At 46.8% G+C, this 54590-nt stretch carries 59 protein-coding genes, 1 tRNA gene, 1 riboswitch and 1 other annotated feature (1 of these 62 cut by a window edge); of the genes, 36 read left to right on the forward strand and 24 right to left on the reverse strand.

Annotated features, from left to right (window positions below):
- Positions 1–292: 292 nt before the first annotated feature.
- Together MAMMFC1_RS08025 and MAMMFC1_RS08030 are read left to right on the forward strand one after the other, a co-directional pair.
- Positions 293–1132, forward strand: coding sequence for an ABC transporter ATP-binding protein (locus MAMMFC1_RS08025; RefSeq protein WP_126308016.1), 840 nt, complete (start codon positions 293–295; stop codon positions 1130–1132).
- A 29-nt stretch (positions 1133–1161) separates the two neighbouring features.
- A complete protein-coding gene (locus MAMMFC1_RS08030; RefSeq protein WP_126308018.1) occupies positions 1162–2577 on the forward strand; it encodes a CCA tRNA nucleotidyltransferase in 1416 nt (471 codons plus the stop codon).
- Positions 2578–2650: 73 nt separating this feature from the next.
- Here MAMMFC1_RS08030 and MAMMFC1_RS08035 read toward each other — a convergent pair whose 3' ends face one another.
- Positions 2651–2947 (reverse strand): hypothetical protein, encoded by a 297-nt coding sequence (locus MAMMFC1_RS08035; protein ID WP_126308020.1) that lies wholly within the window; start codon positions 2945–2947, stop codon positions 2651–2653.
- 146 nt (positions 2948–3093) lie between these two features.
- Here MAMMFC1_RS08035 and MAMMFC1_RS22310 point away from each other — a divergent pair, with 146 nt between their 5' ends.
- Both MAMMFC1_RS22310 and serC read left to right on the forward strand, forming a co-directional pair.
- A complete protein-coding gene (locus MAMMFC1_RS22310) occupies positions 3094–3432 on the forward strand; it encodes a hypothetical protein (RefSeq protein ID WP_145987625.1) in 339 nt (112 codons plus the stop codon).
- 69 nt (positions 3433–3501) lie between these two features.
- Positions 3502–4599 (forward strand): 3-phosphoserine/phosphohydroxythreonine transaminase, encoded by a 1098-nt coding sequence (gene serC / locus MAMMFC1_RS08040; protein ID WP_126308022.1) that lies wholly within the window; start codon positions 3502–3504, stop codon positions 4597–4599.
- A gap of 194 nt (positions 4600–4793) precedes the next feature.
- Here serC and MAMMFC1_RS08045 read toward each other — a convergent pair whose 3' ends face one another.
- On the reverse strand, positions 4794–5192 hold the full coding sequence (locus MAMMFC1_RS08045; protein WP_126308024.1) for a helix-turn-helix domain-containing protein: 399 nt from the start codon (positions 5190–5192) through the stop codon (positions 4794–4796).
- 390 nt (positions 5193–5582) lie between these two features.
- Between MAMMFC1_RS08045 and MAMMFC1_RS08050 the strand changes: the two genes are divergently transcribed.
- The 3 genes from MAMMFC1_RS08050 (at position 5583) to MAMMFC1_RS08060 (ending at position 8734) form a co-directional block, all read left to right on the forward strand.
- A complete protein-coding gene (locus MAMMFC1_RS08050) occupies positions 5583–6668 on the forward strand; it encodes a tetratricopeptide repeat protein (RefSeq protein ID WP_126308026.1) in 1086 nt (361 codons plus the stop codon).
- Between the two features lie 52 nt (positions 6669–6720).
- Positions 6721–7728, forward strand: a complete 1008-nt coding sequence (locus tag MAMMFC1_RS08055) for an aldo/keto reductase (protein ID WP_126308028.1) — start codon at positions 6721–6723, stop codon at positions 7726–7728.
- 124 nt (positions 7729–7852) lie between these two features.
- The gene (locus MAMMFC1_RS08060) at positions 7853–8734 is read left to right on the forward strand and encodes an NAD(P)/FAD-dependent oxidoreductase (RefSeq protein ID WP_126308029.1); all 882 of its coding nucleotides are present in this window, start codon (positions 7853–7855) and stop codon (positions 8732–8734) included.
- Positions 8735–8880: 146 nt separating this feature from the next.
- On the opposite strand, the gene MAMMFC1_RS08065 is transcribed toward MAMMFC1_RS08060, so the two are convergent.
- Both MAMMFC1_RS08065 and MAMMFC1_RS08070 read right to left on the reverse strand, forming a co-directional pair.
- Positions 8881–9357, reverse strand: a complete 477-nt coding sequence (locus MAMMFC1_RS08065; RefSeq protein WP_197723948.1) for a GNAT family N-acetyltransferase — start codon at positions 9355–9357, stop codon at positions 8881–8883.
- 120 nt (positions 9358–9477) lie between these two features.
- On the reverse strand, positions 9478–9672 hold the full coding sequence (locus tag MAMMFC1_RS08070; RefSeq protein ID WP_126308031.1) for a hypothetical protein: 195 nt from the start codon (positions 9670–9672) through the stop codon (positions 9478–9480).
- A gap of 253 nt (positions 9673–9925) precedes the next feature.
- Between MAMMFC1_RS08070 and MAMMFC1_RS08075 the strand changes: the two genes are divergently transcribed.
- Both MAMMFC1_RS08075 and MAMMFC1_RS08080 read left to right on the forward strand, forming a co-directional pair.
- The gene (locus MAMMFC1_RS08075; protein WP_126308033.1) at positions 9926–10231 is read left to right on the forward strand and encodes a helix-turn-helix domain-containing protein; all 306 of its coding nucleotides are present in this window, start codon (positions 9926–9928) and stop codon (positions 10229–10231) included.
- A gap of 305 nt (positions 10232–10536) precedes the next feature.
- The gene (locus MAMMFC1_RS08080; RefSeq protein ID WP_126308035.1) at positions 10537–11277 is read left to right on the forward strand and encodes a hypothetical protein; all 741 of its coding nucleotides are present in this window, start codon (positions 10537–10539) and stop codon (positions 11275–11277) included.
- A gap of 377 nt (positions 11278–11654) precedes the next feature.
- Here the strand turns inward: MAMMFC1_RS08080 and tnpC are convergent, their stop codons facing one another.
- From tnpC to MAMMFC1_RS08110, 6 genes are all read right to left on the reverse strand, one after another.
- Positions 11655–13202 carry an IS66 family transposase gene (gene tnpC / locus MAMMFC1_RS08085; RefSeq protein WP_126308037.1) on the reverse strand — a complete coding sequence of 516 codons (1548 nt, stop codon included), beginning with the start codon at positions 13200–13202 and terminating at the stop codon, positions 11655–11657.
- A gap of 80 nt (positions 13203–13282) precedes the next feature.
- Positions 13283–13633, reverse strand: coding sequence for an IS66 family insertion sequence element accessory protein TnpB (gene tnpB / locus MAMMFC1_RS08090; RefSeq protein ID WP_126308039.1), 351 nt, complete (start codon positions 13631–13633; stop codon positions 13283–13285).
- Positions 13627–13947 carry an IS66 family insertion sequence element accessory protein TnpA gene (gene tnpA, locus MAMMFC1_RS08095; protein ID WP_126308041.1) on the reverse strand — a complete coding sequence of 107 codons (321 nt, stop codon included), beginning with the start codon at positions 13945–13947 and terminating at the stop codon, positions 13627–13629. The genes tnpB and tnpA overlap by 7 nt, the downstream gene beginning before the upstream one ends.
- Positions 13948–14015: 68 nt before the next feature.
- Positions 14016–14360 (reverse strand): tetratricopeptide repeat protein, encoded by a 345-nt coding sequence (locus MAMMFC1_RS08100; protein ID WP_126308043.1) that lies wholly within the window; start codon positions 14358–14360, stop codon positions 14016–14018.
- Positions 14357–14761, reverse strand: coding sequence for a tetratricopeptide repeat protein (locus tag MAMMFC1_RS22645; RefSeq protein ID WP_126308045.1), 405 nt, complete (start codon positions 14759–14761; stop codon positions 14357–14359). Before MAMMFC1_RS22645 ends, MAMMFC1_RS08100 begins: the two co-directional genes overlap by 4 nt.
- Entirely contained in the window at positions 14679–15302 is a 624-nt protein-coding gene (locus MAMMFC1_RS08110) for a hypothetical protein (RefSeq protein ID WP_126308048.1), read from the reverse strand. Before MAMMFC1_RS08110 ends, MAMMFC1_RS22645 begins: the two co-directional genes overlap by 83 nt.
- A 207-nt stretch (positions 15303–15509) precedes the next feature.
- On the opposite strand from MAMMFC1_RS08110, the gene MAMMFC1_RS08115 reads away from it, so the two are divergent.
- The 3 genes from MAMMFC1_RS08115 (at position 15510) to MAMMFC1_RS08125 (ending at position 17424) form a co-directional block, all read left to right on the forward strand.
- The gene (locus tag MAMMFC1_RS08115; protein WP_126308050.1) at positions 15510–16148 is read left to right on the forward strand and encodes a TlpA family protein disulfide reductase; all 639 of its coding nucleotides are present in this window, start codon (positions 15510–15512) and stop codon (positions 16146–16148) included.
- Between the two features lie 554 nt (positions 16149–16702).
- Positions 16703–17044, forward strand: a complete 342-nt coding sequence (locus tag MAMMFC1_RS08120; RefSeq protein ID WP_126308052.1) for a reverse transcriptase family protein — start codon at positions 16703–16705, stop codon at positions 17042–17044.
- Complete coding sequence (locus tag MAMMFC1_RS08125) at positions 17017–17424, forward strand: reverse transcriptase domain-containing protein (RefSeq protein WP_158618693.1); 408 nt, start codon at positions 17017–17019, stop codon at positions 17422–17424. The genes MAMMFC1_RS08120 and MAMMFC1_RS08125 overlap by 28 nt, the downstream gene beginning before the upstream one ends.
- A gap of 355 nt (positions 17425–17779) precedes the next feature.
- On the opposite strand, the gene MAMMFC1_RS08130 is transcribed toward MAMMFC1_RS08125, so the two are convergent.
- Genes MAMMFC1_RS08130 through MAMMFC1_RS08140 form a run of 3 tightly spaced genes read right to left on the reverse strand, consistent with a single transcriptional unit; the run spans position 17780 to position 20998 of the window.
- Positions 17780–18826, reverse strand: a complete 1047-nt coding sequence (locus tag MAMMFC1_RS08130; RefSeq protein WP_126308056.1) for a tyrosine-type recombinase/integrase — start codon at positions 18824–18826, stop codon at positions 17780–17782.
- Positions 18819–19769, reverse strand: a complete 951-nt coding sequence (locus tag MAMMFC1_RS08135; protein ID WP_126308058.1) for a tyrosine-type recombinase/integrase — start codon at positions 19767–19769, stop codon at positions 18819–18821. The genes MAMMFC1_RS08130 and MAMMFC1_RS08135 overlap by 8 nt, the downstream gene beginning before the upstream one ends.
- Complete coding sequence (locus tag MAMMFC1_RS08140) at positions 19766–20998, reverse strand: site-specific integrase (protein WP_126308059.1); 1233 nt, start codon at positions 20996–20998, stop codon at positions 19766–19768. Before MAMMFC1_RS08140 ends, MAMMFC1_RS08135 begins: the two co-directional genes overlap by 4 nt.
- A 513-nt stretch (positions 20999–21511) precedes the next feature.
- On the opposite strand from MAMMFC1_RS08140, the gene MAMMFC1_RS08145 reads away from it, so the two are divergent.
- The gene (locus tag MAMMFC1_RS08145; protein ID WP_126308061.1) at positions 21512–22093 is read left to right on the forward strand and encodes a DJ-1/PfpI family protein; all 582 of its coding nucleotides are present in this window, start codon (positions 21512–21514) and stop codon (positions 22091–22093) included.
- Positions 22094–22157: 64 nt separating this feature from the next.
- On the opposite strand, the gene MAMMFC1_RS08150 is transcribed toward MAMMFC1_RS08145, so the two are convergent.
- On the reverse strand, positions 22158–22823 hold the full coding sequence (locus MAMMFC1_RS08150; RefSeq protein ID WP_126308063.1) for a uracil-DNA glycosylase: 666 nt from the start codon (positions 22821–22823) through the stop codon (positions 22158–22160).
- 158 nt (positions 22824–22981) lie between these two features.
- Positions 22982–23869 carry a LysR family transcriptional regulator gene (locus MAMMFC1_RS08155; protein ID WP_126308065.1) on the reverse strand — a complete coding sequence of 296 codons (888 nt, stop codon included), beginning with the start codon at positions 23867–23869 and terminating at the stop codon, positions 22982–22984.
- Between the two features lie 139 nt (positions 23870–24008).
- On the opposite strand from MAMMFC1_RS08155, the gene MAMMFC1_RS08160 reads away from it, so the two are divergent.
- The 5 genes from MAMMFC1_RS08160 to serS all read left to right on the forward strand — a co-directional run bounded on the left by MAMMFC1_RS08160 (position 24009) and on the right by serS (position 29838).
- Positions 24009–24713 carry an epoxyqueuosine reductase gene (locus MAMMFC1_RS08160; protein WP_197723950.1) on the forward strand — a complete coding sequence of 235 codons (705 nt, stop codon included), beginning with the start codon at positions 24009–24011 and terminating at the stop codon, positions 24711–24713.
- A 3-nt stretch (positions 24714–24716) separates the two neighbouring features.
- Positions 24717–25082, forward strand: coding sequence for a cupin domain-containing protein (locus MAMMFC1_RS08165; protein WP_126308066.1), 366 nt, complete (start codon positions 24717–24719; stop codon positions 25080–25082).
- Positions 25083–25373: 291 nt separating this feature from the next.
- Positions 25374–27137 (forward strand): 2-oxoacid:acceptor oxidoreductase subunit alpha, encoded by a 1764-nt coding sequence (locus MAMMFC1_RS08170; protein ID WP_232035739.1) that lies wholly within the window; start codon positions 25374–25376, stop codon positions 27135–27137.
- Positions 27137–27994: a 2-oxoacid:ferredoxin oxidoreductase subunit beta gene (locus tag MAMMFC1_RS08175; RefSeq protein ID WP_126308067.1), complete on the forward strand. Its 858-nt coding sequence runs from the start codon at positions 27137–27139 to the stop codon at positions 27992–27994. Before MAMMFC1_RS08170 ends, MAMMFC1_RS08175 begins: the two co-directional genes overlap by 1 nt.
- A 70-nt stretch (positions 27995–28064) precedes the next feature.
- Positions 28065–28273: a binding site (T-box leader), on the forward strand.
- 296 nt (positions 28274–28569) lie between these two features.
- On the forward strand, positions 28570–29838 hold the full coding sequence (gene serS / locus MAMMFC1_RS08180) for a serine--tRNA ligase (protein ID WP_126308068.1): 1269 nt from the start codon (positions 28570–28572) through the stop codon (positions 29836–29838).
- An 82-nt stretch (positions 29839–29920) separates the two neighbouring features.
- Here the strand turns inward: serS and MAMMFC1_RS08185 are convergent, their stop codons facing one another.
- The 3 genes from MAMMFC1_RS08185 to MAMMFC1_RS08195 all read right to left on the reverse strand — a co-directional run bounded on the left by MAMMFC1_RS08185 (position 29921) and on the right by MAMMFC1_RS08195 (position 32662).
- Positions 29921–31414 carry a peptidase C39 family protein gene (locus MAMMFC1_RS08185; protein ID WP_126308069.1) on the reverse strand — a complete coding sequence of 498 codons (1494 nt, stop codon included), beginning with the start codon at positions 31412–31414 and terminating at the stop codon, positions 29921–29923.
- Positions 31415–31590: 176 nt separating this feature from the next.
- Positions 31591–32085 (reverse strand): hypothetical protein, encoded by a 495-nt coding sequence (locus MAMMFC1_RS08190; protein WP_126308070.1) that lies wholly within the window; start codon positions 32083–32085, stop codon positions 31591–31593.
- Positions 32069–32662: a CD3073 family putative ECF transporter S component gene (locus tag MAMMFC1_RS08195; RefSeq protein WP_197723951.1), complete on the reverse strand. Its 594-nt coding sequence runs from the start codon at positions 32660–32662 to the stop codon at positions 32069–32071. The genes MAMMFC1_RS08190 and MAMMFC1_RS08195 overlap by 17 nt, the downstream gene beginning before the upstream one ends.
- Before the next feature lie 340 nt (positions 32663–33002).
- Between MAMMFC1_RS08195 and nudC the strand changes: the two genes are divergently transcribed.
- The 6 genes from nudC (at position 33003) to ptsP (ending at position 39812) form a co-directional block, all read left to right on the forward strand.
- Positions 33003–33800 carry an NAD(+) diphosphatase gene (nudC, locus tag MAMMFC1_RS08200; RefSeq protein WP_126308071.1) on the forward strand — a complete coding sequence of 266 codons (798 nt, stop codon included), beginning with the start codon at positions 33003–33005 and terminating at the stop codon, positions 33798–33800.
- Positions 33801–33856: 56 nt separating this feature from the next.
- Positions 33857–35485: an NADP-dependent glyceraldehyde-3-phosphate dehydrogenase gene (locus MAMMFC1_RS08205; protein ID WP_126308072.1), complete on the forward strand. Its 1629-nt coding sequence runs from the start codon at positions 33857–33859 to the stop codon at positions 35483–35485.
- Positions 35486–35719: 234 nt separating this feature from the next.
- Positions 35720–35902 carry a hypothetical protein gene (locus tag MAMMFC1_RS08210; RefSeq protein ID WP_126308073.1) on the forward strand — a complete coding sequence of 61 codons (183 nt, stop codon included), beginning with the start codon at positions 35720–35722 and terminating at the stop codon, positions 35900–35902.
- Positions 35903–35965: 63 nt separating this feature from the next.
- Complete coding sequence (locus MAMMFC1_RS08215) at positions 35966–36304, forward strand: carboxymuconolactone decarboxylase family protein (RefSeq protein WP_232035740.1); 339 nt, start codon at positions 35966–35968, stop codon at positions 36302–36304.
- 25 nt (positions 36305–36329) lie between these two features.
- On the forward strand, positions 36330–37646 hold the full coding sequence (locus tag MAMMFC1_RS08220) for a 4Fe-4S binding protein (RefSeq protein WP_126308075.1): 1317 nt from the start codon (positions 36330–36332) through the stop codon (positions 37644–37646).
- A 432-nt stretch (positions 37647–38078) separates the two neighbouring features.
- Positions 38079–39812: a phosphoenolpyruvate--protein phosphotransferase gene (gene ptsP, locus MAMMFC1_RS08225; protein WP_197723952.1), complete on the forward strand. Its 1734-nt coding sequence runs from the start codon at positions 38079–38081 to the stop codon at positions 39810–39812.
- 35 nt (positions 39813–39847) lie between these two features.
- On the opposite strand, the gene MAMMFC1_RS08230 is transcribed toward ptsP, so the two are convergent.
- A complete protein-coding gene (locus MAMMFC1_RS08230) occupies positions 39848–40249 on the reverse strand; it encodes a helix-turn-helix domain-containing protein (protein WP_126308076.1) in 402 nt (133 codons plus the stop codon).
- A 145-nt stretch (positions 40250–40394) separates the two neighbouring features.
- Between MAMMFC1_RS08230 and MAMMFC1_RS08235 the strand changes: the two genes are divergently transcribed.
- From MAMMFC1_RS08235 to feoB, 7 genes are all read left to right on the forward strand, one after another.
- A complete protein-coding gene (locus MAMMFC1_RS08235; protein ID WP_126308077.1) occupies positions 40395–40730 on the forward strand; it encodes a hypothetical protein in 336 nt (111 codons plus the stop codon).
- Between the two features lie 49 nt (positions 40731–40779).
- Positions 40780–40962: riboswitch (cobalamin riboswitch) on the forward strand.
- Between the two features lie 443 nt (positions 40963–41405).
- Positions 41406–42131, forward strand: coding sequence for a precorrin-2 C(20)-methyltransferase (cobI, locus tag MAMMFC1_RS08240; protein WP_126308078.1), 726 nt, complete (start codon positions 41406–41408; stop codon positions 42129–42131).
- Complete coding sequence (locus MAMMFC1_RS08245; RefSeq protein ID WP_126308079.1) at positions 42128–43192, forward strand: FecCD family ABC transporter permease; 1065 nt, start codon at positions 42128–42130, stop codon at positions 43190–43192. The genes cobI and MAMMFC1_RS08245 overlap by 4 nt, the downstream gene beginning before the upstream one ends.
- A gap of 15 nt (positions 43193–43207) precedes the next feature.
- Positions 43208–43984 carry an ABC transporter ATP-binding protein gene (locus MAMMFC1_RS08250; protein WP_126308080.1) on the forward strand — a complete coding sequence of 259 codons (777 nt, stop codon included), beginning with the start codon at positions 43208–43210 and terminating at the stop codon, positions 43982–43984.
- A 275-nt stretch (positions 43985–44259) separates the two neighbouring features.
- Positions 44260–45216 (forward strand): ABC transporter substrate-binding protein, encoded by a 957-nt coding sequence (locus MAMMFC1_RS08255; RefSeq protein WP_126308081.1) that lies wholly within the window; start codon positions 44260–44262, stop codon positions 45214–45216.
- Positions 45217–45368: 152 nt separating this feature from the next.
- The gene (locus MAMMFC1_RS08260) at positions 45369–45587 is read left to right on the forward strand and encodes a FeoA family protein (RefSeq protein WP_126308082.1); all 219 of its coding nucleotides are present in this window, start codon (positions 45369–45371) and stop codon (positions 45585–45587) included.
- A gap of 20 nt (positions 45588–45607) precedes the next feature.
- Positions 45608–47455 carry a ferrous iron transport protein B gene (gene feoB, locus MAMMFC1_RS08265; protein WP_126308083.1) on the forward strand — a complete coding sequence of 616 codons (1848 nt, stop codon included), beginning with the start codon at positions 45608–45610 and terminating at the stop codon, positions 47453–47455.
- A 258-nt stretch (positions 47456–47713) separates the two neighbouring features.
- Here feoB and MAMMFC1_RS08270 read toward each other — a convergent pair whose 3' ends face one another.
- Both MAMMFC1_RS08270 and MAMMFC1_RS08275 read right to left on the reverse strand, forming a co-directional pair.
- The gene (locus MAMMFC1_RS08270) at positions 47714–48082 is read right to left on the reverse strand and encodes a P-II family nitrogen regulator (RefSeq protein WP_126308084.1); all 369 of its coding nucleotides are present in this window, start codon (positions 48080–48082) and stop codon (positions 47714–47716) included.
- Between the two features lie 36 nt (positions 48083–48118).
- On the reverse strand, positions 48119–49546 hold the full coding sequence (locus MAMMFC1_RS08275; protein WP_126308085.1) for an ammonium transporter: 1428 nt from the start codon (positions 49544–49546) through the stop codon (positions 48119–48121).
- A gap of 366 nt (positions 49547–49912) precedes the next feature.
- Between MAMMFC1_RS08275 and MAMMFC1_RS21425 the strand changes: the two genes are divergently transcribed.
- A tRNA-Sec gene (locus MAMMFC1_RS21425) sits at positions 49913–50009 on the forward strand.
- Positions 50010–50120: 111 nt separating this feature from the next.
- Here the strand turns inward: MAMMFC1_RS21425 and MAMMFC1_RS08280 are convergent.
- The 3 genes from MAMMFC1_RS08280 to MAMMFC1_RS22320 are packed head-to-tail and all read right to left on the reverse strand — an operon-like array spanning position 50121 to position 52622.
- Positions 50121–51347, reverse strand: a complete 1227-nt coding sequence (locus MAMMFC1_RS08280; RefSeq protein ID WP_126308086.1) for a site-specific integrase — start codon at positions 51345–51347, stop codon at positions 50121–50123.
- Between the two features lie 48 nt (positions 51348–51395).
- Positions 51396–51812, reverse strand: coding sequence for an ImmA/IrrE family metallo-endopeptidase (locus tag MAMMFC1_RS08285; RefSeq protein ID WP_126308087.1), 417 nt, complete (start codon positions 51810–51812; stop codon positions 51396–51398).
- Between the two features lie 6 nt (positions 51813–51818).
- Positions 51819–52622, reverse strand: coding sequence for a helix-turn-helix domain-containing protein (locus tag MAMMFC1_RS22320; RefSeq protein ID WP_126308088.1), 804 nt, complete (start codon positions 52620–52622; stop codon positions 51819–51821).
- A gap of 175 nt (positions 52623–52797) precedes the next feature.
- Here MAMMFC1_RS22320 and MAMMFC1_RS08295 point away from each other — a divergent pair, with 175 nt between their 5' ends.
- The 4 genes in view from MAMMFC1_RS08295 to MAMMFC1_RS08310 are tightly spaced (at most 49 nt apart) and all read left to right on the forward strand, a layout consistent with a single transcriptional unit that may run on beyond the window.
- Positions 52798–53061, forward strand: a complete 264-nt coding sequence (locus MAMMFC1_RS08295) for a DUF739 family protein (RefSeq protein WP_126308089.1) — start codon at positions 52798–52800, stop codon at positions 53059–53061.
- Complete coding sequence (locus tag MAMMFC1_RS08300; RefSeq protein ID WP_126308090.1) at positions 53054–53908, forward strand: ORF6N domain-containing protein; 855 nt, start codon at positions 53054–53056, stop codon at positions 53906–53908. The genes MAMMFC1_RS08295 and MAMMFC1_RS08300 overlap by 8 nt, the downstream gene beginning before the upstream one ends.
- A gap of 15 nt (positions 53909–53923) precedes the next feature.
- Complete coding sequence (locus MAMMFC1_RS08305) at positions 53924–54172, forward strand: helix-turn-helix domain-containing protein (RefSeq protein ID WP_126308091.1); 249 nt, start codon at positions 53924–53926, stop codon at positions 54170–54172.
- Between the two features lie 49 nt (positions 54173–54221).
- Positions 54222–54590, forward strand: partial view of a BRO-N domain-containing protein gene (locus MAMMFC1_RS08310; protein WP_232035741.1) — the 5' portion only. The gene runs 261 nt beyond the window's last position; the window shows 369 of its 630 coding nt (coding positions 1–369); the start codon lies at positions 54222–54224; the stop codon falls past the right edge of the window.

The following is a 54590-nucleotide window of genomic DNA, read 5'->3' on the forward strand; positions in this document are numbered from 1 at the left end:
TGCTATATATGCCGCATCAAAGAATTGACATCCGGGTATTAGGATAAGCTGAGGTTAAGCGACAGCGTCGAAGCGTTCCTAATACCCGGATATAATTTCAATTCTTTAATGCGTTCCATATAGATAAGGTTGTCCATTTTGGAACACCTTATCTTTTTTAATTTTTTAATGCCCGGGCCGGGCGAACAGATTTTTGTGAGACTGGCAGCCGGTTATTTTCCGTGTTAAAATTAATATAATATAAACTTACATAACCGCATAATCACATAATCAATAGAACGGAGTCGAAGAAATGATATTGGTAAAAGGCCTGGTCAAGAAGTTTGCTGAACGGGTAGCTGTAGATCACTTGGATCTAACCATCGAACCAGGGGAAACATTTGGGCTTTTAGGACCTAACGGCGCGGGCAAAACAACAACTATCCGGGTTTTGACCATGCTGACCCGGCCCACGGAAGGCGAGATCAACATTAACGGCTGGCATCTGCCGGCGGATGAGACCAAAGTCAAGGCAGTCATCGGAGTAGTTCCCCAGCATTTGAATCTGGATGCCGACTTAACCGCCAGGGAAAATTTGGACTTGCACGGTCGCTTGCATCATATTCCAGAGGCCGGGCGCCGGCGGCGGGTGGAAGAGTTGCTGGAGTATGTGGAACTCGTGGAGCGGGGAAATGACATGGTCAATACCTTTTCCGGCGGGATGAAACGCCGGCTGATGATTGCCCGGGCGCTGATGCACCAGCCCCAGGTATTGTTTCTGGATGAACCTACGGTTGGCCTTGATCCGCAAGTTCGCCGCAAACTATGGGACCTGATTCGCCGGTTAAACGGAGAAGGTCTGACCGTGCTGCTCACTACCCACTATATTGAGGAAGCGGAACAGTTGTGCCAACGGGTGGCGATTATGGAAAAGGGAAGGCTCATTGCTCTTAACAGTCCGGCGGCCTTATGCCGGCGACTTGGCAAATTCGTGGTGGAATGGGCTGACCAGGGCGGCACGGAGTACCGGTTTTTTGCCAGCCGGGCCGAGGCCGCAGATTTTGCTGCGGCGTTGACGGTAAACGCTACATTGCGTTATACCAACCTGGAAGATGTATTTGTGGAAATAACAGGACGGAAAGTGGCCGGATAAGTAGACAATTACCTGAGGAGGTCCGGTTGATGGAACAAGCCAGGCTGATTGTAAAAGCGCTCGCTGACGCGGGGCATCAGGCGTATATCGTCGGCGGCGCCGTGCGTGACCTATTGCTGGGAAAATCCTCCCAGGACATAGATATAGCTACCAGCGCTTCTGCCGACGAGATACGGCAGGCTGCCGCCGCTCATGGCTGGGGAACGGTAGAAGTCGGAGCGGCTTTTGGCGTAATCATTGTGGTCGTGGGTGAAACAACCTACGATGTTGCCACTTTTCGGGCGGAAACATACGGTGAGGACAGTCATCGACCGGAACAAGTACAACTGGGAGTATCTTTGACGGAAGATTTGCAGCGCCGGGATTTTACCATGAATGCCATGGCCCTCGATATTGACGGCAATATCATCGATCTGTTTGGCGGGCGGGACGATATCGCCGCCAAACTCATTCGTACTGTCGGCAATCCCTATGAAAGATTTGCCGAAGATGCTCTTAGAATGTTCAGGGCCGCCCGTTTTGCCGCCTGCTTTGGTTTCCGGCTTGACCCTGCGGCCCAGGCGGCCTTCAGTCCGAATCTGGCGCGGGTTGCCGGCCTGTCGGTAGAGAGAGTGCGGAATGAACTGCAAGCTACGCTGATCGCACCATGGGCGAGTGTGGGGCTTAAAATTATGATGGTTACCGGTCTCTTGGCGGCAGAGTGCAGGAATACCGAACAAAGGGTTGCCAGGTCTGTGCCTATTTTGCCTGAGCTTGGCCGTTTGCCCGGTTTACCTCAGAATGCCAGATACCATAAATATGATGTATGGACCCATACCCTGGCAACTGTGGATAACGTGCCTGCCGCCGCCGCCTTGCGCTGGGCAGCTCTGCTGCATGACGTGGCCAAGGGATGGCCGGGAGTACGGACAGTAAACAAGTATGGTCAGCCATCTGATCCGGGACATGAGCGAGTTGGCGCCGAGGTGGCGGAACAAATCCTCCTTAGACTTAAAGTGAGTTCCGCGGTAACCGGCCAAGTAGCCTGGCTGATTCGGCGCCACTTAATTTTGCCTGTTCCCGAGGAAAAAAAGGTATTGGGGTGGCTCCGACGTTTGGCCAGGGATTTCAGGAACATCCGGGAATTTAGGCAACAGGTTGATCAGCTTCTGGAACTGCACCGGGCCGACAGGCTGGCCGGTCATACCATGCCGGATATTGAAACCCTTGATAGAGTAAAGGAACTGGTTGCAGCCATCTGCCGGCAAGTCCCCTTTTATCCGGGGCAATTAAGTATCAGCGGCAAAGAGATCGCCGCCCGGCTGGGGACCGGTCCGCAGGTGGGAAAATTTCAGCTTAATCTGCTGGAAAGGATACAAACCGGGGAATTGGCCAACACCCGCGATTCTCTGCTGGCGGCCCTCACGGCCAGGCTGAAGCGGCAGCCGGTGTCCAATCAGGATTAACAGAAATAGGACTTGGCGCGGGCCAAGTCCTATTTAAAGATTTTTTATGTATTTATGTAATTTTATGAATCTATTAATCTTTGGCTTTTAGTTTCTCAAGCTGCAGGTACTTTTTCTGAAGCTCGTGTTCAATTATGTCAATTTCTTTGTAAATGGGATCTACTTTGGGACCTTCGCAGGATCCGGACAGAAATACCGCTTTGCCGTAGTCTTTAAATAGACGGTCCTGTTTGCTTTCCAGGAACTCCATCTGCAGACGGAGTTCAGTGACATCTTTCGCCCATTTCAAATCATCGCTTAAATTATCCCAGGCTTCTTTGAATTTTTTAGATACCAATTCCGTATAGTCATTAAATTTTCCCTTATCCATATCTATCCCTCCCAGTTTGAAATGGTTTCTATATATGTCGCATTTAAAGAATTGGCATCCGGGTATTAGGATAAGCTGAGGTTAAGCGGCAGCGTCGAAGCGTTCCTAATACCCGGATATAATTTCCAATTTTTAATGCGTTCCATATGGTTAATGTTATTATAACATATTTTAAAATGGAAGTGAATAATTTTTATGAGAAAATAATTATCGCCATATTGAGAGCATTGCCGAGAACAAATGTTTATTCGAAAAATACACTTGACTATCAGTACAAGATAATTTATAATCAAATAGACTTCATAGTCCACACAATGAACAGGAAGCTGACTTATTACAAGCTTCAGAGATCTGGCGGGTGGTGCGAGCCAGGGCGCGTAAAGTCAAGTTCCGCCTGGGAGTGGCTGATGATGAATCAGGACGGGTTCCGCCCGGTACAGCGGCAAAAGTGGCCGCAAGGCAACATGGGTGGCACCGCGGGATAAGTCTCGCCCCAGATATATGTGGGCGAGGCTTTTTAATTTTATTATGATTTAATGGAGTGAGTGATTAGTATGGCTAAAACTGTTAAAAGGGTACACAACTTTTATTCCGGGCCGGCGGCTCTTCCCTTGTCCATTCTCCAACAAGCGCAAGCGGAACTTTTGGATTTTAACGGCACAGGCATGTCCATCATGGAGATCAGCCATCGCAGCAAAGACTACGAGGCGGTGCACAATCGCGCTATTGAATTATTGAAGGAGTTGCTGGGTATACCCGCAGGTTATGATGTTCTGTTCCTGCAAGGAGGAGCCAGTCTCCAGTTTGCCATGGTACCCATGAACTTTCTGGCACCCGGCAAAAAGGCCGGATACGTCATGACCGGGACCTGGGCGGAGAAAGCTTATGCCCAAGCGGAAAAACTGGGCGAGGTCTTTATCGCCGCCAGTGCCAAAGAAGGAAACTACCGCCGTATACCGTCTCCCGGGGAACTCAACTACGGCCCGGATACCGCCTATCTTCACATTACTTCCAACAATACTATCTTCGGCACCCAGTGGCAGTCTTTCCCCGAGACCGGCGCCGTGCCGCTGATTGCCGACATGTCCAGCGATATCTTGTCCAAACCGTTTGACGTGAGCAAATTCGCCCTGATTTATGCCGGAGCCCAAAAGAATCTTGGTCCTGCCGGCGTAACGGTAGTTATCATCCGGCACGACCTTTTAGATCGGGCGAATAAGAAAGTGCCGACCATGCTGCGGTACGAGACATATGCCAAAGACAACTCATTATACAATACGCCGCCCACTTTCAACATATATATGGTCAGTCTGATGCTGGCCTGGGTAAAAGAACAGGGCGGTCTTGCAGCCCTGCACCGCCGCAATCAGGAAAAAGCGGCTCTGGTTTATGATGCAATTGATGCCAGCAATGGTTTCTATGTCGGTCATGCCCAACCGGATGTCCGCTCGCTGATGAATATTACATTCCGGCTGGCTAACGAGGATCTGGAGAAAAAATTCCTTGATGCGGCTAAGCAAGCCGGTTTCGTCGGTCTGGCGGGACACCGCTCGGTAGGGGGCTGCCGGGCTTCTGCCTATAACGCGGTTCCCTATGAGTCCTGCCTGGCTTTACGGGAGCTAATGTTTACTTTTCAAAAAGAAAATTGGTAGAATCAGCAAGCAGTGGGTTTTCCTTCGGGGATTAAGGGAAAAGGACTATAAAAAGGGAATAAGGCGGCCCGGTTACGGGTCGTCTTATTCCTCTTTCAATATTCCCGGTATGTTTCTACTTCGCTGGCTCTTTAAATTAGCCAAAACGTTTTCGATACTCAAGTCTGCAGCCGGCCTTACATTGACCAGGCTGGTTAGGTAGACAGTTCACTTGCTTCCAACGCTTCTAGCCACTCTAATTCATTTACTATTTTTTCTCTGTATTTGGGGGGGAGTTTAGCTATCCTACGGGCGAATAAATAAACATCAAAAGAGATTTCAGCAAACTCGGGATGTAATTTCTGGCGGATAATAGAGGGAGCTTTGGCGAAATAGCCTAAATAAATCAGTATTTCCGGGTTGCCGTCCAGCACCTCGGCCAATACCCGTGAGACGTCTTCGGAAGGCGGGGGTAAATGGCCGTTTTGCAGCTTACTGATATATGACGGGGCAATTTTATGTCCTTTTTCCTGGCAACGGCAGGCGATTTGCCGTAACGACATGCCGCTTTTCTTAATGTAATAAGCCAGTAAATCTGTATAACGTTTATTCATTTATAAATCATTCCATTTTTTACATTTATTATATTGTATATTGAGATAAAAGTCAACGATCAAGGAAATTGTACATTCTATTTTTTGCAAATCCAATAATTAAATTCACTGAGAAATATGGCTTTTTGGTGTCAATGCTTGGCGCTTTTTTTTATAAAATAACAACTGATTTATATTTAAGTAAAAATATGGTACCCCAGAAATATTTTCTGATGATAAAAAACTCAACAAAATTCGGTGGATAATGAACTATATTCTTAACCCGCTAATATTTATTTTTTCATACGGGAAATATATCCTATCAGCAGGTATTAGCCAAAAAGATCACGAAATTATTATTTAATAATTATTTTTATATGGGTTGATTCAGCACTGAAAGGAGTGTTGGTTATGGATAATCAGGATAAGATTAACGAGGTTACCCCGGCTTGCGGCTGCGGGTGTTCGTCCTGCGGCGACTCTGGCGGCGGGGAGGCGCCGGCGGCTAGCGAGTTTAGTCTGCATATGGAGAAACTGCAGGAAGCAGGAGATGCCGCGGCCATCGCGGCAGAATGCCGCCAGGTTTTGGCGGCGGATCCTGCAAACAGCGAAGCTTATTTTTGGCTGGGTGTGGTGTCATCCATGGCAGGCAATTACCAGCAGGCAGTGGACGAATACTCCCAAGCAATTGAGTTGAGTCCGAGAATTTTTCAGTACTATTCTTATCGCGGCAGTGCCTACGCGGCTCAGGGCGATGTCCAGAATGCCGTCCTGGACTATAGCAAAGCGCTGCTGTACCATCCCCAGGATTGGTTAAGTTACGCCAATCGCGGCGTAATCTATTTGGAAAACCAGATGTATGATCATGCTATTGATGATTTAACGAAAGCCATTGATTTGGAGCCTGCCGACCTGGGCTCATACCTTAGCAGAGGCGACGCCTTTGTGGCGAAGAACTTGTTTTCCGTGGCCATTGCCGACTATTCCAAAGTTCTTACCGAGTCTCCGGAAGATACTAACGCGCTAATGAAGCGGGGACAAGCCTACTTTGAAATCGGCATGAACGATGAAGCCATGGCCGATTTAAACAGGGCCTTGGAACTTGAGCCGGAAAATATCATGCTTCTAGCTGTCCGGGCCTCTGTTTATCTGGGTCAGGGTAAAATGGACGAGGCCATTGCCGACTTCAGCCGGGCGGCGGAACTGGACCCGGAAGACGCAAGGCCCTACTTTTTCCGGGGAGTGGCTCATGTAGCCAAAAAAGAATACGCCGAGGCCATTGAGGATTTAAACCGCTCCCTTGCGTGTAATCCGGACAATGCCCTTACTTATTATAATAAAGCGTTATGCTGCGAAATCGAGCAGCGAACAGAGGAAGCCGTCGCTGCTTTTAAACGGTTTTTGGAACTGGCCAATCCCGAGGCGGCTGAATTCCAGCACGCCCAGGAACGTATTAAGGCCTTGGATGGTTCCGGTAACGGTGATTTGATCCAATGATGCAACCGCCTTACCGGGCCGCTTGCTTCTTTGCTTAGTGGAGGTTGAAGGGATGGAAAAAAGAAGTTTGGGACGCACCGGCTTAATGGTTACCCCCATTAGCTTTGGCGCTTTACCGGTGCAACGCTGTACATTCGGGGAAGCGGGCGCTGTATTGCAGGCGGCCCTTGATGCCGGCATTAATTTCATTGACACTGCCCGGGCATATACGGATAGTGAGGAAAAAATCGGCCGGTATGCTGCTTCGCGCCGCAAGGAATTTTATTTGGCGACAAAGAGCCTGGCCAGGACGAGAGAAGCCATGTTGATGGATATTGATACAAGTCTTCAGATGATGCGGACCGATTATATTGACTTGTATCAGATTCATAATATAAAAGTGGAGCAGGATTTAAACGCCGTCATGGCGCCGAGCGGGGCATTGGCGGCGCTCAAGGAGGCCAAAGCCGCCGGTAAGATCAGACACATCGGCATTACCGGCCATAATTTCGGACTGCTGGTTCAAGCCTTGAAATCCAACCAGTTTGACACCGTCCAGGCCCCGTTTAACTGCGTGGAGCAGGGGGCGCTGACGGAACTCTTTCCTTTAGCCCGTTCTATGGATATAGGCTGTATCGTCATGAAACCCCTGGGGGGCGGACTGATCGAAAGTGCCGATCTTGCTCTCCGGTTTATATTGGAGAATGATTACCTGGTGGCCATTCCCGGTATGGACCGGGTGGAACAAATTGCCGCCAATTTATCCGTGACCAGGGATTTTCAGCCATTGTCCGCTGCCGAAAAGGCTAAACTCAAGGCTGAGGCTGAAGCCCTGGGCCCGAACTTTTGCCGCCGCTGCGGCTATTGTCTGCCCTGTCCGCAGGGAATTGATATTCCCACCATGTTTATCTTCCATTTGCAGTATGTCAAATATGGATTGAAAACCGCTATTCCCGACCGTTATGCGGGCCTGAAAGCGAAGGCTTCCGCCTGTGTGGAGTGCGGGGAATGTGAAACGCGCTGCCCTTATAATTTGCCTATCCGGCAGCGCATGAAGCAAGTCGCGGCGGACCTTGGTTAAGTAGTCTGACATCCGGGTATTAGGAACGCTTCGACGCTGTCGCTTAACCTCAGCTTATCCTAATACCCGGATGTCAATTCTTTAATGCGACATATACATATATAGAAGAAAGGAGCGAAAAAAATTGGCGAACAATCGGTTTGACGTTGCGGTTGTTGGCGGGGGACCGGCGGGGTTATCCGCCGTTATCACCGGCCGTATCCGCAATAAGGAAATTGGTTTGTTTGAGCATCTTGACTTTAGCCAAAAGCTTCAGAAAGCTCACATTGTTGACAACTATCCGGGAATTCCCCAGGTAAGCGGTAAAGGTCTTATCCAGCAGTTTGCCTCGCATGCTTTAGCCCATGGCCCGGCTTTGATAAAAGAAAAAGTGCTCAATATTTTTCCCGGGGACGAGTTCTTTACCCTGCTTACTGCCGGAAATACCTACGAAGCCAAAACCGTGATACTGGCTACCGGAGTTGTCAGCACTCTTTTGTTTAACGGTGAGCGGGATTTCCTCGGCCGGGGGGTCAGCTACTGCGCGACTTGCGACGGGCGTATGTTTGAGGGCAAGGATGTGGCGGTTATCTCCTACACTACCGAAGGGGAAAATGAAGCCGGCTTCTTGGGTGAAATCTGCCGTAATGTCTATTATCTGCCGCAGTACAAAGGTGACTTTTCCAAGATGCGGGCCGAGGTAAAAGTCCTGGATGCCAAGCCGAAGGCCATTTTCGGCGACGCACAAGTTGAAAAGCTGGTGACGGACAAAGAAGAGCTAAAGGTCCATGGCGTTTTTATCCTGCGGCAGTCCGACCCGGTAGAGAATATATTGCCGGGATTGGAACTGGACGGCGAAGTAATAAAAGTCAATCGTGACATGTCCACCAGTATACCCGGGGTATTTGCGGCCGGCGACTGTACAGGCAAACCCTGGCAGGTGGCCAAAGCCACCGGCGAAGGCCTGATGGCCATGCTCAGCGCGATCAGTTACCTGGGTTCAAAAAGGGATAGCAAGCCTGAATAATGAAGGAAAGCAGCCATGCAAGCAAGAATACGCCGGGGCGGGAGCCCTGGCGTATTCTTGCGCTCTATCTACAATAAACCACCCGCACATTAATATAATCAAAACTATTGATATTCAATTTTTCAATACCTACAATTAATCTACAATTAATCGAATTTTTTAATCATGATCAGACATGGATTTTCTTCAGCCCACATTTCCGTCAGGGTAATGAGCGGTTCAAATCCTGCTCTCGTATAGAACTTTCTTGTTCGCTCGTAGGGTTCATATCGGGCTTTTTCACTCAAGGTCTTTACAATCACATATTTACAACCGTTTTGCCTAAAATACTCAGCCGCTGAAGCCAAAAGCTTTTTCCCTATACCTTGGTTATGGTATTCGGGCAACACGCCAAATACATAAATATCACCTGTATTTCCATAATGAATTTTAACGGAAATAAATCCAACGCTACTTTCATTTTGATTTAAGGCAATCCAGTATGGAAGTTTTGCAACGTTTTTCACATATTCGCAGAGCGCTTTTTCATTGCCAAACCATTCGGGCAAGCTTCTAAGAATCTCCTTCGTGTGCAGCGATTTCATAGCTTCATCGTTTATTCTAACTATCCTGATGTTCATCATTCCTCTCCCCCTTCTTTCAAACATTGCCCTTGTTTTGCAAGGTATGAGTTGTTACACTGCGTAATAATATCCTGGATATAAGGAGGATAGTATCCCAATATCTACACCGCTTTCTTTTATTTAAGAAATGACTACTATAGTTTCGCCATCATAGATCATTTCATGGCACTTTAATTCGCCTCGATAATATCTCATAACCTTTATCAATGCGTCCTCCGGTAATTCAGCATAAACAATGACTGAGTTATCCAAATTGGCTTTTTGACCGCTATATTCCTCAACATTTCCGTCACATACATACCAGAAAAATGACATGATGTCCCTCCGTTCAGAATTTGGTTTATAACATTTGTTACCGACAGCAGGCAGAAGGTTAGTTGCCTAATATTTCGGTTATACTTGCATCGACGATAGAATGTTTACATATCCACCTATGAACCACTACTTTATCTTGATTAAATTATATCCTAATATTGAACTTATTTCAATCACTAAGAGGATAAATGATCTAAAAATTTTTATGTTACAATCACAATTAGGATAATTACTGATGGAGCGATATATATATATGAATATAGGAGCAATGATTAAATCCGAGCGGAAACGCCAAAATATTAGCATGAACACATTAGCCAAGCGGGCTGAGATTGGACAATCAACATTAAGTTATATAGAAAGCGGTCAAAGACAACCAACCTTTGAAGTTATAGAACGTATTGTTAAAGGATTAGGCCTTACTCTTGGCGAGTTCTTTACTAAAGAAAAGTCGGAACTTGAACCGGAACTTCGCCGTTTAGTAGATACAGCTAAAAAACTTACACCTGAGCAAAGAGAATCTCTTCAAAGATTGTTAGATGCGATAAATAAGGATTAACACTGCTTCCGCCCACTGTCAAATCTTCCAAGGCTACCTTAAAAGTTTTTTGATAATTTCTACAAAATTAAGGGTAATGATCTAACCGCCTTTGTAAGCTTATACAGTTGTAACCTAATAACCTGCCTGGAACTCCCTCGAAATTATGTCTCATTATTATAACTATTATAACTTTTTTTGACGATAATACTTTGGTGTAATACTGTCGTGAGAACCGTCCTGTAGACAATACGTAGACAATATATCAGCCAGAAAGTCCCTGATGGGGTTATGACAATAATAATCGTTCTTTAAGGGGTGTGTTTGTGAATATAAACAACTTTTTTAAAGGAAAAATAGACTCTGGTTTAGATTTATATAATAGAAAACCACGAGAACCGGAGCCATCTGTTATGGAAAGTCTCGACTATGATTTCGCAGTATCTAGGTATAGTAAAGAGGACTTTCGCTATGAGTTTGTTAATGCTTATATTGCTTGCGTTAAAGGATTGTGCAACAAAATTATTTATAATTGTAAACTTGAGCGTCCGCGAAATGACTCAGAATTTTTGAATTTTTATATTTACATGGAAAACCCTGACTCCAATGTCCAATACCGAATTGATAATCCAAAACATGAATATATTTTGGCGTTTTATGAGGTATTAAAGAAATGTAATTTGCAGGGGATTACTATGAATACGCGAATTCAGTTTATTTTAAAAGACATAGTGAAAACCATGAAAGCTACTGCCGTTACGAAAGCATGGAAAGACATTCATGAACCGATAGGAAACTTATTCCCAGAATGCGCGTATTTAAGCGCGTGGGAAATATACTTTTATGTGTTCATTCAGAATGACAAATATGAAAAGTTGTTAGCCGATGAAGCGAGAATGGAAGAAATTAAGAGATATAGTTATAAAGCAGTCAAACGATGCGACAAGGATAATGTTTGGAAGTATGAAGAATATCGTATTAAGGTGGATAATTATAAGATATATCACGATATTGGTGGACGGAATTATTTTAATAGCGATGCTATGAATTTGTGTCGATGTATTTGATAACCGTTATATCCGATATTGTAACCTGATCTTAATTAACAACGAAAAAGGTGGATTTGCAAGGTCGCGGTTTGCCTCCGCCATGTAAAACATGGAAAAGCCGAAAACCATGTAACACACTGTTTCTCTCTGCTTGTGGGAGTATGGTGGGGGAAAAAGAGGTTAAGCTTGTAAACAGTTTTTTAACAACACGACATTGGTGGCATATTTTCTAAGGTACCATTTGTGAAATCAGCCGCGTTGAGCGGTAATCTTGGTACCTTGGAAAAATGACAACCTAGTAAAATGGACGTAAGCGTCAACGCAGCACCACCTGGAAATGAAAAATCACCTGATGTACGCTAAAGCAAAGTACCAGGTGATGCGCGCGGGTGAGACTATGATCCATTAATCAGCATCTTGCAGCTTTCGGGAATTTCTTTAGCCCAAGGAAGCAGTTTTCCAACATCGATATCGTTTTGCTGCTGAATCTGCTTAAAGACATATTCCAAATAAGCCTGCGGATTGAGACTGTTCTCCATGGCTGTTTGAATCAGGCTGTATATAGCGGCAGAGGATTTTGCTCCGCCAGGGGTATTGCAGAACAACCAGTTTTTGCGACCGATGACAAAAGGCTTGATCGACCGTTCCGCTCGGTTGTTCGATAGTTCAATACGGCCATCGGCCAAAAAGGCCAGCAAATATTTCTGCTGATTTTGGACATACGTAAGCGCCTTGCCCAATAAACTTTGCGGCAAGGTATTGGCCCAGCAGGCTTCTACCCATCGATAAAAAGCTTCAACAATAAGTTTGCTTTCTTTTTGCCTTAGCTCATGCCGATCTTCCGGAGTCATTTGCTCTGCCTTTTTTTCGACTGCAAACAGTTGATTGCAGTAGGCAAAACCTATACCTTCCGGACTATCGGCCTGCTTGGTGCCTGCGCCAACCAACGCTTCCTTGAATTTTCTCCGCGCATGGGCCCAGCAACCGCATAAGGTAACTCCCGCATCTTCGACCTTGTGATAGCCATTCCAACCATCGGTGTGGAGATAGCCCGTAAAGCCCGCCAGATAGTCCTTGGCAAATTGTCCGCTGCGCCCCTCACGATAGTCGTAGAGCACAATCGGGCGATTCGTATCGCCAGAAGTCCGATATACCCACATGTAGGAATCGGCTTGCGCTGGCCTGCCCGGTTCACACAACACTTCTAGCGTGGTCTCATCGGCGTGTAGCACTGGCCGGGCGAGCAGCTCTTGCTTCAGTATGGCTAAAAGAGGATCCAATAGTCCCGCGCCTTTGATAACCCAATTGGATAAGTTTTGGCGGGAAAGTACAACGCCTAATCGCTTGAATTCTTGCTCCTGGCGATACAGCGGCATCGCATTGATAAACTTTTGGCTCATAATATAGGCCAAAAACTCAGCAGACACCAGGCTTTTGGGTAGCAGCGCCTTGGGCGCTGCGGCGGTGATAACGGGCGTCTCAATATTGGTTTTTTCACAATTGCGGCAGCTATAGACATAGCTTACGTGCTCAATCACCTTCACTTTGGCGGGAATGATCGTCAATTCTTTGCGAACTTCCTTGCTCATGACATGCAGCTCTTGGCCGCACTGAGGACAAGCTTGGTCCGTCTCAGGCAGTGTATATTCGATGACTTCTACCGGCAAGTGTTTGATTGATTCGCCGCGTTTGCCTTTCTGGCGCTGATTACTGATGGTTTGCGTATCCGGCTCCGCCATAAACGGCTGGCGCTCCGCTTCCGCCTCGTTAAACAAATTCAGTTGGGCTAAATCATCGCGTTGGCTTTTTTCGGACGAGGAACCAAACTGCTTTTGGCGATTCAGTCTCAGTTGTTCCTCATACCATTTATTTAATACTTCCAGCTCTTGAACGCGCGCTTTTAATTGCGCATTTTCTGCTTCTAACTGTGCTTGTGTTTTCAAAAAGAATCCTCATTTCCCGTCCAGTTCTGTCTCTTTCATTATACCAGAAAACGAGGTGTAAAGCCAGGAATTACGCGGCTTTATCGACCTGCCAACACCTGTGTGCGACGCAGCTTTTGCTCTAATCCAGGACTTTGGATTAAATTCCACAGTTCATCGGCCGAAAGGATCATGGTAGTGGTTTCACCGACTGCCGGCCATTTAAAATGACCTCTCTCCAGGCGTTTCAAATGCAGCCAGAAGCCATTATCTTCCCAGGTCAGTATTTTAATCCGATTGCGCTGGCGGTTACAGAAGACAAAGAAGGCTTTGTCAAAAGGATTGAGTTGAAAGGTATTTTTGACGATGGCGCTGAGGCCGTTAATGGACTTTCTCATATCGGTATCACCACAGGCTAAGAATACCGGCGTTTGATCTACTATCTTCAGCATACTTCAACCAGAACTTTGAGCACGCCAGCCAGCAAATTCAAATCGGTCTGCCGATCAATGGGGATGGTGCACTTGCCAACATGAATTTCAAGATCTTTTGATGGCACTGGAGCCGTTAAAATTACAGAAATCCAGTTTGGCAGAAGTTGAGGACTTATTGGACTTTTGTCTGGACGTAACCAGCGATGCAAAGTACTTAGCCCAACGCCGGTTTCTTTGCACCATGCTTTTTTCGTTTTGCCGCTGTCATGATAAGATTTTAACAAGGCTGCTTTCTCGACGTCCGTAAAGGTTTTCCGATTATTCGTTTTCATCTTTCAATCCCCCCGAGATTATTATCTCAGGGCTAGTGCGTGAGCACCACGTGGGGACTGGTTGACGCTTACAAATGGACAGGGGTCCGGCGCGCCTCAACCATGTAAATCACCCTGATGCGAAATCCCGTTTTGTCGTCTATGACAAAACGGGATTTTTTGTGTTCTATTATGTTCATGGCGTGCCGCCAAGCTGGAGGATACGGTCTTTTGCTTTTGATCCATACTGGATCATTGCCATATTTAATGTACAGGCGGAAAGCGGAAATGGCTTGGTCATATTCGGCGATGGCTTTATCGTATTGCTTCAGCATACGGTAGATGTTGCCGCGCCGATAATAGGCGGGTGCGTATTGATGATCAAGGCTAATAACCATATTGAAGTCATTGATGGACTTGTCGTATTGCTTCAAGTCAAATATATATCACCGCGATTGAAATACGCATCTTGGAATTGGGAATCAAGGGAAATGGCCTGCGTATAGTCGGCGATGGCTTTGTCGTATTGCTCCAAGGCAGCATACATATTGCCGCGGTTGAAATATGCCTGTTTAAACTGGGGGTCTAAAGTGATAGCGTTATCAAAATCGGCAGTGGCCTTGTCGTATTGATTCAAAAGTGAATAGGTAGTGCCGCGATTGAAATATGCTGATACATAAAGAGGATTCAAGACAATAGCATTGGTGTAGGCCTGAACGGCTGCGGTATAATTATGCTGATGAAAAGCCAGATCAGTACCGCGCTGAAGCCTCGGCAGTTGAGGGCTGACTCTCAGCGCAGGGGGTGGATAGTCCGCTCCATTTTGACAAATCATCTACGCCGTATCGCTTCACGAACTTCGTATTCATATCAAACATTGCCTGTATGGATCTGGCATTCGCCGGAAGAATGTTTTCAATAGGAAACCAATTGCCTATTACCCAGCTATTTTCCTGCCTTATTAATATCACATCACATTTGTTCCAATTATAATTCTTCTCGGCGGTTCCTGGTTTTATAAATTCGACAATATAAATGATCACGGCTTTCAGCATACCATTATTATAAGAAACATCTTCCACACCGTTTAGAATGAATTTCACGTTTGCATATCTGACTCGTAATTCTTCTTCCGGCAGGTTACGCTGGCTTAAGCGTATCGATTTGACCTTTTGAAAATCTTTATTATTAATTGCGTTGAAATAGGGGACTAATCCTTGTATCAGCTCGCGTTCCTCCGCCGAAATAATCGACCCGTCCTTGCCGGGAAATGGTTGTGAGGTAATGATGTAGTCGTTTTGTTGGGCAGAACAGTTAGCAGTGGAAAAAATGGTGACGGACAGGAATAAAATTATAACCGTTCGCTTGGTAATCATTTATGTCACTCCTTTATTTATGCAGTTGGAGCATTTGAGATGAACACTACAACCACCTCATCGCTGCCCCTCTGAATATTAATTCGTCAAAATTGGAAAGAACCATTCAGAATTTTGGAAATAAATAAGTACCGGTATTTAGCCATAGAATCATTTAAATCAGGGGGAAATTTGTAACTATTACTAGAAGTGTAAAACGTTTAAAAAATGAAAAAGCGTCGCGCAGTGCTCTCTACGCTAAAGGGCGAACGGCTTTGTCCTGACGAGAACGTGCCAGAGAATCGGCAGGAACTAGTGCTGGGCTTGGCGCATAAATTTTGGCGAAGGATGGCGATGAGCATGGTAATGAGCTTGCTAAGAAAACTACTGCTAATCGGGTTGATAGGAATATTTTTCTTTTGTGGGGCGGGGACCTTGTGCCTGTCGAGCCAGCAGCCCGGGCAATCGCCGCGGCTGATGAAAGTTGGCGAAAAAATATCGGTGGAGGACTTTCGCGGTGCGGCTGGCGAGGCGGTTCGGATCGAGCCAGGTAAGCCGACGGTGCTGTGGTTTTGCATAAGTATAACGATGCCCGAATCTTTTGAGTCGGCGTTGCCCATGCTTGATTCCCTGGCTGAAAGGCGGGGCGACAAGGTTAACGTTTATCCGATTTTCGGCGGCTGTAGCAAGGTGTTTATCGATGAAAAGATAGCGATGTACCACTATACCAGGCCGGTATTGACGACGAACAAATATCTCAACTACACTTATGGTTACCCGGCAGTGCTGATTTTTGACAAAGAGGGCGTTTTGCGCTATCGCGGTGAAATTGAGCTTACCGACCGAATTCTCGACACGTTACGGTAGCGCAGACTGCTATTTGCGTGAAAAACGCAGATATTCGCTATGAAATTGGGGACAATAAGGGACGGTTCTGTGCGCCAAGAAGCGTACGGAGTATAGCGGGTGGGAATCCCGCCTGGGAAGGAATAGCCAACCACTCAGTATCCAGCCTTGGGACTGAAGCGGTAACGCCAAGTCTAAGCGTAGGCAGGAAAGGTAGTAGGCCGAAAGCGTAGCTGAAGATGTTGAGCCCCGAAATCCCTAAATGGGTTAGTCGATGCCGTGGAACCAGCAGAAGACAACATTGGATGTAGCGATAAGGGCGAGCTATATTCAACCCCCCGGGGTCAAAGATCTTGGCATGCTACCCATTAGTACTCCGTGTGAACTTGGGAGACCCTGCCGCCCTCTCTAGGGAGTATGGCCGACAAGTTGAAAACGAGGAAGCCAAATAGACGGCAGGGAGTCGGATTACGTAGTAATACCAAGGAAGCAGGGTAATGCCTGCGTAGGGAAGGACGTAACAAAGTAGCGCCCTTGAAAAGGGAAACAATACTGCACTGGAGGCAGAGAAACCATTGGGAACAAAACTGACAAGGATAGCCGAGTTAGCCAAGCAAAGACCGAGAGTTAAACTGCAAACCCTAATTCATGCCATTGACGAGGAAAGTCTGAAAGCGGCCCACAGCGCTCTAGCGGCAGATAAAGCAGTCGGAGTAGACGCTGTAACCAAAGAAGAATACGACGAAAAGCTACAGGAAAACATTACGGAACTGCTGGCAAGAATGAAACGGCAGGCGTACAAACCGCAGCCGGTAAAGAGAGTCTATATTCCAAAAGCGGATAATAAGAAACGACCGCTAGAGGAATACCTGCCTATGAGGACAAGCTGGTGCAAAAAGCCGTTAATGAAATCCTGATGGTCATCTACGAACCGGAATTCCTGGACTGCTCCTATGGATACAGACCAGGAAGAAGCTACCATGAGGCGTTGAAGGAAATTGCCAGGATCCTTGAAAATAAGAAGGTCAACTATGTAGTGGATGCGGACATCAAAGGATTCTTTGACAATGTGGATCACGGGTGGATGGTGAAATTTCTACAAGAACGAATCCAAGACCCGAACCTGCTGCGATTGATCCAACGTTTCCTGAAAGCTGGGGTTATAGAGGCGGGGGTAGAATATGAGACAGAAGCGGGAACGCCGCAGGGAGGAGTCATCTCCCCCCACGTTGGCGAATGTATACCTGCACTATGTACTGGACTTGTGGTTTACGGTAAAGATAAAGCGGGAATGTAGAGGCGAAGCCTACTTAATCCGGTATTGTGACGACTTTGTGTGCTTCTTCCAATACCGGGATGATGCGGAAGCATTCTACGGCAAGATGATAAGTTGTTTGAAGTACTTAATCGCAGAAGCCAAAAGAAGAGCCTGACGTGGGAAGGATTTGCAAAACTCGAGGAGAGATTCCCGTTAGCGAAAGCGAGAATCTACGTAAATATCTATGACTAAATGTAAATAAATGCTGCTATGAAGAGCCGGATGCCTGAATAGGGCAAGTCCGGTTCTGTTATCCCGCAAAATGCGGCATCCCGATTATCGGCATCAAACCCTCATATAAAGCCCTTCTTTCATGATAATATCGGGATAATATTTAGCGACTCAGTCCGTAAAGCTGCCGGATTAATTCCTCATCATCTTCCCATTCAAGATATGTGGTTTCTCCAGACACCAGCGGGTTCAGCTTTGAAGTAACTTTCTGGATGGCCTCTTTCTTCATTTCCGTATCAGCATTCGCATAAATCAAGGTCGATGAAATCTGCGCATGCCCGAGCCATTCAGCCAGCAATACCATTGGCATACCACTTCTGTACAAGTGCATGCTGCGGCTATGGCGAAACATATGGCAATGAAGCGACTCAGGAACTTCAGGATTCATATTATGAGCAGCAACACCGTATTTCTTGATGAATCTTTCTGTGTTGTCTGGCGACATTGCAAATCGGCGCCCTTTACGCTCAGTGTAAAAAAGATAATCGTCAGAAGTGTGTTCAGGGTGAAAAACTGCAGCATATTTTCTGAAATGATCAACGGTTTTGGGCATTACCGGCACCAAACGCGTTTTTCTGCCTTTTCCGGTAATGACAACGTAGGGAGATTTCCCTTCGAAATGAATGTCACTTAGCTTGAGATCCAGCAGTTCTTGATTTCGGGCTCCGGTATCATACATCAGTATCATAAAGAATAGGTTTCGCAACTCTTTCTTCTTTCTGGTATCTGGTTGCTCAAGTATTGTTTTCAACGCAGCTTCACTGAAGAATTTAATGACGGTAGTCTTTGCTGCCCTCTTTAAAGGGATAGTACACAAATCTTTGACGTATGCCTGAACACCAATATCCCTGGCACCGGCATATTTAACGAATGACCGGATACATGCGAGCCGATGATTGCGCGTGGAAACACTGCAATCCCGTTCTTTTTCAAGATACCCTAAATAATTCTCGACAGTCTCCTTGGAAAGGCGCTCAAAGTTGAGTTTTCCCAGACTGATCCCATTTCTATCGCAAATGTAGCGTAACAACTGGTTAAGGCATTCACGGTACGATTTAACTGTATTGACGCTCACAGCTTTTTGATCGGGGAGATATACCGTCAAAAAGTCTCTCACCAACTTGAAAAACCGAGTGCTCTTCTCATTCATCTTCGGCCACCTCCGGGATCAAATCCGAAAAATGGCTCCAGTCAATAGCCGTTGAACGAATGAGCCTTTCGGGCAAAAGGTGGATGTAATATGCCGTGTCCGAAAAGTGGGTGTGGCCCATGTACGCACTCAGGTACGGGAGCTTGGCGTAAAGGTTCGCGCCTTCGTCTAGCCATTTCATCATCATTGTCGTAGCGTAGCGATGTCTAAGATCATAAGTAACAGCGCTTGCTTCATTGCCAGTTCCCCGGGCTTTCCTCCAGATCATTTGAAACTGTCTGGCAAGCCAACGCCGATTCAATGGCGCGCCGTTTGTTGATGGAAAAAAGTACATATGGTTGGCGAAAATCTCTGCAACAGTTGATTGATAATTCTTGCACATCTGTAATACATCGTCGGACATGGCGACATAGCGTTCTTTGTGGGATTTATTTTTTCGGATTAGCAGTATGCCTTTGTCGAAATCAATATCGCAGCTCTGCAGTTCCCGACCTTCGTTCGGGCGTAGGCCGCAGAAATAGATCAATCTCAATAATACAGGAAGAATCAGATGCCGATGCGGAGAACAAAGATTAGGTGGAAGCCCGTCGCATTCCTTGAAAATGCTCAACATCTCTTTATCTGTGAAAATATACGGGGTTCGTGTCTCTTGCCTGGGGAGAAAACTTGATGGGATCACATAACAATCGACTCCGATTGCAGATAGGTACTTAAGCAGCTCCCGAATTGATTGAATCCTTCTTCTTGCCCCGGTCTTGGACTCGTTTTCCCGCCGTGAGCACCAGTTAAGAACTACGTCTTCCTTGAGTTCAGACACATTCAACTGCTTTGACTCTATGAATCTGCAAAAACGATCTAAATCGTACTCGTAGGAACGTCTGGAATAACCAATGGACTCTTTGTAGAGGAGCATATCCTCAATATATTCGCTGAGCGTTTTCATAGTCTGGAGCCCTCCTCAAAAGAGTCAAACCCCAGTGCGCATTCGCGTAAGCCCTCAATATCCAAAGGAATATATGGTCTTGTCGCGCCGGTGTTTTGATGACCAAGTATCTGTGTGACCGTTGTGATGGGTACCCCTTCCATTGTCATCTGGGTTCCAAGCATCCTTCTGATGCCGTGCATCGTTTTCCCATCACCAAGCCTATGTGAAACCCCTGCTGCTTTCATACGTCGGCGCAAGACGCACGCTACTGAAACGCCATCTTTAAAGCTTTGAAAAGGTGCAAGGCTTCTTAAAAATATCTGTGGAGATTCCGATTCCGGACGGCTGTTCAGGATATAGTCTGCCAACGCTGCGCCAACGGCTCTTTGCAGTGGAAGGCTAATTGGTATCTGGGTTTTTCCTTGGATTATTTGGACCTCGCTTTTACGCCAGTCAATATCCGACAGTTTAATCTTCGCAATGTCCCCAGCACGCATCCCGCTGCTTGCTGCCAAAAGCAAAATGGCATAATCGCGTTTCCCTATCGCGGTGCTTCGATCAATAGACCTGATGACTAAGTTCAAGTCATCCAGAGGCATGCACGGATATATTTTTCTCTCTCTTGCTCTCGGCACCATCAGTAAGCCTGCATACGGAAGTCCTGAATCCCCTGAACTGATGAGATAATGATCCAGTTTACGGAGTGATCCGACAACATCGTCCATGCTTTTTGCGCGTGTCTGCGAAATATCGCTCAGAAACATCTGCACATGCTCTGCCTTAATTTGAGAGATATCGCTGATTCCCAAGCCAGTAAGCGACAGAAGAAAGCGCCTGACTATGGTTTGGTTATTACGGTTTCTGAGTTCTGAGCGACTATCATCAGCGACACCGGCGATAATGCACTCAAAGTTCTCCGATAAAGCGAAAGTATCTTTGTAAGCGGGGCCTTTCCAAACGAATCTGCCCGTCTCGCCTACTTCTCGCAGTATCCTGATTCCTCGGGTGCGGAGATTGAATACATTTCGGGAAATCGCTCCGGCCTGCAAGTTCTCTCGATAGAGTTCCTCAAGTTCGTTTATCAAGTCTTCACTGTAAAATTCTTCTTGCTTTACCTTGAAGAAAGCAGAGATTGGCTTAAAACTACGTGATGCAATCACTTCAAGTGAAGATGGGGCTAATCCTACTTCTTTTTCCAAAATCATTAATGCTTGTTGGATGATTCCAAAAATCGTACTATCTTTCATGTAAACCTCCTATTGAATTTGATAAATTCAATATACAGCATACTGAAAGAAAAATATTATCCCGATATTTTTACGGAAGAAGGGCTTTATTATGAGGGTTTCAGATCAATAATCGGGATGCACGATTTTGCGGGATAAGTTCTGTGAGGGGGGCCGTCGTGAGATAGGCCTCTACTCGACGTTGACACTATAATCTGTTGTTTATACTACAATGAACCTCATTTGATGTAATTGACTCATTATAATTACCCCTAATATTTCACTCCTCGTTTCGGCATGAACAACTGCGTCTCCTTTTTGATATTTCATTATGATTTACATGCAAACTGAGATCCCTCCCCCCTTCCTTAAAATTCAAAAAATGCTCTAGCAGTAATGCAGCAACGCTAATTAAGCTTCTCCGGGTATTCTCAATCCTTCGGTTGGTAGCTTTATGCGATAATAGTTTACCAAATATTGGTTTAGTGATAATATAAAGTAAAATAGCATTCCGATATTACTGGGGGTATGTGTATGAAAAAAATTTTGTTATTATTGTCTGACGGCTTTGAGGCCTACGAAGCAAGTGTTTTTACCGATGTGTTCGAGTGGAATATGACAGAAGGTGACGGATCAACCAAATTGGTGACTTGCGGCATTCGCAAGAAATTAACTTGCACTGGTCATTTAACCGTTATTCCTGAATTACTGACCTCGGAAGTCAATATAACTGAGTTCGATGCTTTGGCTATTCCGGGAGGATTTGAATCCGCCGGGTTTTATGAAGATGCCTATAGTGAGGATTTTTTGTCTATAATTCGAAAATTTGACCGGGTGGGGAAAATTATTGCTGCAATTTGCGTTGGCTCCTTACCACTAGGGAAAAGCGGGGTTTTATGCGGGCGTCAAGGAACAACTTATCATCTAAACAATGGCCACCGCCAACAGCAATTAGCTGCTTTTGGTGTTAATGTTGTTAACCAACCAATAGTAGTTGATGGTAACATCATAACTTCTTCCTCGCCAGCAACCGCCTTGGATGTAGCCTTTAAGTTGTTGGAGATGCTCACATCGGTAGAAAACTGTCGTCATATCAAATACTTAATGGGCTTTTAGAGTAAAAAATCCGCATCCTTGTTAATGACAATTAAAGAAACGTTAAAAAAGGAAAAGGCCTTAATCATCGGCCCTCTTTCCGGCTGTCGCGCCGGGGGGTGTACAAAGCCAGCAAGTCCGGCGGCTCGGCTGACTTGAAGTCGTAAGCGGGAGCATACTCCCGGCACTTTTCAACTGCTGCTTGCAAGTCGTAATACACTTCCCATTTGGCTTTTACCAGCTCCTTGCCGGTCAAACGGAGCAGATAGGCGGGGTGGTAAGTGGCAATGGCAGGAATATCATACTTGGTGGTGAACCATTGGCCCCGGTCTTTGGTTATCCGTTTATCCGGCCCGTATAAATATTTCAGGGCGACACTGCCCAAGGCGATGATGATTTTCGGGCGGACGAAAGCCATTTCCGCGTCCAGCCAGTGACCGGCACAGAAGACTCCTTCCTCGACAGTTGGCGTCCGATTGTTTTTCGGCCGGCATTTTATTACATTGGTGGTATAAACGCGGTCACGGGTAATCCCTACGCTGGCCAGCGCCTTATCCAGCAGCTGGCCGGAAGGGCCTACCAGCGGCACACCGTATTCATCCTCCACTCCGCCCGGTCCTTCACCGACGATGGCCAGGGGGCTGTCCGGCGAACCGTTGTAGGAAGTCGGGCCGATGGCGTCTTGGCGTAAATGGCAGAGGGTGCAATTTAACATACAGGACTCTAATTCCTGATGATTGGCGAAAGGCATAATCCACCTCAAATAACAAGCTTACAGCATGATTTTATCCGTTGTCCAACGTTATTCGTTGTTCAACGGATTTTTCCTGCCCATTTACGGTTGATATCACGGATCCGCGAAAAAATAAGTTCCGCCGCTGCTGTGTCACGCACCTACCGGCGAAACTTTTATTCTTTTAATGTCGCCAGGGTTACGCCGATAAACGCCTTCAGAGCAGGGGAAAGCCATTTGTCCTTATGGTATAATAGCTGGGCTTTAATAGCAAAAGGCGGTCCGGCCCAGTGTAGTTCGATCAATTGACTGGTCATAAGTTCCTGTTGAACTACCACATGTGGCAAAAACCCGATTCCCCATCCGTCACAGACGAATTTTTTAATAACCTCATTACTGCTGACTCCCATTATGGAAGAGGGCTTTGCGCCTGCTTGCGTGAGAATACTTTCAAAAATTCGTCGATAACTGCACCCTTCTGCGGTCAGGACGAGCGGCTCGCCGTTTATGTCATGGGGGATGACTTGCTGTTTTTTCGCCAAGGGATGATTTGGTGCGGCTATTACGGACATAGGTTCTTCAAAAAGCATATGGGTAATAAGATCATTTTCTTTGCAAGGCACGTCAAGAAAGAAGGCAATGTCGATGGTGTTTTTCCGAAGATGCGTCCGGTAGTCACTGACGGTGTCAAAGCGAATATTGATTTCCACTTCGGGATAACGGGAGCGGAATATGTTAAAAACTTCCGGCAGACGGTGGACGCAAAGAGATTCCGCCGTTCCAATAGTTAGTGAGCCTTTGGGGACTAGCGAACTGGAAAGCTGGTCTTTGGCCTCGTCGGATAATTTAAGAATCTGAGTGGCATAGGTGTAGAGGTGTTCGCCCTCTTTCGTCAGCTTTATTTGCTTGCCCAAACGCTCAAACAGCATTATACCTAACTCTTCTTCCAGCGCCTGGATCTGACTGGTAACAGTGGACTGGGCGTAGCCGAGGGAATCTGCTGCCTTTGTGAAGCTTAAAGTTTTTGCTATGGTAACGAAAGTTTTTAATAGCCGGAATTCCATAGCTATTCACCACCCATCGATTTACGTGAACTACTTTATCGCTACTATCAATTTTACCTATTAATAATACTATGATAATATAATTTTAAAAAGAGGTCCAGCAATAAAAATGTGCGGCCTCAATCAGGAGGGTTAAGGGATGAAAGACATTAGTTCAGACGAAATAAAGTGCCGGACCAAAAACCTTGGGGCGGATCTATGCGGGATAGCTTCTGTAGAGCGCTTTGCCGACGCGCCTTCAGGGTTTCACCCAACGGATGTCGTTGCCGGATGCAAAAGCGTGATCGTAATAACCGCGCGTTTTCCTGTCAGTACTCTCTCAGCTTCATCCCAGGCGGCATATACCTTTGTCCGCAATAGGATGGTCGATAAGGTGGATTCCATTACCTTTCAAGTCGCAGCAGAGTTGGAAAGCCTGGGAAGCTGTGCAGTTCCGGTTCCGTCAGCTGATCCTTATGATTATTGGGATGACAGCAGGCGGCACGGACAAGGCATAATATCGTTAAAGCATGCTGCCGTGCGGGCAGGATTAGGTCGCATGGGGAAAAATACGCTTTTAGTTAACGATGAATTAGGCAATATGCTTTGGTTAGGAGCTATTCTTATTGACAAAGACATTGAACCCGATCCCATTGCTGACTATCAAACCTGTATGCCGGACTGCCGGATCTGCTTGGACTCTTGTCCGGCTAAGGCTTTGGACGGAACTACGATTGAGCAGGGGAAATGCCGTGGTGTGTCAGCAAAATATACGGAAGGCGGAGGCGGGGTCTATGCATGTAACCTGTGCCGAAAGGTTTGCCCGCAACATAGCGGATTAAAGAAAGATGCTATGGAGGGTTGAAGTATGAGTATCGCGGTAATAAATCTTGCAGAAAAATTCGGCAAGATTAAGGAACTTCATTCTTATAAACTAGTTGCACGGATGAATGATTATCATTTTAAACTTGTTAAAATGAAAAGGGAGTTTATTTGGCATAGTCACCCCGAAACAGATGAAGTTTTTATGATTATTGACGGCAATATGCAGATTGCTTTGAGAGAGGAGACACTTTATTTAAAAAGAGGAGAAATGGTGGTAATTCCCAAAGGTATTGAGCATAAACCATCCAGTAGTGAAGAATGCAAAATATTATTAATTGAGCCAGTTGGAACAATTAATACCGGAAGTGCCGGAGGGGATTTGACTGATACAGAAATTGAATGGATATAAAAAAAACCTGCCCCTGAATAGTTAGCAATGACTATTCAGGGGCAGGTTTTTTTTGCGAGGATATTTTTGCTGATAATAATATTTAGCTATAGAGAGGAATTATGGGTTGCGCGCAGAATATATTTGAGTAGAATAGGGGAAATGCGTCGGTCTGGTAAGTGAACTCGTTTAGCTTCTGCTAAACTTCGGGGCTTCGGTGGGGGACTCTACCCCCACCGAAGTTTGGAAGTGGTAACACCCACTTATAGAAGTGGGTGTCTTCGAAATTGGATAAAGCATGGGGGGGTTACCGTGGAGAAAGTCACCTTTACAGTTATGTTTGGCGGCGAGGCCGGTTACGGCGTTATGAGCGCCGGCGCTATAGTGGCCAAAGCGGCGGCGCGTAACGGCTTATGGACATTTGTGGTCAACGAGTATCCTTCATTGATTAAGGGCGGGCTGAATACCTGTCTGGTGCGTATTGGCAGCGAGTATCTTCAGGCTTATGAAGAGAAGCTGGATTTTTTGGGAGTTTTATCGCAACCGGGTTTAGATCAGAACTATGGCAAGTTAAAGCCGGGCGCATTCGTCCTGCACGACGCCGACACCGTTAAAGTGGACGTTTCCCGCCTGCCCGCAGGCGTCCGTACGGCCGGGGTCAAGCTTACGCGGGCGGTAACCGGCGACGCCGCCAAAGTAATGGCCAACAGCGGGATGCTGGGCGCCTTCTGTGCCCTCGCCGGTTTTGACAAAGAGGCGATTATCAGTGTCATGCGGACGGAATTTACCAAAGAGCCGGTATTGAGCCGCAACCTGGAAATTTTGGAAAGCGGCTACAAAGCGGCTGCTGAATCCTTGGCCGGGGATACTAAACCTGTATTCCCGTTGCCGTTTAATCCCGGGGGCGAACGGAAAATGCTCATTACCGGCAATGACGCCATTTCCATTGGCGCCATCAAAGCCGGTGTTAAATTTGCCGCCGGTTATCCCATGACGCCGGGAAGCGGAATTCTTACGTATATAGCTGATCATGCCGCTGATTATAACATTGTATTTAAACAAACGGAAGATGAAATTGCCGCTATCAACATGTTGATCGGCGCCGGTTTTGCCGGTGTTAGAGCCATCGGGGCAACCAGCGGCGGCGGCTTTGCGCTGATGGGGGAAGCATTGGGCTTTGCCGCTCAGGCGGAAGTCCCGGTAGTAATAGTGAACGCCCAGCGCGGCGCACCCAGTACCGGCTTGCCGACCCGGACAGCCCAGGGCGATTTGCCGTTTGTTACTTTTGCGGCCCAGGGAGAATTTCCGCGTATCGTCGTTGCGCCCGGCGATGTGGAAGAATGTTACACCGAGACCCGCCGGGTATTCAACCTGGCGGAAAAATATCAAGTCCCGGCCATTATTCTTACCGATAAATATCTTGCCGATTCGGCGGTTGCCCACCCGTTTTTTATCCAGGATGATATTGCTGTTGACCGTGGCAAGCTGGCCGGCGACGACTGGCTTGAGAATAATCAGCCTTACCTTCGTTATCAATTTACGGACGACGGGGTTTCCCCCCGGGCTATCCCCGGGCAAAAAGGCGGGCGCCATATCGCCACAAGCTATACCCATGGGGAAGACGGCTTTTACAGTTCCGGCAACAAGGAATACGCCGGCAGTGAGCCGGAAATCACCGCCCGCGGACTTGACAAGCAGTTTGCCAAAGTCCCCTTTATTTTAAGGGACATTCCCGGCAGCAAACTATACGGCCCGGAAGATGCCGATCTCACGGTAATTGGCTGGGGATCTACCAAGGGGCCGGTTTTGGAAGCGCTGGCCGGGGCGAACTCCCGGGGTATGAAAGTCAACTTCCTGCAGGTATTATATATGGCGCCGTTTCCGGCGGAACCGGTAGCGGCGGTTTTGGCCAAGGCCCGGCAGACCTTGCTGGTTGAAGGGAACAAGACGGCGCAGCTGGGCATGTTTATTCGCGCCAATACCGGCTACCATGTGAGCAACCGGTACTTGAAATATGACTCCCGACCCTTTGTGCCGTCGGCTATCTTGCGGAAAATTGAGGAGGTGCGTGGCTAATGCAGGACGCTAATCTGTCTTATGTACCGACCTGGTGCCCCGGCTGCGGCGATTACGGCATACTGAATGCGCTGAAAAAGACCTTTGCCAACCTGGGCTTGGATCTGGAGCAGACAGTGCTGGTTACCGGCATCGGCTGTTCCGGCAAGATCGCCCAATATGTCAATACCTACCGGATTGAGACGCTCCACGGCCGGGCATTGCCTGTAGCTACCGGCATCAAACTGGCCAACCACAACCTTACGGTAATTGCCGAAGGCGGCGACGGCGACGGCATGGGATTAGGTATCGGCCATTTCGTGCATACCGCCCGGCGCAACCTGGATATCAGCTATTTCATTCATAACAATCAAATTTACGGTCTTACCAAAGGGCAATCTTCACCGACAAGTGAACTGGGCGCGGTGACGAAATTTACGCCGGCTCCCCTGGGCAATGTGGAGAGGCCTGTCAACATCGCCCGACTGGCTTTAGGAGTCGGGGCAACATTTGTAGCCAGATCTTTCGCTGGGGATATGAATCATCTGGTCAGTACCATGATGGCTGCTATCCGGCATAAAGGGTTTGCCGTGATAGATATTCTCCAGCCGTGTGTTTCTTTTAACCGTTTGAATACCTACCAATGGTATCAGGAGCGGATCCAGTATGTTGAAAAGATGGCAGACTATGATCCTAAAAACATGGCGAAAGCAGTTGAACTGGCCGCAACCTGGGGTGAAGCCATTCCTGTGGGCATTATCTATCAGGAAGAACGCATTACGTTGGAAGAGTCCCTGCCGCAGTTAAAAACCGGTTCGCTGGTAAACCAGCCTGCAGATGGTGTGGACATTAGCCCCTTGCTGGAAGAGCTAACCTGAATTTGTAACTTTACAACCGGTAGCGAATAGTGTAGAATTATAAGTCATAAACTATATATAAACTGGTTTTTCAAATGCAATGACAGGGAAGCGCCTATGGGCAAGTTCACAGAGAGCCGGCGGCTGGTGGAAGCCGGTAATGCTTATATGCTTTCCACCCTGCGAGCAGACGGTGATGAACCGTACGGTCACGTCCGTTAAAGCGTGTCAAGTGGATTGTGCTACTTACCGGTACGATCAACAAGGGTGGCAACGCGGGAATTTACTCTCGTCCCTAGCCCAGGGATGAGAGTTTTATTTTTTAGAGGTGGTTATTTGCTTTAAGTAGGGAACTGATTATAAACCGCCATCTGCGTCGTTGCTTCTGCGGTCCTCACTCCAGCGTACCCCCAGTACGCTTGCGTTCCGGTCCTCGTCGCGCCTAGCATATGACGATTTCTAATCAGTTCGAGGCATTTGATGACCTGAATGAGTTACTTTTCGAGGCTGTTGAAAATACACATCTAAACATTTTACAACAGCCTCGTTTAAATAATTTGTGTGTCTTTTAAGACCATCTGAGGAGGAAGAACAAGATGCTTGATATTAAATTTGTCAGGGATAACCCTGAGAAGGTGGAGCAGGCTCTCAAAAACCGGGGCGGCGGCGCGGGCCTGGGGGATTTTTTGGCTCTGGAAAAGGAACGCCGGGAGCTTTTAAGTGAAGTGGAAATACTAAAAAGCAAACGTAATGCGGTATCCCAGGAAATCAGCCAGTTGAAAAAGGCCGGGCAAGATGCCGGCGGCATGATTGCTGAGATGCGTACAGTTGGGGACAAAATCGGTCAGATGGACGCAAAAGTGAAGGAAGTGGAAACATCCCTGCAGGATATCCTGCTCCGCCTGCCCAACGTGCCTCATCCTTCCGTACCGGTGGGCAAAGACGAACATGACAACAAGGAGGTGCGCTGCTGGGGCAGTCCCCGGGAATTTGCCAAGGAACCTCTGCCCCACTGGGAAATAGGCGAGAAACTGGGCATACTTGACTTTGAACGGGGCGGCAAGGTAACCGGCGCCCGGTTCACCTTCTACAAAGGCCTGGGCGCCCGTCTGGAACGGTCTCTCATAAATTTTATGATGGACCTTCATAGCCGGGAACACGGCTATACCGAACTCTTTCCCCCCTTTATCGTGAATGAGGCCAGCATGATTGGCACCGGACAATTGCCCAAGTTTGCGGAAGATATGTTCAAACTGGAAGGCCTCGATTATTATCTCATTCCGACAGCGGAAGTGCCTGTTACCAACCTTCATCGTCAGGAAATACTGGATGCCAAGGATCTGCCGCTATATTATGCCGCCTATAGCGCCTGTTTTCGGGCCGAGGCCGGCGCGGCCGGGCGGGACACCCGCGGCCTTATCCGGCAGCATCAGTTTAACAAGATTGAACTGGTAAAATTCTCTTTGCCGGAAGAATCCTACAACGAACTGGAAAAACTGACCGGCAATGCCGAGCGGGTGTTGCAGATCCTGGACCTGCCGTATCGGACCATGCTGTTGTGCACAGGGGATATGAGCGTATCTTCCGCCAAGACGTATGACCTGGAGGTATGGCTGCCCAGCTTCAACCTGTACCGGGAAATTTCGTCCTGTTCTAACTTTGAGGATTACCAGGCGCGTCGCGCCGATATCCGTTTCCGGCGGGAACCCAAGGGCAAACCGGAATACGTTCATACCCTGAATGGTTCCGGGCTGGCTATTGGCCGGACGGTTGCCGCCATTTTGGAAAACTATCAGCAGGAAGACGGTACCGTGGCCGTGCCGAAGGCTCTGCGGCCGTATATGGGAATTGAGGTAATAAAGTGAATAAAAAAAGATGGACTCATGGCTAAGACAGCCATGAGTCCATCTTTACTTTCTGCCGGTTCGAAAACCTCGGCGTTTTTTTTTACCGGCGTGGTTTACTTGTTTTTTCCGGCGGCCAGTCCAAAGACGCCTCATAGATTTTATGATTTTTGCCAATTACAATAAACCGGTACTTCCCCGCCGGGTTTTCGGCATTAAATCTTATAAAGTCATTGTTGACAGGGAGAAATTCTTCTTTTCCGTCCGGCTTTTGCATGACAATGCACCGCAAATTATCAGAACCCAATGCCAGGGGTGAGTTAGCGGTATTAATCTGAAAAATCCGATACAAACCATCCTTGTCTTCCCGGACCGAACCGAATGGCGCAACTTGGGCCGGGATACGCTGGAGGGCGGGGCCTGGTACATTGCCGGGAGTTATTACATAGACAGCCTTGGTCCAGGCTTTTTCAAACTCGTCCGCCAGATACTCGCGGTAGACACTGTTGTTGTCCGGAGCGGCAGGGTCATTAACCAGTACATATTCTTTGCCGTCTTTTTGCATAAAGCCGCGTACTACCAGTACATGCCCGGGAGTTGATTTAATTGGCGCGTTGTGGAGTACCGGGTAGCTTGTCGGTACATTTTCACTGTTACGGTAGCTGACAGCGGCAATGACCGGGTGGCCTTGGGCAATTTCCCGCTTAAGATCACTGAGGGAATTGAAAAAGTCTACGTAAGCTGTAAGCCCGTTGCTTGCCGCGTAAGCAGTATTAAAGGGCCAGTTTCCGAACATATCGCCAACGTGATCCATTACTCCCCAGGCGGTTTCTTCGGGAGTTTTTTCAATGCCGTAATACCGCATTACCATCGCCAGACTGGTCGGACTGCACATCCGGGCGGCAATATTGGGATCACGCACTGTCTGTGAATACGTAGGCACGGCTAAATCCTTGGTCAGTTGGGCATAGTCGGACAGGGCCGGGGTTGGGGGATAGACTTTCGGAATGTTTTGCCCGTCACGGATGGAAACCGCCACCTGCCGTACGGCAGGAGTTACCTGGGGATTATTGCTGTACAATGTTAAGCGGTAGCGGAACGCCGTCGCTTTTTTCCCGTTTTTGATTGTTAGTGTATCTGTTTCCATGGAGATGTACGGATGTTTAGGGTTGGTAGCGGCCGAGCCGGTTTCTACCGATGTGCTCCAAGTGCCCCAGGAAAACCATTCCGACCATGCGTTGTCAACAAGGACCTGTCCTTCGATGGTGACGGCCGTTCCGTCAGGTGTGGTGGAATTCCAGGATATGATCATCTCTTGAAAGGGAGCTGTCGCCACCGGTATTGATGTGTACGTTCCGGCAGATATGTATTTACCGCCGGCCTGGGCCAGTTCCACCGCGCCTTGCCCCGTTTGGCCGGGGACCGTGCCTTCCATAGAGCCGCCGGCGAAATCCGCAGCAGTGGAGTGAAGCAGCAGATTTCCTGTTAAGACCAAGCTGTTCTCCGCCGCCGCCAAAGATGCGATGAAGAGAAGTAGTACGAGCGAAAACAGAATTACCAAATGGATAAGGTAATTCTTGTTTATGAATAATTTCATCTAAGCCGTCCTCCTAACTATTCCCATTAAGTCGTTACGCATATGGAATTCTGTATTGTCGCTAAAAATCCTACTTCGTAACTGAAAATTAATACCACTTAGGCGAAATTAGAAACAAAACGGTAATTGCAGGAAAACCCATGACTTGGATTGATTTTGATTCCAATTCATGGGCTTTAATAATTTCCGGAACGTAACACATTACGCAGCATCGTGTGGAATTGATGACAGTCCCCTTCGATATAATCTTCCGGGATATCTAGCATGACAATATCGGGATAACGGTGCTGGAGTTCCGGCATGAGGGTACGAAACAAATGTCCCGTTACTCCGGTCAAAGAGCAAGTCGGACTGCCCCTGATGCCTAGGAGCAGACTAACGGTGCAGCCCACAGCCCGGAACCCGTCTAAATCCCTTAACACTCGCTGCGCCGCTTCCCGGCACACAGCATCATATTCCGGCGTGTTATAATCCTCATATGTTTGCGGCTTCCGCTTCATTCCCGCATGAATGAGCTCAGGGCAGGGGAGCTGGTAAATACCTAAACTCCATTCCGACAGCACCGTAATCAAAGAGTGGAAAGCCCCGCCTGCTCTCGCCAGCGGGGACACCACACTGTTTTGGTTTAAGACACAATGGCTTACCAGAGCCAGCTTATTTTTGCGCTGCATAACGCTTCACCAGGGGATTGGTACTTTTCGTCAGCATGTTTTTCGGCATTTGGCGCACAATTGCCGCCACTAATAAAGCACAGGAAATTTTGTCAATGAGGTTGCCGGTGATCCGGGGGATAAACGCGGCTGTAAATACTTTCTGGCCTGTTTTCACGAGCCATAAGAAAATAAGATCTGTGCCGCCGCCGGTCAAGCCACCATAAATCCAAACTGCAATAGGCGTACCGATAAGCGGTGCAACTACCGCCAGGAGCAAGCCGGTCAATAGGGCGGTAAGCCAGTTAAAGTTATAACGCTGAGCAATCAAACCGACAATCACGCCGATAGCGAAATTAACTATGGCAAAGGGGATATCTTTCGGATTGGTGAGCATGCCTTGAATAATATTCGTTAAAAGTCCGATAGCGCCGCCGAAGACAGGACCAAATAATACCGCACCTAATAGGGTGCCAAAAGTATCCAGAAAGATGAGGGGGATTTTGAGTGTTTGCGCGATTGTTCCCAGCACCAGATTGACTGCGATGCAAATACCGCTAAAAATCATGGGAAAAGAGTTGTATTGCACTTGAATCACCTCGGCAAATTTGTATATGTCGCATAAAAGAAAATTCTTCAACGCGTTCCATATAGTTTGACCTGTATACAGTTTTTTAAAAAGCGCATAGCCGTCTTTACCTTATTGGATAGATTATTTCTATATTATATTAAAATATATTCTATAATACTTGGCGAACTCCTGTTAGAGGTGAAAAAGATGAATAATAAAGGGATTTATTGTTCCGAAAGTCAGCAAAACCATTTTCTGATGATGGGAAAATTAAGCAAAAAATAAGAATTCCCTGATAACATGATGTGGCTATTTTATGATATTATGATATAAAGAATGGATTCTCAATATAAGGTGGGTAGACACAATGGATTTTAAAGTATCTGAATATGCCTGTGAGAATGCCTACTGGTTTTTATTTTACAATGATGAATTGTTAGTTGAAGATAATGCCGGTATCATAAATATACCGTTACTGTGCGATACCGGGACTTTGAACCTTGAACTGGCCGATGCCCAGTATATAGGTTCATTAGCGGGACATAAATGTTATGCGGTTAATTTGCGCAGCCGAAACATACCGCCGGGATTTTCTTTCAAAAGAATAAGGCAGCTATATGGCCAACAGGCGGATTTATATTTCTGGTTTACGGCGCGCGCATTTCATATTATAAACTGGTTAAAAAACAACAGATTTTGTGGTTGCTGCGGCAGTAAAATGCATGGGTCGTCCCAGGGCCTTGCCGTGCGGTGCCCGCATTGCAGCCATATTGTTTATCCCCGCATTTCCCCGGCCATTATCGTCGCCGTCCTAAAAGACGATAAGATTCTTCTGGCCCGTTCAACCAAATATGCAAGCATGTATAGTGTCATCGCGGGATTTGTTGAACCGGGAGAAACACTCGAAGAATGTGTAAAAAGGGAACTGAAGGAAGAGGTCGGAATTGAGGTGACAAATATCAGATATTTTGGCAATCAACCATGGCCGTTTCCCGACTCCCTGATGATTGCATTTACAGCGCAGTATGCGAGGGGAAAAATAACCGTTGATAATGATGAGATTGTAGATGCCGGCTGGTTCTCTGCCCATGATCTTCCTGACATTCCGTCCCCAGGCGTTATCGCGAGGCAGTTAATTGACTGGTTCGTTGCGCGTTGCGCATAGATAAAATAAGCCCCTTTGGCGAAAACTCTTTAAAAGGGCAAGGAGCGTGAATAGGGTTGAGTGAAAATGAACGAATAAAGAATGTGTTTCCCGGCGAAGATGGTATTCCCGCTGCGTATAAGATCGAAAAGCAAATACAGCAAAAACAATATTTGGTTGCCGGAGAAATTAGATTATGGGAAGGGGCTTGCCAGGAGGTAGTATCACCGCTGCATGTGACTGGCAAAGATGGAGTAGTCCGGCCGGTAATTCTTGGCTGCTATCCGCTTCTAGGCGAGAAAGAGGCCCTGGAAGCTCTGACCGCAGCTGAAAAAGCCTACGGCAATGGTTGCGGACTGTGGCCGACCATGCCGGTAGAACAACGGATACGCCATATGGAGATTTTCATTCGCAAAATGATTGATAAACGGCAGGAGATCGTGAAACTATTGATGTGGGAGATTGGCAAGACGCTTGCTGATTCCGAAAAAGAGTTCGACCGGACGGTGGAATACATTCGTGATACGATTGAAGCCCTTAAGGATCAGGATCGCGAAGCTTCGCGCTTTATCCTTGAACAGGGAATTTTAGCGCAGGTCAGGCGGGCGCCGTTGGGCGTTGTTTTGTGCATGGGACCTTTCAATTATCCGTTGAACGAGACGTTTACCACTCTTATTCCTGCCCTTATTATGGGCAACGCAGTTGTTTTCAAACCGCCAAAACTTGGAGTTTTACTGCACTATCCGCTGCTGGCGGCTTTTCAGGAAGCTTTTCCGCCGGGGGTTGTCAATACGGTATACGGTGAAGGGCAGCAAGTGATCGGGCCTTTAATGAAATCCGGCGGCATTAATGTGCTGGCTTTCATCGGCTCAAGCCGGGTAGCCGACATATTGAAACATCAGCATCCCAAACCCCATAGGCTGAGAAGTGTCCTGGGGCTGGAAGCGAAAAACGCCGGCATCATTCTGGCGGACGCGGATATCAGTCAAGTTGTTGAGGAAGTCATAGCCGGTGCGCTGACTTATAACGGCCAACGCTGTACAGCATTAAAAATCCTGTTTGTTCATAACCAAATTATCGATGAGTTCCTGAAGCTCTTTGCCGCCAAAGTCGATCAACTCGCAATGGGAATGCCGTGGGAACCCGGCGTCAAAATCACGCCGCTTCCCGAGCCTGACAAGTGCGAGTACTTGCGGGAACTCATTGACGATGCCGGCAAACACGGGGCAAAAGTAATAAATACCAAGGGTGGATTAAATTATGGGTCGCTATTCTTTCCCGCCATATTGTATCCGGTCAATGACAAGATGCGCATATATTATGAGGAACAGTTCGGGCCGGTTGTACCGGTCATCCCTTTTGACGATATCAGCCAACCCATTCAGTATGTAATTCATTCCAGCTACGGGCAGCAGGTCAGCATTTTTGGAACAGACGCGGATATGCTGGCCAACCTTATTGATCAACTGGTCAATCAAGTATGCCGGGTTAATATTAACAGCCAATGTCAACGCAGTCCGGACAGTCTGCCCTTTACCGGGCGGAAAGACTCGGCGGAGGGGACATTGTCAGTGACCGATGCGCTGCGGGCGTTTTCCATCCGGACCCTGGTAGCCGCGAAAACCACTCCGGCCAATAAAAAACTTATTACCGATATAGTCAAAGGCGATAAATCTAAATTTCTCTCAACGGATTTTCTGCTATAAAAAAAGCCATAGATGGCTTTAATGTATACCATGGCGCAAAGTGCTGCCGAAACTATCTGAGGAGACGCATCCTGATAAAGTCTCCTTCTGTTTTAAATCTGTTTTGAAAAAGAATGTTTTTTTGCCAAAAATTTGCTTCCTCATACTTTTGGGTGATGTTTTTTACATACAAATGCTGTAAATTTAAGCTAATATTTGCCAAATTTTACAACACCAAAATTAAGGAGGTTAAAAATGGTAAAAGCAACTATTGGATCTATCGGATCACGAATCTGCCAGCTGTTATGCCGGTTGTTAATTTTAGTTATTGCGTTGTTTTTCGTTTCTTTTTTAATCCGGACGGCATTTGCCCAGGATGGACTAACGAAAATAGCGGATAACGTCTATTGCTATGTTGACACAAAAATGCTACCGTAAAATAGTTTTGCGGCCAACACCGGTGTCATAATGGCGAAGCGGCTGGTCTGCCGATATTAGAGTATGTTCACCGACGGAGGTGTAGTCATGGAACTCAAAGGCGCAAGTAACGCATTCCAGGCCTTTATGCAGGAGACCCCCGAATACTCCCGGGCTTGGCTGGAGATGGTGCAGAAGCTGGACGCTGCCAACCCTCTGGACAGCAAGACAAAGGCACTGGCCTACTTGTCGGTGTTGGCTGCTGCCGGACTGACCGGCGGCATTCCTTTTCATGTCCAGCATGCCAAGACACTGGGCGCTAGCCGGGAGGAGATCAGCGGCGCGGTGCTGGTGGGACTGCCGGCGGTAGGGCACGCCGTCATTCAGGCGCTTCCTTTGGCGCTGGCTGCTTATGACGCTTAACCGGTATTAAGGGGGTTTCAGTGTTATGGGTCACCTGGCAGCAAAAGATGTCTATAGAAGACTGGGGGAGAAAATCGACAACCTCACTATAAGAGCGCCGTGGAACGAAGCTCTTCACAAAGTTGTAAAGGAACTGTACACCGAGGAAGAAGCCGATGTTGTTGTGAAGATGCCCTATGGGCTTTCCAATCTGGAAAGGATCGCGAAGATAACCGGTTACCCAAAAGACAAGCTCCGAGGCATCCTGGAAAGGCTGACAGAAAAAGGCCTGATCCTGGATTTGTATAATAACGGCGAATATCACTATATGCCTTCTCCTTACGTCATCGGAATTTATGAGTTTACCATGATGAGAACCAGGGGAAAACTAAGCACTAAGGTTTGGGCGGAATTGCTGGGTACTTATATGAAAGGGAGCGATATTTTTTTCAAAGCCAATTGGAAAGACGGCCAGCAAATATCCATTGCCCGGGCTATTCCTCACAGGGATACGGTAGCACCGGAGGAAGTTGTTGAAATTCTTCCTTACGAAAAGGCTGAGGCTATTGTGGCCGGCCATGATAAATTTGCCATCGGACTCTGCGCCTGCCGGCATGATAAATTTCACAACAACCTCAAGACTTGCGATGTTCCCCTTAAATCCTGTTCATCTTTCGGATTTGCAGCTGACTACCTTATCCGACACGGCATGGCAGAGGAAGTAACTCGTGGGGAAGCAATCGAGAACCTGGAGCGCTCCCGGGAATTCGGCCTGGTTTTTTCGGCAGACAGCGTCAAAGAAAATGTCACTTTTATTTGCAGTTGTTGTTCATGCTGCTGTGAGATTTTGGAGGGTATAAACAAATTCGGTTATCCCCACGTCCTGATGACATCGAGTTTCATAGCCGACATAGACCAAGTGAAGTGCCTGGGTTGCGGGAAATGTGCCAAAGCCTGCCCGGTCAATGCCATCTGCTTGGAACCGGCTGAATCTGAAGAAGAGGCAAACAAGAAGATACTGGCCAGAGTTGACCCTTCCATCTGCCTGGGCTGCGGCGTTTGCTCCCTCAAGTGTAAATGCAATGCTTTACACCTTAAAAAAAGAAAGCAGCAAGTCATTCACCCGGAAACAACCTTTGAACGTAATATATTGGCTTGTCTTGAAAGAGGGACCCTTCAAAATCAAATCTTTGACAATCCACAGGCTATTACCCACAGTGTGATGCGGGGGATCCTGGGAGGATTTCTGAGATTAGCTCCAGTTAAGCGCGGTCTCATGAGTGACTTGTTACGCTCCAGGTTCTTAGCCTTTCTTGCCACCGGAACGAAATTACAGGGCAAAGAATGGGTTACCAGGTTGTAGAATGAAAAAATCGGTCTATATAGGTCCCGTCAAAGAATTTCAAAGAATTGACATCCGGGTATTAGGATAAGCTGAGGTTAAGCGGCAGCGTCGAAGCGTTCTTAATACCCGGATTTAATTTCAATTCTTTTTCGTGAAGAAAAGCCGTTCCCTCTACGCAATAAGGGATAATGGCTTTTCTTCATTGCGGTATATTCAGGAACTTATACCGCTGGTACTCTGCGTCACCTAAATACATGGATAATCTTGCAGTCTTTTTTCGTCCTGCTTCGTTGTCGTCTCCTTACATATGTCCGATATGCGCGGCTCCTCCGCCTCGCAGGACAAAAAAATCCTTGCAACCTTATCTAATGATTTAAGTGACGCAGAGTACTAGAAGCCACTGGATAATAATTCTGAAGAAATAATTATCATACAAGGAGGGACTAAGCTTTGTTGCTGCAACAGGGAATTTCCGGCTCGAACGGGATAGCAATCGCCAGGGCCTTCCTCTACCAGGAGCAGGAAATCATAATCGATACAACGCCCATTACTCCTGATAAAATCAATAATGAAATCATTAAATTGTCTCAGGCCGGGGAGAAGGCTAAAGAGCAAATCAGCCATCTACGGGATAAGGCGCTGGCGGAAGCCGGCGAAGAACAGGCCAAAATCTTTGAAGCCCATTTGACCATGCTGTCTGACCCGGCTCTTTGGGGCGAGATGGGCGCCCTCATTAAGAGTGAGCATATCACCGCCGGCTATGCGGTTAAGCAAGTAGTCGACCGGTTTGTGGCTGTGTTCAGGTCCATGGACGATGAGTATATGAAGGAACGGGCGGCAGATATTGCCGATATCGGCGGCAGACTGCTCCGCAATGTGCTGGGCATCACCGCCAAAGGACTGGATTATCTGGACAGTGAAGTAATAATCATTGCCCATGACCTGACGCCTTCCGATACCATGGCCCTCAACCGGGATTATGCCAAAGGCTTTGCGGTAAATGTGGGCGGCCGGACTTCCCATGCCGCCATCATGGCCCGGACTTTGGAAATTCCGGCAGTATTGGGGCTAAAGGATATTACCGGTAAAGTAAAGGACGGCGAGCTGGTGATCCTTGACGGGATAACCGGGGCTGTCATTGTCTCCCCAACCCCGGAACTACTCACTGAATATAAAGAAAAACAACGCCAATACTACGCCGAACAAGCAGAACTGAAAAAGGTAATACCCCTGCCGGCAGTAACTACCGACGGCCGCCGCGTGGAAATCGCCGCCAACATCGGCACTCCCCGGGATATTGACGCCGTTATCGCCACTAATGGTGATGGCGTGGGCTTGTACCGCAGCGAGTTCCTGTATATGGATAAAGATTGCTTTCCCAGTGAGGAAGAGCAGTTTGCCGCCTACAGGATTGTTGCCCAAAAGCTGAGTGGCAAACCGGTCATCATCCGGACGCTGGACATCGGCGGTGACAAAGAACTGAAGTGCTTTCCCATGCCGCCGGAAATGAACCCTTTTTTGGGCTGGCGGGCCATTCGTCTTTGTCTTGCCGAAAAGGCCATGTTTATGACTCAGTTGCGGGCCATCTTACGGGCCAGCGCTTATGGCAATATTATGATCATGTACCCGATGATATCCGGCCTCACCGAGGTCCGGCAGGCCAATGCCGTGCTGGCGGAAGCCAAGGAGCAGCTGCGCTCGGAAAGAGTACCCTTTAATGAAAATATCAAAGTCGGCATCATGGTGGAAATTCCTTCGACAGCAGTGATTGCCGACTTGATTGCGCCCGAAGTGGATTTTTTCAGTATCGGTACCAACGATTTGTGTCAGTACACCCTGGCGGTGGACAGAATGAATGAAAAAATCAGCTACCTGTATCAGCCGCTGCATCCGGCCATATTGCGGCTGATTAAGCGGGTAATCGATGCCTCGCATCAGTATGGCAAATTCACCGGCATGTGCGGTGAACTGGCCGGCGACCCGCTGGCAGCTATAATCCTCCTGGGACTTGGGCTGGATGAATTCAGCATGAGCGCTTCATCCATGCCGCGTATTAAGAAAATTATCCGCAGTGTCGCTTATGAACAAGCCAAAGCCATTGCGACGCCGGCTCTTGATATGGCAACCCCGCAGCAAGTCGCCGCATATGCCGCCGGGGTGCTGAAAGACTGGGGCTTAAGTTGATTGCGATGCTGTATAAATACAAAACACGCTGGTTCTCAGCGTGTTTTGTATTTATACAGCAGAAATTCATAAAAATCATTAAGACTGCGTTTGGCGTCAGAAGGCAAATCGTCAATTGCGATTTGATTATCTGTATTGCTCGGAAAAGGTGCTTTTGACTCAAGTACAACTGTCGCCGGTTCCCTGCCCGGGCTATATTCCGGGATTGATTCCAGACGGCTAAATAAGCTGGCGGCGGCAGTATAAGGCAAATTGAAAAAGTCTAAAAGGGCGTTGAGCAAATTGACGGTTAAATTCGTTCGCATCCCGGTCTCGATCATACTAAGATAAGAGGTGGACAAGCGGACACCATACTTTTTTTCAATGGCTTTGGATACATCTTCTTGGCTTAGTCTTTTATTTTCTCTGGATATTTTTACTATTTCACCGAATGTCATTGCATCACCTGTTTTGTTGTTGGCCGCAAAATCGTTAAAATCCTGTTAACTGAAGGTAAAATTATTTTGGATAGTTAACTGGTAGTAATTGACTTGTTGTTATTTTCCAGCTATAATATTGGCAAAAAGAAATGAGGTCATGCTAATGTGTTATAATAGCGATACGGCGGAAAAACCGGCGATGATTCATGAAGGTGATGAAGGTGATTACAATGGACAGGGCAGGGATTTGTTGGCGGCGGTAAATAAACTCCGGCAAGTAATGTCGCAGTCTTTGGAAAGTGTGGATTCCATGCGGGCGATTCTAACGGAAGGAAAATCACGAACCGAATTGTCAGCGGCGGAATGGGCGGATATGATCGACAATATGCAGCAAATTCTTTACCTTGAATCCGCTATTGCGAAACTCAGAAACGGCTTCAACGCTTGGGGAGCAGCTTATTCTCCCCGCAACTCACGGGGATACACGTGTAAAGGATAATACATACGGTTATTCTTGACTTTTCGTTGGCTTTGCCATAAAATAAAAGACAACACAATATGGAACAGGTGCCCGTTTGGGCTTAATAGGGAAGCCGGTAAAAAAAACCGGCACGGTCCCGCCGCTGTGATGGGGAGCCGACTGCAACAGGCCACTGAAGGTAATTACCTTGGGAAGGCGCAGGACGGCAATGAGCCTAAGTCAGAAGAACTGCCTGTTTGACAATCACCGATATTACCCACGAGCGATGGGGAGGGGATTCGCATGTGAATTTCGCACGCTGATCTCTGTCATGGCTGGGTTTACCGGTGAGACAGGGATTTTTTATTTATAATTACTCAGGTTGTGTAATGCCACGAACTGCTTAGAAATCGTTAGATACCGTTGCATACCATAAAACATATTGTGAATGGTAACTCATGTGCTGCTGAGTAAACATAGTCAGACCGACTAGGCACGACGACGATTCTGATTTTGTTAGTTTAGCATAGTAGTTTGTGCGGGGACCTCACGGAGGCGTACTGGTGGTCCGCACAGACTACTTAAGGAAAGGCTAACTAGGCCAGAACGGTCGGAGTGAGGACCGCAGGAGTAACGACGCAAATGACGGTTTATAAGCAGTTCCCGTCTTATGGGTGAATAGTTCGATTTTATTGAAAGGTAGGCAAAAATCATATGGCAGGTATTTTTTACGGCGTAGGCGTTGGTCCCGGTGATCCGGAGTTATTAACACTTAAGGCCATCAACGCAATCAAAGCGGCGGATGTTATCATTGCGCCCCGCACGGAGAAAAAAGACGAGAGCACTGCTTTTACCATCGCAAAGCCGTACATTCAGGAAAATACACAGATACTGGAACTGGTTTTTCCGATGAATTACAATGCTCAGGCCCTTTCGGAGGCCTGGGTGAATAACAAGAATACTATTCTAGGACTGTTGGAAGCCGGGAAGAAGGTAATATTTCTGACCTTGGGCGATCCCATGCTGTACAGCACTTATATGTATGTTTTTCGGCTGCTTGAAGACTGCGGCCACGAAATCGTGAACATTCCTGGTGTCAACTCCTTCTGCGCCATTGGCAACCGGTTAGGTGTGCCTTTAGCGGAAGGCGGCGACATACTCAGCATTATTCCCGCCACTATCGACGAAGAACGCTTGGAACAGGTTTTGCAAGTGTCCGACAATGTGGTGCTGATGAAGGTGTACAAAAATTTCGCCCAGATTGTTGATAAGCTGAATAAGCATGGCATGACCGAAAATGCTGTTATGGTATCCAAATGCGGTCTTGAGGGCGAAGAAATCTTTCACGACCTCTCTGGAGCCGTAAACGATCAAAAAGTGAATTACCTGTCAACTATACTGACCAAACGCTCAAAAGTAAGTAAGCATGCCCTGGCATGAATGAAAAAGCAAATATCCTGGCGCAGGAGATTGTCAGGAAACAAAGGCAGGCACTGACCATCGGTCTGGTATTGACGTTGGCTGCTCTCGGTTTGGCGATCGCGTCGGTGACTTTTGGCCGGGCCGATATTAGTGTGGTTGACGTAGCCACCATAATATTCGGCAAATTAACCGGAAACCAAGAGATCTACAGTCATTTGGCCGGCGCCCAAAGCGCCATTGTCTGGGATATCCGGCTGCCCCGCATTATCTGCGCGCTTGCGGTAGGAGGGGGTCTGGCCGTAGCCGGAGTTGTGTTTCAGGCCCTATTGATGAATCCTCTGGCCGACTCGTACACCATGGGTGTATCTACCGGGGCGGCTTTTGGCGCAAGTATCGCCATTTATCTCAATATCTTTGCCCATGATAATCTGCCGGTAACCATATTCGCTTTTGCCGGCGCGGTGCTGACCTTGCTGGTGGTCATGTCCATCGCCCGGGTAGGAGGCTACGTTTCTTCCGCCAATCTGGTAATTGCCGGTATCATTGTCAGCAGTATCTTATCGGCTGCCATTAGCATGATCAAGAGTTTAGCCGGCGAGCAGGTTTCAGCCATTGTCGCCTGGCTGATCGGCAGTCTGGCCGCCAAGAATTGGGAACATGTGCTTTACGGCTTTCCCCTGATATTCATTGCCTGTTTTATTTGCTTTTACTACGCTGAGGATCTCAATATCTTGTCGCTGGGTGACCGGGAAGCCCGCAACCTGGGCATTGACAGCAGCAAACTCAGAAATATCCTGCTTGCCGCCGGAGCGCTTATCACTGCGGTATGCGTGGCCATCGGCGGCATTATCGGTTTTGTTGGCCTCATTGTGCCTCATATGCTGAGAATGACAGCAGGATCGGATAACCGGGTACTCATACCTTTGTGCGGTCTAACCGGCGGGATACTGCTATTGACTGCCGATACTTTCGGCCGTTCAGCCACAAATGTGGAAATTCCTGTAGGAGTATTGACCACATTGCTGGGCGGCCCTTTCTTCGTATATATCTTCCGCAAGCGTAACAAGACGCTGCAGTAGAGGAGCGGCGCACCAATGAATAACGCAGCAGCAATCGCAATGCAAAATATAAGTTTCCGTTATGGGACTGCCAGTATACTGAACAATATTAGTTTTAGCGTGCAGCAAGCTAGTTTTTGCGGCATTGTCGGGCCCAACGGGTCAGGTAAAACTACGCTCCTTAACCTGATTACCGGGGAGCGGCAGGCCAGTAACGGCAGCATTATTATCAATGGGAAGGATATACGTTCCTTTACCATCGAGGAATTGGCCCGGCATATTGCCGTAGTGCCGCAAAATGTGGAGATCCGGTTTCCCTTCACCTGTCTGGAGATTGTGATGATGGGGCGGACTCCCTATAAAGGAAGGCTGAAGGCTCTGGCGGCGAAAGATTATGAGGTTGCATACGAGGCGATGGAAGAGACAGATACCTTGCCTTTTGCCAACCGCCTGATCACAGAATTGTCCGGCGGCGAGCGGCAACGTGTCGTATTGGCCAAGGCCTTGGCGCAGCGGCCGCGGATTTTGCTTTTGGACGAAGCCTTTTCCAATATGGACATTTTCTATAGCATCAAATGCCTTACTCTCCTGGCTAAACTATGCCGGGAACAAAACCTGACCGTAATATCCATCATGCATGATCTTAATCTGACCAGTTCTTTTTGTTCAGATACCGCAGTGCTCCGCGCCGGCCGGTTGGTAAAATACGGCCCGGCCTTAGAAATTTTAAACCCTGAATTGATTCTCGACGTATTCAAAATTAGGGCAATCCGGGCAGGCGAATGCGGACTGGCAGTGGTGTCGGAACTATAAACGTTTAACTGTTTGGCTATTTCTAAGCAGACGTCTCTGCCAATATATTGGGCGCCACAAGGAATGAAAATGGAGAACGTTTTACCGCAGAGGCGCAGAGGGCGCAGAGGAACGCGGAGGGATAATTATTTATGTTTTTCAACGCTCTTGGTTATCCATTCTCTGTGTCCCTCTGTGTCCTCTGCGTCTCTGTGGTTCCGGTTCCTTTGTCTTAATAGTTCGAGGCATTTGATAATCTGAATAGATATACGACATTTTTGTTTGGAGGCTATACTATGCAGAAACGATTTTGGCTGCTCCTGGCTGCTGTTCTTTGTTGCGGTCTGATTGTCGGTGGCTGCGGCGCAGCCAATAAAACTGCCGGGGTTGCGGAAACCGGCGGTATCAAGATTGTCGATGACCTGGGCAAAACAATTGTTCTCAAAGAACCGGCCAAACGGATCATCTCCCTATACTCGGCTCATACTGAAAATTTATTCGCCCTAGGCCTGGACCAGGAAATAATCGGGGTCAGCACTACCGAGTCCTACCCGCCGGCAGCTTTAAAAAAACCGGTATTCGACTATCGGGCCGACCCGGAAAAAGTATTGGCCGCTCAACCGGACCTGGTAATCATTCGCCCGTTCATTGTGCAAAGCCATCCTGATTTTGTAAAGACGCTGGAGAATGCCAATATCAAGGTTGTATGCCTCTACCCGGAGAAGTTTGACCAATTTGACGAATATATTAAAAAACTGGCCATGCTCACAGGCAAGGAGCAGGAGGCCGCTGCCCGATTGCAAGCCTTCCACCAAAAGCTTGACGATATTACGGCTATTACCAAGAGAGCGGCAGCTCAGAAGAAAGTTTATTTTGAATCCACCGCCACTGAGTACCGGACCATCACAAATGACAGCATGACGGCGGTTCTTCTTAAATTAGCCGGTGGAATTAACGTGGCTGCTGATGCGACGATGATTAAAGAGGGCAGCAGCATTGCGACCTACGGCGTCGAGCGTCTCTTAATGAAGGCTGACGAAATTGATGTGTACTTGGCCCAGCGGGGCCCGATGAACGCCGGCATTTCTGTCGAGAACATTGTAAAACGTCCCGGTTTTGATAAAATTAAGGCCGTGCGGGAAGGGCAAGTTTATATCATCGAGGAAAGCCTGGTGTCAAGTCCTACCTTCCGGCTGGCAGCAGGTGCGGAAGAACTGGCAACAAAAATCTATCCCGAACTTTTCAAACAGTAAAGCTGTAAGTCGTACTTGACAATTCACGTTAATTGAATTTATAATGATATTGAGAATAAGTGTCAATTGAACAATGATTCGGTTGACATTATTTTTGACCCAATAAACGATAATGATTATCATTACATAATTAGTAAAAGGAGGAAATAGCTATGAAACTAGCAGAAGCCAAACGCGGTCAACGTTTATATATTGCAGCCATTCCTAATCCCACTGTCCGTGCCCAGGCTATCCGGTTCGGTATTGCCGAAGGGGCGGAAGTAGAGTGTTATGAAAAACTCCCCGCCGGTCCCGTGGTGGTATGTAAAGGTAAGCAGGAAATCGCCATTGGACGTAAATTGGCTGAGAATATAGAAGTGCGCCCTGCTTAAAATTAAGAAAGGAAGGAAATATGCATCACTGTCATAATTGTCTGGGCAACATTCCCATACCGGAAGGCGCCAGAAAAATCGTACTGGCCGGCAATCCTAACGTAGGAAAATCCGTATTCTTCAATGCCTTAACCGGTATGTACGTGGATGTATCCAACTTTCCCGGAACTACTGTTGATATATCCCACGGGCGTTACGGCAGGGATATAGTGCTGGATACCCCGGGGGTGTACGGTATCTCGTCATTTAACGATGAAGAAATTGTGGCGCGAGATGTAATTTTATCGGCAGATCTTATTTTAAACGTAGTAGATGCCGTGCACCTGGAACGGGATTTATTTCTGACTTTACAGGTAATTGATACCGGTATTCCTACTATTGTAGCGGTTAATATGACGGATGAAGCCGCGCAGCAGGGATTAAAAGTAGACATAGACCTGTTGGAGCATCTTTTAGGGGTACCTGTTATCCCAACCGTTGCCGTAAAAGGCCAAGGCGTGGAAGAGGTAAAGAAGCGGCTGTTTGAAGCCCGGACAGGAAATATACCGCCGGATTTAAAGAAAGAACTGGAGAGTATGCTTAACCGGATTGGCTCCTGGGCCGAGGCGCTCTTAGTGCTGGAAGGTGATCCTCATGTGGCCGAGCGTCATGGCATAGAGCCCGGTGACAAGCGCGAAGAGATTTATCACCAACGCCGCGACCGGGTTAACGATATCATTGGGCACACAGTTGCTGAAACCAATGAAGGAACCAGTTTTCGCACCAAACTGGGACGGTATATGCTAAGACCCATAACCGGTGTCCCGATTTTCGTCTTTGTATTGTATCTAATGTATTACCTGATTGGTGTTATCGTAGCTCAGGACATTGTCGGGTTTACCGAAGAAAATGTTATGCAGGGAATGTATGAACCGGCGATACGGAGCCTGATTGGAGCCTTTATCAGTGAAGAATCCGTACTCGGCACAATCTTAATTGGGGAATTCGGGCTTTTAACTCTTACTGTGACATATATACTGGGACTATTGCTGCCTTTGGTTGTCGGCTTCTATTTTGCCCTTTCGATCATGGAAGATTCCGGCTACCTGCCGCGTTTGGCCACTCTGGTAGACCGGGTAATGACAAGCATTGGCCTGAACGGGCGGGCGATTATCCCTGTCATTCTTGGCTTCGGTTGCGTAACCATGGCAACGATTACAACCCGTATTCTGGGGACCAAACGGGAACGGACTATTGCTACCGCCGTGCTTGGCCTGGCTATTCCCTGCTCGGCGCAACTTGGTGTTATCGCCGGTATGCTGGCTGGAATCGGCCCGCAATATATTGCCGTTTATATTGTCGTAATGCTTGCCGTACTGGGTCTCGTCGGTAAAATATTAAACAAGGTACTACCGGGAGAGTCTTCCGACCTGCTGATTGACCTGCCGCCTATCCGGTTGCCGAGAGGCGAGAACGTCCTCAAGAAAACAGTAACTAAATCCTATGCTTTTCTTTTGGAAGCAACCCCGTTGTTTATGCTGGGAGCCCTCATTATCTCCGTTCTCCAGATATCAGGTCTTCTGGAAGGTATTCAATTGGCATTGGCGCCTCTCACAGAAGGAATTCTCTATCTGCCCCGTGAAACCGCTACCGCTTTTATCATGGGAATGATCCGCCGGGACTTCGGTGCTGCCGGATTGAGCGACATGGATTTAACGCCGGCGCAAACGCTGGTATCCTTAGTTACCATCACTTTGTTTGTACCTTGCATTGCTTCCGTGATTGTCATGTTGAAAGAACGGGGCACGAAAGAAGGAGCGCTCATTTGGGTAAGTTCCTGGATATTTGCCTTCGTGATCGGCGGCATTGTGGCCAGAATCGTGATGTAGCACCGTACCAGCCGTGAGGTGAGATACAAATGGATAAAGTCATTTGTCCACAATGTAAATATGTCAGTGAAGCGGGTACCATCCGCTGTCCCCGCTGCAACAAGATCCTGCTTACCCAGTGCAGCGGCAATTGTTCTAAATGCAAAGAGCATAGGACATGCGAAGTTAAAGCTTAAAACCAGCATTACAACAAACTACTAGACCCCAGGCGTTACCGCCTGGGGTCTGTTACGTCAGTATTCTGTTACACCAGTATGTTTATTTATCCACCGGGCGATCCATAATTGCAACATCGCCTTCTTCACCGGTACGAATGCGCACAGCGTTGGCGATAGGGTACACAAAGATTTTGCCGTCGCCGATTTTGCCAGTATAACATGCTTTCTTGGCGGCTTCCAGCACTTTTTCCACCGGGACTTCACAAACCACGATTTCAATTTTTACTTTCGGGACAAGATTAATATTGTATTCTTGGCCCCGGTATACCTCTTTGTGACCCTTGGTAAGACCACAGCCGTATACCTGGGTTACCGTCATGCCGGTAACCCCGATCTGATTCATGGCTTCTTTCAGTTCTTCGAGTTTTTCCGGGCGGGTGATAATATCTATTTTTGTCATCGGTCTCATGCATATCCCCCTTTTAACAAGTGATTTAATTTCAGTTTAAGCCAAAGTTGTCTTTTTGGCAAGTGTCGTTTCGCTTTCCAGGCCGGTGTTGCCAACCGTAAAGGTGACAGGCGATCCAGTCGTGATATCCTGGTATGCGTAGCCTCTCTCGCCATGTTCAGTAAGATCAAGACCTTGAACTTCCTGGTCGGCATCGGTGCGTACTTTCATGAATATGCCGATTATTTTGATGATGATGAAAGTCATAACAGCGGCGAATACCCAGCTGGCTACGACGCCGATTAACTGATTGGTCAACTGACCGGCGTTGCCATAGAACAGGCCGTCGGCGCCGGCGGGGTTAACAGCTTTGGAAGCGAAGAGACCGGTAGCGAGAGCTCCCCATGTACCGCCAACACCGTGAACACCAAAAGCATCCAGAGAATCGTCATAACCCAGTTTGCTTTTTACAACTGCAACCGCCAAATAGCAGATTATGCCTGCGCCAATACCAATGATGACGGCGGGGATGGCGCTGACAAAACCTGCGGCGGGGGTGATGGCTACGAGACCGGCCACACAACCGGAAGCGGCGCCAAGAACAGTAGGTTTGCCGTGATGCAGCCATTCGGTGAATACCCAGGAAACAGTAGCGGCGGCAGCAGCGAAGTGAGTTGCCATAAATGCGCTGGCAGCAAGGCCATTAGCGCCAAGAGCGCTGCCGGCGTTGAACCCGAACCAGCCAAACCACAGCAAAGATGCGCCGATAACAGTCATTGGCAGGTGGTGCGGCATAATAACTTCGGTGCCGTATCCTTTACGTTTGCCAATCATTAGACAGATTACAAGGCCCGATACGCCGGAGAGAATGTGTACAACCGTGCCGCCGGCAAAATCCAGAACGCCAAGTTCACGCAGCCAGCCGCCGACACCCCAAACCCAGTGGGCAACAGGATCATAAACGAAGGTTGCCCAAAGGAGAGTAAAAACAACAAAAGCAGGAAACCTCATACGTTCAGCAAAGGAACCGGTAATAAGAGCGGGAGTTATAACCGCAAACATCGCCTGGAAGATCATAAATGCCAGTTGCGGAATGGTTGCGGCATAGTCGGCGTTTGGATCTTGCCCTACACCATTCAGACCGAGCCAATCCAGACCGCCGATTAAGTGGTTTATGTCGGGACCAAAAGCCAGGGTGTAACCCCAGAGCGCCCATTGAACCGATATAAGTCCTACGATAAAAAAGCTTTGCATGATCGTGCCCAAAGCGTTTTTAGTTCTTACCATGCCACCGTAAAATAAGGCCAAACCGGGAGTCATAATCATGACAAGTGCGGCGCTAATAAGAACGAAACTAGTGTCCCCGGTATCGATTTTGGCTGCTTCGGCAGCAGCAGCGGCAGGTTGCTCATCGGCGAAAACCACTGGCGCCAGTAAGACGGCCAACATGAGAACCAAACCAAGAATTACCCATACTTTTTTCATAAAAAATCCCCTTCCTTATATTATTATTTGCTATATTTGGAAAAAGCAAAGACGCCCTGAGATTCTCGGGACGCCTTTGTCCTTACCCACAGAAAAATAAACACAAAACGCCTCCGCAAATTGCGAAGGCGTCATTGCCTAATTCGAATATAAATTATAGTCATACTATAACAGAGAGAAGGGCTGAAGTCAACCAAAAATATCCTCTCGACAAATTTTTATTTAGTTGTCCGCTCAGGGAAAACAAAACCGCGAGATAGAATGGCATTTTGTAGATTACCAGAATACAACTGCCGCAATTTATTGTATTTTAGTGAATTTTATGTTAATATATAATACTGTATGAATAGTCCCGATAAAACATATGGGAGCGGATGGGGCCTGGTGGTCCCTGCGGTCTTCAAAACCGTTCGCGGGGCGCTAATCCGTCCTGGGTGGGTTCGATTCCTACACGCTCCCGCCAATAGAGAAATAGCGGATCTGCAGCATTTAGCTGCAGATTATTTTATTGTGTTCCCAACTCGGAAAAGGGCATTGGGAACAGTATTGGGAACAGTGGGGCAAAAAAATAAAATCACTTTTGCTTTTTTTGAGTCTTTTTTGATAACTTGTTAAAGAGGATAGAATTCATTTTGTTAGCCATATTCTTGCTTGCTTCATCGAAAGAATGGACATAAATATTCATAGTGGTACCAATAGTTGAGTGTCCCAATAGCTTAGATACTTCTGCAGCGGATGCCCCGTATTTAATCAGCAAGCTGGCAGCAGTATGTCGAAGACCGTGAAATGTGACATGAGGTAGTCCCATTTTTTCAACCCACTTGGGAAACGCAGTACTTAACGTGTTCGGCTTTAGACGGGTGCCAAGATATGTGGTAAAGACGGCATCATCTTTATCTATCCACTTAGGACCTAAAAATAATCTCTGAGCAGACTGCTCGGCTTTGAGTTTTTCTAAAAACTTAATTACCGGCTTTGGTAAAGTAACTTTTCTGATGGATGACTCGTTTTTAGGCAATTTTTCGAAGTGATCAAACTTGGGAACATATTGATAAGATTTTTCAATATTGACTTCTCCAGTTTTAAGATCCACCCTTGGCCATGTCAATCCGAGTACTTCACCCAGGCGCGAACCAGTAGAAAGCGTAAGCAGGATTAGTGCCTGATCGCGGACGGGACGTTTTAACAACTCTCTATGTAGGATTGTCGTTTCGGCCTCAGAAAACCCTTTGGTAATGCTTTTCTTTATTTTAGGCGATTCAACCGACGATACTGGATTAACTACAATGTATTGCCAGTCTTTTGCTTTCTCAAGGATTGAATGTAGAAGCCGATAATGGTGTAGGATGGTCTGCTGAGATAATGGTTTGTCCTTTTTCGATTCAGTTTTGGTTTTTCGAATCCCCGGTTCTTCTAGATTTTTCAAAAATTCCATAATAGATTTAGGTTTAATATTTTTTAATCGCAGGTTTCCGAGTGAAAATAATATTCGTTCAAGTAGTTGATCATAACGCCAGACTGTTTTGGGCGCTAATTTTTTTCTTTCAACATGAAGCGGTTTCCAAACATTATTAATAAAATCTTTAAGCTTGATATTCTCAGTGTCTGTTACGGTACCTTTTTCAACCTCTGCCGTAAAAAGGGCTACTTGCTTTTCTAGTTCGCGTTTATGCTTTTCGCTTTCGGGGTCGCCGGGGATTTTTATTGTCCGGCGATACATGATGCGCTTTCCACTTAAATCAGTACCACCGGAAATAGTGATTCGATATGAGTTTTTCCCACGTGGGGTGATATTTGCCATTAAAATCCTCCTTTTAATTAAACTTATTGTTGTTTTATAAGCGATTATTCACTTTTTAAGATCAGCCAATTTCCCCGGAATTCCCAGAGCCATAGCCAGCAAATATATACTGCATTCCGATTTTTTTACTAAGCTGTCCGGCATAAGTAATTCTACAGCAAAAGTATTTGCTTCACGTTCTATTTTGTCAGTTGAGAATAATGTATGAGATTTGAGAAATGGAGTATTCATATCAGCGTGTCGTATAGCATGTCCCAGTTCATGAGCACAAACAAAATTCTTTAAATTATCGGGAATTTTATTATTCAAGTGGATAAATTTACTGCGTTTGTATTTATTAAAAAAGCCGAGTGTGTTTTTCATATCGGAGTATATAAGTATAATGTTTAAATTATTCGCTATGATAAAGGGATTATTGGTATTATGGCTCCCAATAAGATGTTCTACGTCTTTTTTGATATCCAAAAAAACTCACTCCTTACGGTGCTTTTTAGGAGTGAATTTTTTCTTTGCAATTTGCTTAGCAAGTCGCATAGAATATTCCAAGCTTGCTTTAAGTAACTCCCTATCTTCTTCATCTTCAGGCTCATTAAATGCAGCCATACCAGATTTATCATCAAGAGAGGTAAGCATAGCTTCAAGATCTTTAGCAATCTCACGTTCATCTTTGGAAGAGAGAGGTGGAAGGGGGGTGCTAGATTGAGTGTGTTCTTCTAAATTGCGATTAACTAAATCCGTATATTTCTTATTTTTCGCAAGCTTTAATGCCTCTTGTTCCTCGGGCGAAAGTATGTGTTTAAGAAGTACTTCTCTCGAGAGTGTCCCCACACCGGGGAAAAGCTCAATGCCCTCCGGAGTTATTGAACTAATTACTTTCGCTATTGCTTCTGACGGGTCAATTGTTTCGTAAATTAGATGCCTATTTATGGAAGGACTAGAAGTATCTTCTTTTAGTGCATCTTCTGCGACGGCCTTCTGAAATGCGAGGGCTTTTTTTATATTACCGTCAAAATGGTCTAATACAGGCCCTTGTAATTCTGCAGTTAAATCAAAGTCGTTATAGTTAGTAAGGTCATCAGTATAACCTAATAAGTAGCTAGGAGCAACATTTAATACAGTTGCCAATTTATATATATTTTTTTGCTTTGGTTCGTAATCTCCTGATAAATATTGACTGATAGAAGATTTACCAATTCCAGTTTTTTCACTTAATTCCGATTGTTTCATATTGGCTCTATCCATAGCTTTTTGTAGTCTTACATGAAAGTTGCCCAAAGCTTTAACCCCCTTCTTATCCAATTATACAGACGATGTTCAGAAAACGCAACATTTTTAAAGCTATGAAATAAAAAAAGTTCAGAAAATCAAAAAAACGATCTTGCAAGGTTTTATGGTGTATGCTATGCTTTAATTAGTTCAGAAAGCCAAACTCAAGGAGGTGTTTTAAAAATTGAGTTTCTTATATAATAAATTGAAAGGCAAAATTAAGGAGAAATTTGGAACACAAGAAGCTTTTGCTAAAAAGTTAGGTATATCTCGTACTTCACTAAGCTTGAAACTCAATAATTTCTCAGAATTTACTCAAAAAGAAATTTTGGATTCGATGGCTTTATTGGGATTGCCAGGAATAGAAGTTGACAAATATTTTTTTACCCTAAAAGTTCAGAAAACTGAACAAAACGATTCGGAATTAAAGGAGGTTATTAATGAGTAATTTGATTATTAAGGGCAAAACAAGTCTTTTCGGCATCGGGGTTCCTAATATTTTTGGCGGCTTCAGCGAAGATCAGAAAGCGATGTTAGTTAAAAGCATTGCTGGAATTCATGGTAAGGAAGTTATTCACATAAATGCTGCTATTAATCGTAACCGTAATCGTTTTATTGACGGCGAACATATTTTAGACATGAAACAACATCCTCAAATTGTTATCCATCTGGTCGATAACAATTTCCTCACCAAGATGGAAGCTGCCAAAGCCGAACATATCTATTTACTTTCTCAGCGTGGCTATGTTCGCTTGTTAAAAATCATGGACGATGAAACCGCCTGGGAGCAGTGGGACGTTATCGAAAAAGACTATTTCGAGTTAAAGGAACAACAGCAAGCTCAGGTAATCAAGCTACAGCCACTAACCGATGCGGCCGCAGATGCCTTTGCGCTTGCAGATTTGATGATAGCTAGGTGGGGCGTCAAACCCAATATGGCCGAAATGCAATGTTTAGCTGCTGCGGAGAAAAATACTGGCCTTGATTTATCGGACATAAAACGGCTTGCGCCAGCGACCGAGCAGGAATCAATCGGACGTTTAACAGCAACCGAAATAGCGAAAAGATTAAACATTCGGTACAAGACCGGCAAGCCTGATCCTAAAACAATTAATAAGTTACTAATAACTGCAGGGCTGATGGAGAAATCAGACGACAAAAAACAGCCATACAAATTAACCGATGCCGGTAAAGATCTCGGTGAGATTATACCTTATACACGTAATGGCCATTCAGGTTATGAAATTCGTTGGAATGAATCAGTACTGAAATTATTATCTAAACAATCAGCTTAGAAAGGAGTAAAAATAATGCCTGAAACACCTAGCAGCAACTTGCCCATGACATTAAAACAAGCCTCCACTGAATACTTTCAAGGCAAAGTCAGTTACGGCAAACTTCGATCCATGGCAAAAGCCGGTACATTGCCTGTTACGAAAATCGGCGGGCGCTATTTTACTTGTAAAGACATGCTTGACGAGTGGTTTGCGAATCAGCAAATACAAAGTACATCCAAAGCTGCTAATCAATACGGCAAGTTGCGAGTAATAGGGGGCTAAGCGGTTAATCTCGGCTGCCATAAAACCGGACAAGCAGAAAGGAGGATCCATGAGTAATAAAGCCACAAATATCCGCACTGAAATCTGGAACGGTCACAAAATACGTTTTGTGGAAAAAGAACCTAACGACTGGTGGGCGGTGTTGGCCGATGTAGCAAAGGCAATGGAATTATCTGCAAAAGGCGTAAAGCAGCGTTTACCCAAGGAGGTCATTTCAAATTACCCCCTTCACACACTCGGCGGCATACAAGAAATGTTAATCGTTAGTGAATACGGCATCTATGAAACAGTATTCGAGAGTCGCAAGAAAGAAGCAAAAGATTTTAAGCGTTGGGTATTCGATATGCTTCGAACCCTCCGCCAATCCTCCGGCATTGAGGGCTTCCAAATTTTCCGCATGCTGGACAAAGAACACCAG

Source organism: Methylomusa anaerophila, assembly GCF_003966895.1.
Taxonomy (GTDB): Bacteria; Bacillota; Negativicutes; order Sporomusales; family Sporomusaceae; genus Methylomusa; species Methylomusa anaerophila.

What these genes read in the sequence shown, in the direction of transcription:
- MAMMFC1_RS08160 (WP_197723950.1), top strand. Translation starts at nt 24,009, where the DNA reads ATGAAAGACATTAGTTCAGACGAAATAAAGTGCCGGACCAAAAACCTT.
- MAMMFC1_RS08175 (WP_126308067.1), top strand. Translation starts at nt 27,137, where the DNA reads ATGCAGGACGCTAATCTGTCTTATGTACCGACCTGGTGCCCCGGCTGC.
- MAMMFC1_RS08055 (WP_126308028.1), top strand. Translation starts at nt 6,721, where the DNA reads ATGGAAAAAAGAAGTTTGGGACGCACCGGCTTAATGGTTACCCCCATT.
- MAMMFC1_RS08030 (WP_126308018.1), top strand. Translation starts at nt 1,162, where the DNA reads ATGGAACAAGCCAGGCTGATTGTAAAAGCGCTCGCTGACGCGGGGCAT.
- tnpA (WP_126308041.1), bottom strand. Translation starts at nt 13,947, where the DNA reads ATGAAAACGAATAATCGGAAAACCTTTACGGACGTCGAGAAAGCAGCC.
- MAMMFC1_RS08185 (WP_126308069.1), bottom strand. Translation starts at nt 31,414, where the DNA reads ATGAAATTATTCATAAACAAGAATTACCTTATCCATTTGGTAATTCTG.
- MAMMFC1_RS08250 (WP_126308080.1), top strand. Translation starts at nt 43,208, where the DNA reads ATGAATAACGCAGCAGCAATCGCAATGCAAAATATAAGTTTCCGTTAT.
- nudC (WP_126308071.1), top strand. Translation starts at nt 33,003, where the DNA reads ATGGATTTTAAAGTATCTGAATATGCCTGTGAGAATGCCTACTGGTTT.
- MAMMFC1_RS08070 (WP_126308031.1), bottom strand. Translation starts at nt 9,672, where the DNA reads ATGTCATTTTTCTGGTATGTATGTGACGGAAATGTTGAGGAATATAGC.
- MAMMFC1_RS08045 (WP_126308024.1), bottom strand. Translation starts at nt 5,192, where the DNA reads ATGAATAAACGTTATACAGATTTACTGGCTTATTACATTAAGAAAAGC.
- MAMMFC1_RS22310 (WP_145987625.1), top strand. Translation starts at nt 3,094, where the DNA reads ATGGTTAATGTTATTATAACATATTTTAAAATGGAAGTGAATAATTTT.
- MAMMFC1_RS08155 (WP_126308065.1), bottom strand. Translation starts at nt 23,869, where the DNA reads ATGGAATTCCGGCTATTAAAAACTTTCGTTACCATAGCAAAAACTTTA.
- MAMMFC1_RS08150 (WP_126308063.1), bottom strand. Translation starts at nt 22,823, where the DNA reads ATGCCTTTCGCCAATCATCAGGAATTAGAGTCCTGTATGTTAAATTGC.
- feoB (WP_126308083.1), top strand. Translation starts at nt 45,608, where the DNA reads ATGCATCACTGTCATAATTGTCTGGGCAACATTCCCATACCGGAAGGC.
- MAMMFC1_RS08255 (WP_126308081.1), top strand. Translation starts at nt 44,260, where the DNA reads ATGCAGAAACGATTTTGGCTGCTCCTGGCTGCTGTTCTTTGTTGCGGT.
- MAMMFC1_RS08075 (WP_126308033.1), top strand. Translation starts at nt 9,926, where the DNA reads ATGAATATAGGAGCAATGATTAAATCCGAGCGGAAACGCCAAAATATT.
- MAMMFC1_RS08115 (WP_126308050.1), top strand. Translation starts at nt 15,510, where the DNA reads ATGAAAAAGCGTCGCGCAGTGCTCTCTACGCTAAAGGGCGAACGGCTT.
- MAMMFC1_RS08140 (WP_126308059.1), bottom strand. Translation starts at nt 20,998, where the DNA reads ATGAAAGATAGTACGATTTTTGGAATCATCCAACAAGCATTAATGATT.
- MAMMFC1_RS08245 (WP_126308079.1), top strand. Translation starts at nt 42,128, where the DNA reads ATGAATGAAAAAGCAAATATCCTGGCGCAGGAGATTGTCAGGAAACAA.
- MAMMFC1_RS08130 (WP_126308056.1), bottom strand. Translation starts at nt 18,826, where the DNA reads ATGAATGAGAAGAGCACTCGGTTTTTCAAGTTGGTGAGAGACTTTTTG.
- MAMMFC1_RS08260 (WP_126308082.1), top strand. Translation starts at nt 45,369, where the DNA reads ATGAAACTAGCAGAAGCCAAACGCGGTCAACGTTTATATATTGCAGCC.
- MAMMFC1_RS08025 (WP_126308016.1), top strand. Translation starts at nt 293, where the DNA reads ATGATATTGGTAAAAGGCCTGGTCAAGAAGTTTGCTGAACGGGTAGCT.
- MAMMFC1_RS08145 (WP_126308061.1), top strand. Translation starts at nt 21,512, where the DNA reads ATGAAAAAAATTTTGTTATTATTGTCTGACGGCTTTGAGGCCTACGAA.
- MAMMFC1_RS08110 (WP_126308048.1), bottom strand. Translation starts at nt 15,302, where the DNA reads ATGATTACCAAGCGAACGGTTATAATTTTATTCCTGTCCGTCACCATT.
- MAMMFC1_RS08220 (WP_126308075.1), top strand. Translation starts at nt 36,330, where the DNA reads ATGGGTCACCTGGCAGCAAAAGATGTCTATAGAAGACTGGGGGAGAAA.
- serC (WP_126308022.1), top strand. Translation starts at nt 3,502, where the DNA reads ATGGCTAAAACTGTTAAAAGGGTACACAACTTTTATTCCGGGCCGGCG.
- MAMMFC1_RS08270 (WP_126308084.1), bottom strand. Translation starts at nt 48,082, where the DNA reads ATGAGACCGATGACAAAAATAGATATTATCACCCGCCCGGAAAAACTC.
- MAMMFC1_RS22645 (WP_126308045.1), bottom strand. Translation starts at nt 14,761, where the DNA reads ATGATTTGTCAAAATGGAGCGGACTATCCACCCCCTGCGCTGAGAGTC.
- MAMMFC1_RS08305 (WP_126308091.1), top strand. Translation starts at nt 53,924, where the DNA reads ATGCCTGAAACACCTAGCAGCAACTTGCCCATGACATTAAAACAAGCC.
- MAMMFC1_RS08300 (WP_126308090.1), top strand. Translation starts at nt 53,054, where the DNA reads ATGAGTAATTTGATTATTAAGGGCAAAACAAGTCTTTTCGGCATCGGG.
- MAMMFC1_RS08235 (WP_126308077.1), top strand. Translation starts at nt 40,395, where the DNA reads ATGTGTTATAATAGCGATACGGCGGAAAAACCGGCGATGATTCATGAA.
- MAMMFC1_RS08215 (WP_232035740.1), top strand. Translation starts at nt 35,966, where the DNA reads ATGTTCACCGACGGAGGTGTAGTCATGGAACTCAAAGGCGCAAGTAAC.
- MAMMFC1_RS08230 (WP_126308076.1), bottom strand. Translation starts at nt 40,249, where the DNA reads ATGACATTCGGTGAAATAGTAAAAATATCCAGAGAAAATAAAAGACTA.
- MAMMFC1_RS08065 (WP_197723948.1), bottom strand. Translation starts at nt 9,357, where the DNA reads ATGATGAACATCAGGATAGTTAGAATAAACGATGAAGCTATGAAATCG.
- MAMMFC1_RS08275 (WP_126308085.1), bottom strand. Translation starts at nt 49,546, where the DNA reads ATGAAAAAAGTATGGGTAATTCTTGGTTTGGTTCTCATGTTGGCCGTC.
- MAMMFC1_RS08190 (WP_126308070.1), bottom strand. Translation starts at nt 32,085, where the DNA reads ATGCAGCGCAAAAATAAGCTGGCTCTGGTAAGCCATTGTGTCTTAAAC.
- MAMMFC1_RS08135 (WP_126308058.1), bottom strand. Translation starts at nt 19,769, where the DNA reads ATGAAAACGCTCAGCGAATATATTGAGGATATGCTCCTCTACAAAGAG.
- MAMMFC1_RS08280 (WP_126308086.1), bottom strand. Translation starts at nt 51,347, where the DNA reads ATGGCAAATATCACCCCACGTGGGAAAAACTCATATCGAATCACTATT.
- cobI (WP_126308078.1), top strand. Translation starts at nt 41,406, where the DNA reads ATGGCAGGTATTTTTTACGGCGTAGGCGTTGGTCCCGGTGATCCGGAG.
- serS (WP_126308068.1), top strand. Translation starts at nt 28,570, where the DNA reads ATGCTTGATATTAAATTTGTCAGGGATAACCCTGAGAAGGTGGAGCAG.
- MAMMFC1_RS08165 (WP_126308066.1), top strand. Translation starts at nt 24,717, where the DNA reads ATGAGTATCGCGGTAATAAATCTTGCAGAAAAATTCGGCAAGATTAAG.
- tnpB (WP_126308039.1), bottom strand. Translation starts at nt 13,633, where the DNA reads ATGCTGAAGATAGTAGATCAAACGCCGGTATTCTTAGCCTGTGGTGAT.
- MAMMFC1_RS08035 (WP_126308020.1), bottom strand. Translation starts at nt 2,947, where the DNA reads ATGGATAAGGGAAAATTTAATGACTATACGGAATTGGTATCTAAAAAA.
- MAMMFC1_RS08210 (WP_126308073.1), top strand. Translation starts at nt 35,720, where the DNA reads ATGGTAAAAGCAACTATTGGATCTATCGGATCACGAATCTGCCAGCTG.
- MAMMFC1_RS08050 (WP_126308026.1), top strand. Translation starts at nt 5,583, where the DNA reads ATGGATAATCAGGATAAGATTAACGAGGTTACCCCGGCTTGCGGCTGC.